Source organism: Paeniglutamicibacter sp. NPDC012692 (genome assembly GCF_042901625.1).
Taxonomy (GTDB): domain Bacteria; phylum Actinomycetota; class Actinomycetes; order Actinomycetales; family Micrococcaceae; genus Paeniglutamicibacter.
The window spans coordinates 95,993-152,277 of record NZ_JBIBDE010000004.1 but is presented as its reverse complement, the minus strand read 5'-3'; the positions used below and the strand labels follow the sequence as shown (position 1 = coordinate 152,277).

The window sequence follows — 56,285 nt, the reverse complement described above, 5'->3', positions numbered from 1 at the left end:
CGTGATTGCCAGGGTTCGCTGCAGGAATTCGGTGGTGTCCCTGAACGCCAGCAATCCGGTGGGCACCGTCCGGGGATCCGCCGGCAGGGTGGCGTCCCCCTGAAGGTATGACCAGGGTGCCTCGCTGATGGCACACAATTCCGTGAGGGTCTCGGCGGGCAGTTCGTGGACCAGGTTCCCCTGGGCCGTCTTCGTTGCCTGGAGCTGTGCGTAGTCCAGCATCTTGTGGACGTGCTCCACCGTGAAGACGAACAGCGCGGCCCGGGTGGGCGAATTGGAGGTGCGTGCGGCCAACGAAGTGCAGAGATCCCCCAGGAATTTTCCGGCGGCGATCAGCAGGCGCAGTTCATCGTCCGGTGACAACTGGTCTTCCGGATGGTCACGGGGGTCCGTGAGGGCTTCGACGAGGGTGCCGGTTTCCATGAACCAAGTCTGGGTCCCCGGGAAGCCCGCAGGGGAAAGGCCCGCGGGAATGTATAGAACCCGGCTCCGGGAAACTGTGCTGTGCGGGGAAGCTCCAAGGGATCGCATGGTTGCCGCGGCGGGTAGCGGCTGGTTCGTGGTTTTCGCCGATCCGGCGGCGGGATCTCGCGGAAGACGACGGGTATCAACCGGGCCGGGGAGACAGACGCGGAACTAAAAACGGCCGATCCCCGGCGTGCAGGCGCCAGGTGCGCGGGCACGCCGGAGGCCGGCCCTCGTTAAGGCTGTTTGCGTTGGCTACTTGGCGGCCAGGTCCGCGAGCGTCGCAATGAGCAGGCGGCGCTCGACGACCTTGATGCGTTCGTGCAGGGTTTCCTCGGTGTCGTCGTCGAGGATGGCGACGGCTTCCTGGCGCAGGATGGGGCCGGTGTCCACGCCGGCATCGGCGATGTGCACGGTGCAGCCGGTGACCTTGACCCCGTAGGCCATGGCATCGCGGACGCCGTGGGCGCCGGGGAAGGACGGCAGCAGGGCCGGGTGCGTGTTGATGTAGGTGCCGTCGAAGGCGTTGATGAACTCCTCGCCGACGATGCGCATGAAGCCCGAGGAGACGACGTAGTCGGGTGCGTAGGAGAGGCACTTTTCGGTGAGCGCGTGGTTCCATTCGGCGCGATCGTCGTAGTCCTTGAAGTTCACCACGAACGTCTCGATGCCGGCGGCGGCGGAGCGTTCCACGCCGAATGTGCCGTGCTTGTCGGCGCCGACGGCCGCGATCTCCACGTCCTTCAGCGACCCGTCGGCGACGGCGTCGATGACGGCTTGGAGGTTGGATCCGGTTCCTGAAACGAGGGCTACGATGCGCATGGGTACAAGTTTAGTGTCCGGCGGCACCGGACCATGAAACCAGGTCCGCGGAACCGGGCCGCGGGGCCCCACGCGGACCCACGCGGACCCACGCCGCCGGCGGGATCAGTTCTCCTGCCGCTTGACCAGGGAGATCACCTCGGCCCCCGGCAGCGATGCCAGGAACGCCCCGGAGGTCAGGATCTTGGAGTCGCGCACCCCGCTGCCGATGACCAGCTGCGGGGCCGCGGCGACCGCTTCGTCGATGAGCAGCGCCCACGATTCGGGCAGACCGATCGGCGTGATTCCGCCGTACTCCATGCCGGTGAGCTCGACCGCGGCGTCCATCGGCGCGAAGGACACCTTCTTGGCGCCCAGGTGCTTGCGCACCAGGGAGTTCACGTCGATGCGCTCGTGGCCCAGCACCAGGCAGGCCGCGTACCGGGACGAGTCGCCCCGCTTCGCCTCGACGATGACGCAGTTTGCGCCGTCCGCGAGCCCGATCCCGTAGTGCTCGCAGAACGCGGCGGTGTCGGCGAGCGCCGGGTCGATCGCGGCGGCGTAGACGTCCGTCGCGGCGGAGCCGTCGAGCGCGGCGCGCACCGGTTCGGCAACGAGTTCGGGGGCGTCCAGCGCCGGGGCGAAGCTGAGTGTTCCAAAGTCCAGTGTTCGAGAGTCCATGGGACCAAACCTAGGTCGCGCCAGGTGTCCCGCCCAACTTCCAGCCCGCCGTGTGACGCGGCCCGTGCCGCTTACTTGCGGGGGCCCTTGACGAGTCCGTAGATACCCGCCGCGCCAAAGAACGCTGTCCCGATGAACCCGGCGACGATGCCCAGCCCGCGCGGGTACCGCGCGGAGAAATCCGCGTCGACCGCGTTGATCGCACCCACGGCAATCAGCAGGCATGCGACGCCGGCCAGCAACGCCATCCATGCCATTGCTTTGTGGTGGGGTTTGGTTCCCCGTCGCGCCGCACGCATCTGCACTACGCCGGTGCCTGCAAGGACAGCACCGAACGTTGCACAGCCGGCCGCCAGGGGCGGGTTCGTTGCGGACGGCGTCAGGAGCATGGCAAGGCAAGCAACCAGGAGCCCCGCCCCGATGATCGTGACCCACCGCCACTTGCGCAGTTCCTTGGTCACCGGCCGGTCGCCCTGCCTCATTTCTTGGCGACCTGCTCGCGCAGGTTCAGCGAGCTGGCAATGAGTTCGCGCGTGTAAGGGTGCCGCGGGTTGTTGTAGACGTCCTCGGTCTGTCCGGCCTCCACGATCTCCCCGTCCTTCATCACGATCACCCGGTCGCACAGGTGCCGCACGACGGCCAGGTCGTGGGAGACGAAGAGCAGCGTGAGCGCGTACTCGTCCACGAGGTCCGCCAGCAGGTTCAGCACCTGCGCGCGGACCGAGACATCCAGCGCCGAGACCGGTTCATCGGCCACCAGCACGCGCGGGCGGCAGACCAATGCCCTGGCAATGGAGATGCGTTGGCGCTGCCCGCCGGAGAACTGGTGCGGGAAGCGTTCGGCCGACTCCGGGTCCAGCCCGACGGCCAGCAGCATTTCGGCGACCTTGGCGGCCCGCTGGGCGGCATTGAGCGCCTGCCCCGGAACCAGCAGGGGTTCCCCGACGATGTCCTTGACGCGCATCCGGGGGTCAAGCGACCCCATGGGGTCCTGGAAGACGATCTGCAGCTGCCGGCGCAATCCGACCAGTTGGCCTTCCCTGGCTCCGGCCACCTCGGTGCCGGCAACCACGGCCGAGCCGCTGGTCGGCTGGTCGAGGCCGGCAAGGATGCGCAGCAGCGTGGACTTGCCGGACCCCGACTCCCCCACGATGCCCAGGCGCTCCCCGGCGCCCAGGGTGAGGTCCACGTCCCGCAGGGCGCGGACCTCCGGGCGCGGGCCGCGCAGGGACGTGCGGGCCCGGTGGTAGGTGCGGTTCAGCCCGGTGACGCTGACCAGCGGGGCTGTCGCCGAAACCTGCCCCGGCGTCGGCCGGGCGCTGACGGCCAGCTGCCCCGGCGCCGCGGTCCGGCCTTGGGTCTGGTCCAGGGCCGGGGCGTGGGCACCGTCCTGGACCGGTTCCCCGCCGGGAACCGGGGGAACGTAGCTGCCAGCGGTGGCGACGGTGAAGAGGCGGCCGCGCTCGTCGGTCGCCTCCAGGTCGCTGGCCGCCAGCAGGGCACGGGTGTACGGGTGGGCCGGGGCGGAGAAGACCTGTTCCATCGGGCCCGACTCGACGATCCGTCCCCGGTTCAGGACCAGCACGCGGGTGCACATGCTCGCCACCACGGCCAGGTCGTGGGTGATGAACAGCAGCCCGGTGCCGCGCTCGCGCACCTGGGCGGAGACGAGGTCCAGCACCTGGCGCTGCACCGTCACGTCCAGCGCGGTGGTCGGCTCGTCGCAGAGCAAAAGCTGCGGGTCGTTGGCCAGCGCCATCGCCACCATCACGCGCTGGCGCTGCCCGCCGGAGAGCTGGTGCGGGTAGGCGCGCGCCGCCACCGCGGGATCGGGGATCTTCACCGAGGCCAGCAGCTCGACGGCGCGCCTGCGGGCCGCCTGGCGGTTGGGCACCGTGCGGTGCCGGGTCATCACCTCGGCCACCTGCGCGCCGACCTGCATCAACGGGTTCAGCGCGGTGAGCGGCTCCTGGAACACCATGGAGATCTCGTCCCCGCGCAGGCCGCGCATGACCCTGTCGGGCGCGCTGAGCAGGTTGGCATCGACCCCGCGCAACCGCGCCTGCCCGCCCACGTCGAGCTCGTCGGGCAGCAACCCCAGCAGGGCGGTGGCCGTCAGCGACTTGCCGGAACCGGATTCGCCGATCAGCCCGATGCGCTCGCCGGCCTGCATGGAGAATTCCAGGTCCTGCACCAGCGCCGTGGCGCCGGCGTGGATGGTGAGCCCCTTGACCTCAAGCAGCGTCTCTTTCGCCGGCAGCGTCCCGCTCAGTGTCTCGCTCATGCCTTGCCCCTGCCCAGCTTGGGATCGAACCGATCGCGCAACCCGTCGCCCAGCAGGTTGAATCCCATCACCGCCACGGCGATCGCGACGCCAGGCCAGACGGCCATGGCGGGGAAGGTGCCCCAGTACTGCTGGGACTCCTGGAGCATGCGCCCCCACGACGGGATCGGCGGCGGGGTGCCGAGGCCCAGGAAGGACAGCGCGGCCTCGGCCAACACGGCCAGCGCGAAGGTCACCGAGCACTGGATGATCAGCATGCCGGCGATGTTGGGCAGCACGTGCCTGCGGGCGATGCGCAGCGGACGCTGCGAGGCGGCGCGGGCGGCCAGCACGAATTCGGCGTTCATCACCTGCAGCGTCCCGGCGCGTGCCACGCGCGCGAAGCCCGGGACGGAGGCCAGCCCGATGGCGGCCATGGCGCTGACGGTGGAGGCCCCGTAGATCGCGGCGAACATGATGGCCAGCAGCAGTGCGGGGAACGCCAGCAGGATGTCGGCGCCGCGCATGGTGATCTCCTCCACGGCGCCTCGCTTCATGCCTGCCCAGATGCCCAGCGGCGTCCCGATCAGCACGGCGATGCCCACGGAGACCACGCCGACCAGCAGCGTGATGCGCGCCCCCACCAGGATGCGGGAGAACAGGTCGCGGCCCAGGTTGTCGGTGCCCAGCCAGTGCGCCGCGCTGGGCAGCTGCAGCTTGGCCGGCGGGTCGATCCGCACCGGGTCGTAGGGGGTCCAGAAGAAGGACAGCAGCGCGATGCACACCACCAGCCCCACCAGCAGGCCCCCGGCCAACAGGTTGAAGTTCGGCCTGCGGCCCGGGCGGCTTGCGGCCGCGGGTGCGGGTGCGGGTGCGGGTTCTGCTTGTTGCTGCACGGGGATTTCGCCCATCGTCGTCATCGTCCCCTTCTGCTAGTCGGCGGCGCGGATGCGCGGGTCAAGGACGGTGTAGAGCACGTCCACGACCAAGTTGATGATGAGGGTGATGGCCACCAGCACCATGACCACGGACTGGACGGTCAGCAGGTCGCGGTTGCCCACCGCGGTGAGCAGCATGGATCCCAGCCCGGGGATCACGAAGACGCGCTCGATCACCACGGCCCCGATGATCAGGGCGGCGAACTGCACGGACGTCACGGTCAGCACCGGGATTGCCGCGTTGCGCAGGCCGTGCTTGAGCAGCGCCCGCGCGGGTGAGAGCCCCTTGGCGCGGGCCGTGCGCAGGTAGTCCTCGTGCATGACCTCCAGGACGGCCGATCGCACGTAGCGCATCAGGATCGCGGACTGCACCCCGGCAAGGGCCGCCACCGGCAGGATGATGCGCCGGAGAAAATCGCCGAAGTCCACGCCCGGCGGCGTCCACCCGTTGGCCGGCAGCCAGCCCAGGCGCAGCGACACGACGGACACCAGCAGGATGCCCAGCAGGAAACCCGGGATCGCGATGCCCAGCTGGCTGAGTCCGGAGACCAGGGCCCCGCTGGGTTTCCCGTGGCGGACCGCCGCCACGATGCCCAGCGGAATGGCGATCGCCAGCGCCAGCAGCATCGCCAGGGTGACAAGGATCAGCGACACCTGCACCTTGTCCAGCACCAGGGGCGAGATGTCGGTTCGCGTCACGTAGGAAACGCCGAAGTCCCCGCGCAGCAGCCCGGAAAACCAGTCCCAGTACTGTTCGGGGAGCGGCCTGTCGGTGCCGAATTCCCTGGCCAGCTGCGCAATGAGCTCGGGGGTCGCGTTCTCCCCCGCCGCGATGGCCGCGGGGTCGCCCGGCAGCACGCGCATGATGCCGAACACGGCCAGGGTGGCGGCCAGGAACGTCACGACGAAGCGCGCCAGGTTCTTGGCGATGCGGATCAGCACGTGCTCGGCCTATTCGGGTTCATGGGGTGGCAGGTCCCTCAGGACCAGGCGATGGTGGACAGCGTGAGCGCCTCGGTGACCGAGTTGGCCCCGATGCCGCTCAGCCCGGACTTGGCCACGGAGATGTTGGGGAAGATGAACAGGGTGTCGGAGGCGGCGTCCTCGACGATGGTGCGGACCACGTTCTTCATGCCCGCCACGTAGTTGGCCTCGTCGGACTCGTCGGCGAGGGCGGCCTCGTCCTTGATCTTCGAGTTGTCGTAACCGATGTAGTAGTTCGGGTTGTCGAACATGGTCAGCACGTCGCGCGCCTCCACGGCCAGCACCACGGACATTTGGTAGTCGTGGCGGTTGAAGACCTTGTCCAGCCAGACCGCCGGGAATTCGGCGCTCTGGATCTTCACGTTGATGCCCACGTCCTTGAGCTGCGAGAAGACGACCTCGGCCACCGCGTTGGCGTAGGGGCGGGTCGGGACGGTGAAGGTGACGTCGAGGTTTTCCGCGCCGGCTTCCTTGAGCAGTGCCCTGGCCTTGGCCGGGTCGTGCGGGTAGAGGTCGTTGAGGTCCTCGTAGTACGGGTCGGTCGGCGGGACCGGGCCTCCCACGAGGGTCCCGAGGCCGTTCCACGCGGTGTCACGTACTTCCTGGCGGTCGATCGCGTACATGACGGCCTGGCGCACCCGCTTGTCGTCGAACGGGGCGACCTTGTTGTTCATGGAGAGCATGATCTCGCCGTTGGAAGTGCCCTCGATGACCTGGAACCCGGGCTTGGACTGGAAGCCGGCGAGCAGTTCCGGGGCCTGCATGTTGTAGACCAGGTCGACGTCCCCGCTGGTCAGTGCGTTGGTGGTGGCGATGGCGTCGGCGAAGTAGCGAAGCGTCACGTTCTTGATGCCGGGCATGATGCCCCAGTAGTCGTCGCGGCCGGCGAGCTTGATGGATTCGCCGCGCGCCCAGGATTCCAGCGCGTACGGGCCGGTGCCGACCGGCTGGTTTGCCAGGTCGTCCACTCCGGAGGGGTCGAACATGGCGCCGACCAGGGTGGTCATGGAGTACAGCCAGGCCTGGGAAGGGCGCTTGAGATTGACGGTGACGGTTTCCGGGGAAACCACCTGCACGTTGTCCACCACGTCCATCTTGGACTTGAGCCCGTTGAGCCAGGCGTCTGACTTGACGCGTTCGATGGAGAACTTCACGTCCCCGGCGTCGAAGTCGGCTCCGTTGGAGAACTTCACGCCCTTCTGGAGCGTGAAGGTGTAGGACTTGTTGTCCCCGCTGGTTTCCCAGCTCGTGGCCAGCAACGGCTTGATGGCGCCGGTCTGGTCGACCGTCACCAGGCCCTCGTAGACGTTTGACATCATGGCCTGCGGGATTGCGGCGCCGGCGGTGGTGGTGAAGTCGAGGTTCACGGGTTCCCCGGTGAGTGCCACGGTGAGCTTGGTCTTGTCCGTGGTGGAGCCCGGTGTCCCGGTGGATCCCGCCGTGCAACCGGTCAGGGCCAGTATCGCGCTCACCAGGAGTGCACCAAGCACCCCGGCGCGACGGCTTGTGGTCGAACGTTGCATGGAAGAGTTTCCTTCACTTGTATTTCTTTGTCCCGCACGGGGCTGCTTCCCCCGGCGGAATCGGGAAACCAGGGTGCGTCTCCGCGGCCCCGACTGGCGTATCGATCCAACACCACAACAGACCATTATCGTATGGCCGGGAGGCAAGTGCTGCCACATCCATCGAAGGAGTCCGGATTCGGGGCTAGTCTGGATCCATGGCCGTCAGACCGCTTTCACCGGGTGCAGATCCCGCACGCCCCTTGTTCGCTTGGGTGCGGGCGACGATCCTGGTCATGGCCGTCGCCTACGCCGCTTCCTTCGTGCCCCTGCCGTGGCGGCTCATCGGCCTGCCCTTCGCCGTCGCAGGGCTTGTCGTCGGCTTCATCACCTGCCTCAAGGCCTTCGGGAACCCCGGCGCCGGTTTCCTCCGGCTGGCGGCCCCGATCGCGACCCTGGCCTGCGGCCTGGTGGCCGCGACACTGGGCGCCCAGGCCCTGTTCTACCAGCAGAGCCTCGAGTACCAGCAGTGCATGGAGAATGCGCTGACCCTGGGCTCGCAGCAGCAATGCCTCACCAACCTGCAGAACGAACTGCTACCTGTTCCCCCAAGGAAGGCGCCATGAGCGATCAGCCAACCCCCGATTCCAAGGACTGGACCTGGGTCCTGGATTCCGTGTGCGACGAATGCGGGCAGGACGTGCGCGGCCTGGAGCCGCACCTGATTGCCGGGCTGGTGCGCGATTCCGTTCCGCGCTTCGCCGCCGCCCTGCGCAGGCCCGGTGCCGGCACCCGGCCGTCCCCGCAGGCGTGGAGCCCTCTGGAATACTGCGCCCACGTCGGCGACATGTACGAGGTGATGGACCGGCGCCTGGAACTCATCCTCGGGCAGGACGAACCGACGTTCGCCAACTGGGACCAGGACGAGGCAGCGGTCCGCCACGACTACGCGGCGCAGTCCCCGAGACTCGTTGTCGAACGTCTGCGGGCCACGGCGGAGTCGTTCGCCGTCACGTTGGACACGATGCGCGGTGCGCAGCATGAACGCAAGGGGTTCCGCTCCAACGGGTCGGTTTTCACCGCAGCCACGCTGGCCCGGTATGCCTGGCACGACGCGGCGCACCACCTGCACGACATCGGGGCGTAGCGGCCGGTCGCATCGGCTGGTCCCGGAGGCTTCCCCGGACGGGGGCGCTAGACGCCGAGGACCGGATCATGCTCCAGCAATGGCGAGACCAGGTATCCGATGGCCGTGCCGATCGCCACCTCGGCCGCCAGGAACAATGCCGTCAGCAGGATGTTCGGTCCGATCTCAGTGAACCGGCCGATGCCCACCGACCCGCTGGCCAGCCAGCTTCCGGCCAGCGACAGGATCCCGGCGGTGGCCCCGACGACGATGCCCAGGACAACCGTGGACAGCCCCAGGGACACCCACCGCGAGCGGACCTTGAGCGAAATCCAGTCGTCGAAGTGGTTCTCCCCCACGCGCAGGAAGTACCATCCGGCCATGAACCCGGCGAACACCGGGAGCAGCATGAAGGCCCAGGCGTAGGTCAGGTCCCCGGAGGGAAGTGCCGCCAGGAGCGGGACCGCGGGCAGCGGTCCCACGGTGGTTTCCAGCGGTGAAATCGTGCTGCCGACGCCGAAGGTGAACCCGCCGCCGGTGATCCAGGCCAGGGTCCACAGCACCAGGTTGGGCATGACCCCGAGCTGGCCCAGCGTCAGCACCGCGGAGCCGATGGGACCGGGCCGCAGCTGCTGGTAGACGTTCGAGATGTCGACCCAGTGCATGCCGATGTTGATGGTCAGCAGCAGCGCGGCCAGCCCGAAGGTCATCATGTAGGCGAGGGTTCCGCCGCACACGACGGCCCACAGGTAGGAGCCGGCCCAGCGCGAGTGTTGGGAGGTCTTGGAGATCCACGCCGCGGCGTCGAAGCCGATGAGACGGCCCCAGGAACCGGCCTCGCGGCGGGCGCCGATGATGACGCCTGCGCCCGCGGAAATCAACGGGATGGTGGAGGCCATCAACAGCGTGGTCTGTGCCTCGTCGTTGTTGACCAGGAAGCCGGTGAAGAGCCCGCAGAGCAGGTAGACGCCCAGTGCGCCGAGGATGCCCTGCCACAGCTGGTCGGTGTAGGAGGCCCGGGCGATGCGCCGTCCCGCGCGCCAGCACAGGAAGAACGGGATCAGCGTGAGCCCCAGCGGGACGGCATTGAGCACCCCGGAGAGGTTGGAGGGGTCCGCGCCCGTTCCCACCTGCAGCAAATGCAGGGGGACGCCGTGGATGAGCAGCCACATCTGTCCGCTCATCTTCAGCACCGATTCGATGCTGCGGTCGGCGAAACCGCCACTGAACCAGACGGCCATCCACGGGATGACCACCAAGAACGCGGAGAAGAGGGCCGCCTGCAGGAGCTCGAAGGCACCCTGGAGGAACAACGGCATGGGCCAACCGGTATTCAGCCGCTCGCGCGCCGCGTTCAACGCCGCTGCGGCCGGCGGCTTTTTCTTCTTCTCACTCATTGATTCAATCGTGCCACCGATGCTCCCGTGCACGGTTCACCGACGCGCACCAAGCCCGGCACGTTGCCGGTCCCCGCGCCCGGATCAGAGCGCACGCAGCCCGCTCACCAGGGCGGTCACCGCTCCGACGAAGGCGCAGCACAGGACGAAGAACCGGGCGTGCTTGTCGCTGACCACCCGTTGGACCCGTTCCCCAATGAGCACCCCGCCCCAGATGAAGACCGCGACGCCGATCCAGGCCCAGGCCGGAAGCAGGGGCAGCTGGTCCGGCACGGTCAGGAACTTCATGCCGATGGTTGCCAGGCCCGTCACCACGAAGAAGGGTTGCAGGGTTGCCGCGAAGGGACGCTGCGGCCACCGGGCCAGCACCGCATAGGCGCTGACGGCGGGCCCGCCGACTCCGGCCAGCGAGTTGGTCAGTCCCGAAAGGAATCCGGCACCGCCCTTGGGGATCTGGCCCGACACCGTGACATCCGCGCGGACCAGGATCAGCGAAAGCAGCAGCGCCAGGAGCACCGTGGCGCCGACAATGATCGACAACGGCGCCTGCGGCAGCGTACCGCCGAGCATGGCCCCGGCCACCGAGCCGAACACGCTGAAGCCGGTGAGCCAGCGGAACATCGACCAGTCGATGTCTTTCCAGACGCGCGGGACGATGATGGCCGAGGACACCACGCCGCAAATGTTGACGAGGAAGACGCCCTGGTGGGCACCGAGCGTCAGCACCAGGAACGGCGAGACCAGCATCGCGAATCCCAGTCCCGCAACGCGCTGGGCAATGGCGCCGATGACAACCATGCCAAGCACCAGAAAAATAACGGAGAGTTCCATTCAAGCGAGCCTAATCTGTTTTGTCCGGCCCCCGCGGGTCCGGTGAGGCACAACACACCATGCGGTCCCCGGATTTGAACCGCGGACCCGGCCGGTCCTGCGAAGCGGTCCCCCACAGCGAACGGGAACAAAAAGAAGGCCGGTGGGCCATCGGGAATTCGATGGCCCACCGGCCCCGGCTCCGGCTCCGGGTCCTAGTAGCTGGCCGGGGTTCCGGCCTTGGCGGCTTCCGCGGAGACGAACTTCGCGGCAAGCGCCTCGGAGCCGCGGGCCAGCAGTGCCACGTCGGCGCCGACCCCCACGAAGTCAGCACCGAGTTCGATGTAGCGCTTGGCCGTGCCCTCGGCAAAGGCGTTGACGCCCACGAACTTTCCGGCGGCCTTGCCCGCGGCAATCGACTTTTCCACGGCGGCAACAACCTCGGGGTGGTCCTGCTGCCCGATGACCCCCATGGAGGCGGCCAGGTCCGAGGGGCCGATGAAGATGCCGTCGACACCCTGCGTGCCCACGATCTCCTCCACGTTGGCCACGGCCTGCGCGGATTCGATCTGCACGATCAGCGTCAGGGATTCGGAGGCGCGGTTCAGGTAGTCCGGGATGCGGTTCCAGCGTGCCGAGCGGGCCAGCGCCGAGCCGACACCGCGCACGCCCATCGGCGGGTAGTGGCAGGCCTGGACGGCGGCGAGCGCTTCCGCGGCGGTGTTCACCATGGGCACGATCAGCGACTGGACACCCAGGTCGAGGTACTGCTTGATGACGACGGTGTCGTTCACCGGAGGCCGGACCACCGGCACCACCGGGTAGCCGCGCACCGCCTGCAGCTGCGCCAGGATGGACTCGAGCCCGTTGGGCGAGTGCTCGGCGTCGATGAAGATCCAGTCGAAGCCTGCCCCGGCGCAGATTTCCGCGACCAGCGGGGAACCGGAGCACACCCAGATTCCGGCCAGCGAACGGTCGGCTGCGGCAAGGGCGTCCTTGAAGGACGGGTCGGGATCTATGCGAAATGACATGTCACGGTTCCCATGCGTCCGTAGTCGGCGAAGACGGTGTCGCCCTTGTCGACCCACATGGGGCGGGTGAAGGAGCCTGCCAGGATGAGCTCCCCGGCGTTGAGCTTGTCGCCGTGGGCGGCGATCTTGTTGGCCAGCCAGTAGACGCCGGCGGCCGGGTGGTTCAGGACGCCGGCGGCGACGCCGGTTTCCTCGACGACCTGGTTCTTGAAGAGGATGCCGGAGACCCAGCGCAGGTCGATGTCCGACGGCTTCATCGGGTTGCCGCCGATGACCATTGCGCCCATGGCCGCGTTGTCGGAGATGGTGTCGACGATGGTGCGGCCCTCCATCTCGATGCGGGAGTCGAGGATTTCCAGGGCCGGGATGACGTACTCGGTGGCGTTGAGCACGTCGAAGATGTTGGCGTTGGGACCTTCGATGTCCTTGTTGAGCTTGAAGGCCAGTTCCATCTCCACGCGCGGGTGGGTGTACTTGTCCCATTCGAAGGTGCAGCCCGAGTCCAGGACCATGTCATCGAAGATGATGCCGTAGTCGGGTTCGGTGATGCCCGTGGCCATCTGCATGGCGCGGGAGGTCAGCCCGATCTTGCGTCCCGCAAGCTTGCGGCCGTTGGCCTCGGAGCGCAGGCGCCACAGGTTCTGGACCTTGTAGGAGTCCTCCACGGTCATTTCGGGGAATCGCGCGGTCAGGCGTTTGACCGGAACGCGGTCTTGACCCGCTTGTACGAGTTCATCGGCAATCTGGGTGATGGTCTCATCATTGAGCATGCTGGTCTGGGCCCTTCCGGAGATGGAGATTTGTTGCTGGGCCCTCATCGGTAATCCGGGCCACACTTGAACATGGTAGCCAATGGGTAGCGCAACTCACATTCCGCACAGCTACATGTCAATGAACGGTTCACACCCGGTTCATCTTCAGCTTCTAGCGTGGATCCCATGATCTGGAAACGACACAGCACGCCCGGCACACAACACATGAGACCATTTCACGTTCCGGACACCACCGCGCAGGACCTGGCCGCCGCGCAGGAACTGTACGGGTTGCTGACCGGCTATCGCATCGAGGCCGCCGCGGATCTTTTCATTGCGGCGTTTTCCACCGGGGGCCCGGAACAGGTCCGCATCGAGGAACTTGCCATGCTGCTGCTGCGACAGGTCGGCGCCGAACCGAAGGCTGCGCACCGAACGTTCTCGCTGTGCCTGGAACCCAACGGAACCGCGGCCCGCGTGGCTCTGGAAATCCTGTGGCTCTGGGAACGGGCTGGCATCGCCAAGGTGTACCCCACCGAGGCAAACCTCATCTTCCCGCTGTTGCGGGGCAACCGGGCCCTTTCCAGTCCCTATCCCCTCACCGCGCTCTGCGAAGCCCTCGCGGCCCACGACCTGCCGGTGCCGGATGTCCTGACCAGCCACTGACGCCGCTCCGAAACACCGCATGACGGCCGCGGGTACAGACGGCACTGCGGGCGCCCCCACATGCTGGGAACGCCCGCAGGTGAAACGGATCGGTGCTACCTGGCCTGGGCCAGCGCGCTTGCCGCGGCCGCAACAAGCTCCGGGCTTGTTACGTCGAATGCCGATTCCCCGCCGCCGGGGCCGGAGGCCCCCCACACGGCTTGGGTGCGTGCCGAAAGGTGGACTCCGTCCAAACCGGCCAGGGCCGGGATGTCATCGATCTTCACGCCGCCGCCGGCCTGGATCTGCGGGTTTCCCTGAGCCACGGCGCGCAGCTGGTGCAGCACCTCGGCACCCGCGCCCGACGCCGGGGCGCCGCCCGAGGTCAGGATCCGGTGTGCGCCCAGGGTCCGAAGCTGGCCGATGAGGTCGGCGACCGGCAACCCGTTTTCCAGCAGCACGTCCACGCAGCGGTGGACGGTGACCTCGATGTCCGGGTTGACCACGTGCGCCGCGTCGATCAGCGCGGAGAGCACCGGCAGGTCCAGTGCGGCATCGCCCTCGGCCAGGGCGCCGATCACGATCCCTGCGACGCCAGCGCGCGCGGCGTGGGCGATGTCGGCAACCATCAGTTCGACCTCGGCCGGTGTGTAGGTGTACCCGCCGCCTCGCGGGCGGATCAGCACGTGGACGCCGATTCCCACGGCGACCGCCTGTTCGATGGTTGCCAGGGATGGGGTCAGGCCGCCGGTGACCAGGGCGGCGCACAACTCGATGCGGTCCGCCCCGTTCTCCAGGGCGATCCGTGCGCCGGCCGCGTCCTGGACGGCAATCTCAAGTTTTGCCATGGTTCAGGCTCCCGCGGGAACTGCCGGGAACAGGGTCGCAGTGAGGTCCGGCGCGTCCATGTCGGTGTCGAACGGGAACATCGGGCGTTCGATGTTCTGGTGCCCCAGGCGGATCAGGTCCTGGTCCACGCCGCCGGGGGTGAGCATCAGCATCCAGTCCTCGGCCAGCTCGAAGAGCTCGGGTTCCAGGTAGCCGATCTTCACCACGACGATGTCCGCGTCGGTGACCGTGAGGCCGGCCGCGGCAAAGTCGGAGATCTGGTGGTACGGCTTGCGGCGTTCGGTGATGATGGCCTCGATCGAGCCGACCTTGACCACCGCGACGCGGCCGGAGGTCACGTCCCCCTCGGTCAGCTGCAGCACGGTGCCGTTGAGCACGGCCGGGCCCGAATGCACGTGGTCGACCAGTGCGCCGGCGGAAACCTCGATCTCCGAGCCCAGTCCCGCGGCGAAGCAGGCCGCGACGGCGTCCTTGTCGAAGACCGAGGCGACCACGGTGCGCGGGCCGCCCTCGGCGAAGCGCGGGTCGTTGATGAGCTGGGTCAGCGTCCAGGTGACATCTCCCGAGCCGCCGGCGGTCGGGTTGTCGCCCGAGTCGGAGAGCACGTAGGGGCGCTTGGCCTCCGGCGCCAGGGCCGCGGCCAGACAGGTGTCCAGGTCGGCGGCCGGTGCGACGAACTCGAAGTCCGCGCGGGCGTCCCAGTAGCTGGTGGCCAGCTCGGTGGCCTTGGCGGAGGCGAGCTCGGCGTCGTCGCCCGTGACGACTACGGTGGCGTAGCAGCGCGGCTCGTCTGCCCAGGCGTAGCCGACCCAGATGGAGGCGTCGACGATGCCCTCCGAGGCCTCGATCGGCAGGATCGCCTCGTAGATGCCCTTGGCAGGCTCCAGACGGGTGGAGGTCTTTTCGCCCGGCAGCAGCACCGGGATGCGCACGAACGCCTTCGCCGGGGCGCCGGTTCCGTCGACCAGCCGGGTGATCAGGTTGGCCATGGCGCGGGTCTTGGTTTCCTGCTCGTCCTCGTGCGGGGCCATGCGGTAGCAGGTGATCAGGTCGCAGTTTTCGACCAGGTCGGCGGAGACGTTGCCGTGCAGGTCCATGGTGGCGGAGATCAGCGTGCGCGGGGCACCTGCCTTGGCGCTCACCTCGTCCAGGGCCGCGCGCACCGCGCGGGCCAGATCCGCCTCGGCGTCCTGGCGTCCCACCACGGTCATGGCGCCGTGGATGTCCAGGAAGAAGCCGTCGAACGGCCCCTGCGCGTGGATCATCTCGATCAGCTCGATCTTCAGGGTCTCGTAGACCACCGGCTCGACCATGCCGCCGGGCAGCGAGCGGGCGTGCACCAGCGGCACCCAGGTCGCGCCATCGGCGACGGACGCGTCGTGGTTCTCGTGTTCCGGGTCCAGCACCGTGTAGCGCGAGAGCAGCACGTCGTCCTTGGTGAAGTTGAAGGCCTCGAAGCCCGAGCGGTGCGGGGAGAAGTTGGACGCTTCGATGGACATGCCGCCGGTGCCGATGCGGGGACGGGTTGCTGCTGCGCTCATGAAATTGGGGCTCCTTGTGCAAACGAGGTGTACATATTTCGGGGTGTTGAAACCAAGGGGTGGGCGGAGGCCCACCGGCGCCGGGGTCGTTCAGGCGCCGGCTGACTCGGAGAACCTGGCCGGAAGTGTCGGCTGGTTCAACAGGTGGATGATGGCAAGTTCCGCGGCGCCGACGAGTCCGGCCTCGCTTCCCGCGTGCGCCGCCTCGACGCGCAATCCGGAGGTGGCCAGCGGAAGGCAGCGTTCGTAGAGCTGGGAACGGACGGCCGCCACGTAGACGCTGGCGCCCGACAGCGCGCCGGCGAGGTAGACGTCGCCCGGGTTGAAGAAGTTCACCACGGTGCTAAGCGCCAGGCCGAGCTGGCGGCCGGCCTCGCGCACCACGCCGTTGGCGGTCGGGTCGCCGTCGCGGACCATGTCCAGGACCTCGAAGATGTCGCTGGTTTCGATGCCGGCCTTGGCCAGGTCGCGCACGATGGCTGCACCGGAGGCGATGGTTTCCAGGCATCCGCGGTTTCCGCAGGAACACATGCGGTCGGCAGCGGCCTCCACCTTGGTGTGGGTGATGTCGCCGGAGGCGTAGGTGGAGCCCCGGTACAGCTGGCCGCCGACCATGATGCCGGTGCCCACGCCGGTGCCGGCCAGCACCGTGATGGAGTTTGCGGCCGCGTCCGGACGCGAGAGGTACTCCCCCAGCGCCGCGAGGTTTGCGTCGTTGTCGGTGATCGCCGGGACTCCGAGCGCGGCTTCGAGCAGCGCGCCGACGTCCTGGTTGTGCCAGCCCGGCATGCGCGAGGGTGCCACCACGACGCGGCGCACGGCATCCACGGGGCCGGGCAGGCAGATGCCGACCGACAGCAGGTCGCCGCCGTCGGCCTCCAGCATGGAGCGAATTCCTGCGGCCAGCAGCTCAACCGTCGCTTCGGGGCCCTGAGCCACGTCGATGGATATCGACCGGGTAGACAGGATGGCGCGGGAAAGATCGGAGAGCCCCAGGTGGGCGTGCTTGGCGCCCATGGAGATCACGGCCACGCGGCCGGTTTGGTAGGAAATCGAGAGCAGTTTCCCGGGCCGCCCGCCGCGGGAGGGCGCGGAGCCGCCCTCCTGGACGAGGCCGGCCTCCATCAGGTCGTTGATCTTGGCCGAGATGGTGGAGGGGGCCAGGCCCATTTCCTTGGCCAGAGACGAGCGGGTGACCGGTTCGACGGCAATTCTGCGCAGTACGTCGACTGCAAGGTCTCCGGTGCTCATGGGCAACTTCTTTCGATTCGCATAACTTCTGACTTTGGCGTCTCAGCAGGAGTTTTTCGCCTATTCGGTTCGAATCGTTATCTTTCCGAGATGCGCACAGCCCTACTTGTGCTCTATATTACACATAGTTCATCCATTTATGATCATACTTTGTTCGATGACGAACTAACTTTTATATGGCTCCACCCCACTTCTAGATCAGGAGAGATCGATCAATGTCTAACGATCGCAAACGCTTGAAGGTTGGTCTTGCCGCAGGCATCACCGCTTTCGCATTGCTGCTCACCGGCTGCGCCGGTGGCGGTGCTGGTGACAAGCCCGGCGCTTCCGGAAGCGCCGCCACGGTGGCGGCGGGCGTGGACACCACCACGGTCAACTACGCTCTGCCCCCGAATTCAACTCCCAACTGGATTCTTCCCATCGGCGTGGCCGGCAAGATGGCGACCCACAACTCCTCCATCGCCCAGGCACTCTGGTCCCCCATGATGACCTTCGACGGTTCCAAGGGCGAGATGAAGCTGGATCTGGAAACCGGCATTGCCGACAAGATGGACTACGCCGCGGACGGCAAGTCGGTCACCTTCCATATGCGCGACATGCACTGGTCCGACGGCACAGCCATCACCACCCGCGACGTCGAGTTCTGGTTCAACCTCATCAAGGCGAACAAGGAAGCATGGGGTGGCTACAAGGAAGGCCGTCTTCCGGACAACATCACCGACATCGACTACACCGATGACAAGTCCTTCACCCTGACCTTCGACAAGGTCTACAACCAGGACTGGATGTCCTCCACGCAGCTGACCTCGATCCGGCCGCTGCCGCACCACGCCTGGGCAAAGACCAGCGACGAGGGCAAGATCGGCGACGAGGACCGCACCGCCGAGGGCGCCAAGGAAATCTTCGCCTACCTGAACAAGTCCTCCGAGGACATGGCGTCCTACGCCACCAACCCGCTGTGGAAGACCGTCTCCGGTCCGTTCACCCTCGGCGCCTTCGACAACGCCGGCAAGACCACGCTGACCAAGAACGAGAAGTACGACGGCCAGGACGCCGCCCAGGTCACCACCGTGAACCTGCTTCCGTTCACCTCGGCCGACGCCGAGGTCAACCTGCTGCGCTCCAAGGGCATCGACTACGGCTACATCCCGACCTCGCTGATGGACCAGAAGAACCAGTTCGAGTCCAACGGCTACCAGGTCGATCCGTGGGAGGGCTGGGCCGTCACCTACATGCCCTACAACTTCAACAACCCGAAGCTGGGCAACACCTTCAAGCAGCTCTACGTCCGCCAGGCGCTGCAGTCCGCGATCGACCAGCCCACCATCTCCAAGGTGATCTGGAAGGGCGGGGCAAACCCGGTCTTCGGCCCGGTCCCGCAGGACATCCCGTCCCCGTACCTCTCCGAGGCACAGAAGAACAACCCGTACCCGTTCGACATCGAGAAGGCCAAGAAGCTCTTCGCCGACCACGGATGGAAGCCGGGAGCCGATGGCGTCCTGGTGTGCGAGGAAGCCGGCACCGCCGACAACCAGTGTGGCGAAGGCGTCGACAAGGGCACCAAGATGGACCTGACCATGATGGTCCAGTCCGGCTCGGACGAGGCCGACAAGCAGTTCGCCGCCATGCAGTCCTCCTTCCGCGACATCGGCGTGGCCGTCGCGTTCGACCGCGCCCCGCTGAACACCGTGCTGAACAACACCGCCCCGTGCAAGGCCGACTCGGCCGACTGCAAGTGGGAGTTCTCCTACTTCGGCGCCGCGGGCTCCTGGTACTTCCCGGCCTACCCGACCGGCGAACGCATCTTCGGCACCGACGCCTCGGTGAACTTCGGCAACTACTCGAACGCCGATGCCGACAAGCTCATGAACGATGCGTTGACCAGCAACGACCCGGCCACCATGCAGAAGTACTCGGCGCTGCTCGCCGAGCAGCTGCCGGTGATGTGGCTGCCGAACCCGGTCTACCAGGTCTCGGTCATCCGCGACGGCATGACCGGCACCACGCAGGACCCGACCGCCAACTTCTTCCCGCAGCGTTGGGGTTGGAACAAGTAATTCGGGCTTCCTAGTCCAACAACCGGGCTTCGGCCCACCAAGAAGGGAGAATCGTCGATGTCGACCACCACCACCGCCATTCGCGATAGCTCAGGGATTCGGCTGTTCAGTTGGTTTTTAGCCAAAAGACTTGTGCAGGCGGCGGTCGTCATCGCGATCGTCTCGGTTATTGTGTTCCTGCTGCTCCAGGCCCTGCCCGGCGGTCCCGCCCGCGGCATCCTGGGCCAGCAGGCCACCGAAGCCCAGATTGCGGCTTTCAACCACGAGCAGGGTTTCGACCTGCCGCTCATCCAGCAGTACTTCAACTACGTGGGCCAGTGGCTGCAGGGTGACCTGGGCCGTTCGTTCGTCATGAACACCGACGTCTCCGCGCTCATCGCCCAGCGCCTGCCCAAGACCATGATCCTGGCCGTCGCCGCGATCATCGGCGCCCTGCTGGTCGCCATCCCGCTGGGCATGACCCAGGCGCTGCGCCGCAACAAGGCCTTCGACTACGTGATGACCGGCCTGAACTTCGTGGTGTACTCCACCCCGAGCTTCTTCCTGGGCCTGCTGCTGATCATGTTCTTCTCGCAGCTGCTGGGCTGGCTTCCGGCCAGCGCGCCCCAGGGCGACACCGTGGGGCAGATCCTGTCCCAGCCGCGCGAGATGATCCTTCCGATCCTCACCAGCGGCCTGGCCGGCGTGGCGACGTTCTCGCGCTACATGCGATCGGCCACGATCGACAACCTGCACGAGGACTACGTCCGCACCGCCCGCGCCAAGGGCACCCCGATGAAAAAGGTCATCTCCCGCCACGTGCTGCGCAACTCGCTGACCCCGGTGGTCACCATGCTCGGCTACTACCTGCCGGTCATGTTCGGCGGCGCACTGGTCGTCGAACAGCTCTTCAACTACCCGGGCATGGGCCTGCTCTTCTGGAACGCCGCGCAGACCACCGACTTCCCGGTCCTGCTGGGTTGCGTGCTGGTCATCTCCGTGGCCACCGTCGTCGGCTCGCTGCTGGCGGACATCACCCAGTTCATTCTCGATCCCCGCGCCCGTGGAGGTGTCAAGTGAGTACAGCAACCCTGAGCCGTACAGCTCCCCCGAAGTCCCCGACCGCCCGCGCGGTGCGCCAGTTCTTCTCCAACAAGCTCGCGGTCATCGGCGTCGTCATCGTCGTCGCCCTGATGATCTTCAGCTTCATCGGCCCGCTGGTCTACCAGACGGAGCAGATCTCGACCAACCTCATGCAGGCAGACCTCAAGCCGGGCGAAAACGGCCACCCGCTGGGTACCGACGGCCTGGGCTACGACGTGCTGGGCCGCTTGATGATCGCCGGCCGCACCTCCATCCTGGTCGGCCTGGCCGCGGGCGTGCTCGCGACCATCCTGGGAACCCTGTGGGGTTCGGTCGCCGGCTACATGGGCGGCTGGGTCGATGCCACCATGATGCGCATCGTCGACGCCGGCATCGCCATCCCGGGCATCTTCCTGCTGCTGGTCATCTCCGCGATCGTCCGCCCGAGCGAATGGATGATGGTGCTGATCATCGGCGCCGTGTCCTGGCTGGTCCCGGCCCGGCTGACCCGCGCCGAGGCGCTGTCGCTGAAAAGCCGCGACTACGTGCTGGCCATCAAGGCCACCGGCGGTTCCAACGCCCGCGCGATCCTGCGCCACATCATCCCCAACACCATCGGCACCGTGGTGGTCAACGCGACCTTCCAGGTGGCCGACGCGATCCTGCTGATCGCCTACGTGAGCTTCCTGGGCATGGGCCTGCAGCCGCCGGCCACCGACTGGGGAGCCATGCTCACCGACGGCATCTCCTCGGTGTACTCCGGCGCCTGGTGGCTGATCTTCCCCGCAGGTATTGCCATTGTTTTGATCGTCAGCGCCTTCAACTTCATTGGTGACGGCCTGCGCGACATGTTTGATGTACGAGGCCAGTCATGAGCACCACTTTCACAGAATCCACCGGCGTCCCGGCCCTGAAGGTCCAGGACCTGGTCGTCGACTTCAAGACCAAGAACGGCACCGTCAACGCGGTGCGCGGGGTTTCCTTCTCCGTGGACCGCGGCGAGGTGCTGGCGGTCGTCGGCGAATCCGGCAGCGGCAAGACCATCACGTCGCTGACCGCCATGGGCCTGCTGCCCTCCACCGCCCGCACCGCGGGTCTGGTCGAGGTCGACGGCCACGACGTGCTGAACGCCTCCGAGGCGGACATGGACTCCAAGCGCGGCAACGTGGTGTCCATGGTCTTCCAGGAACCGATGACCGCGCTGAACCCCTCCATGAAGGTCGGCAAGCAGGTCGCCGAGGCCATCCTGAACCACCGCGGCGTCTCCAAGGCCGAGGCCATGGCCCGCGCCGTGGAGCTGCTGGACCAGGTGGGCATCCCGGATCCTGCCGTCAAGGCCAGGAACTTCCCGCACCAGCTCTCCGGCGGCCAGCGCCAGCGCGTGGTCATCGCCATCGCACTGGCCTGCGACCCCACGCTGATCATCGCCGACGAGCCGACCACCGCGCTCGACGTGACGGTCCAGGCCGAGATCCTGGAGCTGCTGCGCAACCTGGTGAAGGAAACCAACACCGCGCTGCTGCTGATCACCCACAACATGGGCGTGGTCGCGGATTTGTCCGATCGCGTGGTCGTCATGAACGCGGGCAAGGTCATCGAAACCGGCACCACCGTCCAGGTGCTCACCGAACCGGCCGAGCCCTACACCCAGGCCCTGCTGGCCGCGGTCCCGACGCTTCCCGAGGCGCAGTGGGATGCCATCATCGCCGAGGAACGCGCCACGGACAACACCGAGGAGCCGCAGCACGCGGACTCCCCGGCAAACGCCCCGCTGGTCGACCCGGTGCTGGACATGCGCGAGGTCTGCGTCGACTACACCAGCGGCGGGCGCAAGCTGCGCGCCGTCAACCGGGCCAGCCTGGTCATCAACCGCGGCGAGATCGTCGGCCTGGTGGGCGAGTCGGGCTCCGGCAAGTCGACCCTCGGCCGCGCCCCGCTGGGCCTGGTCCCGGTGACCGGCGGTGCGATCACGCTCTTCGGCGGCGACGTCTTGAAGGCGTCGACCCGCGAGATCCGCAAGCTGCGCTCGCGCATCGGCATCATCTTCCAGGATCCGGGCGGATCCCTCGACCCGCGCATGACCGTGGGCGACTCGATCGCCGAGCCGCTGGTCATGCACGGGGTCGACGGCAAGCGCCCGGGCCGCGCCCAGCGCGACGCCCGCGTGCGCGAGCTGCTGGAGGCCGTCCGCCTCCCGGGAGCCAACGCCAACCGCTACCCGCACGAGCTTTCCGGCGGACAGCGCCAGCGCATCGGCTTGGCCCGCGCCCTGGCCCTGGCACCGGAACTGCTGATCGCCGACGAGCCGACCAGCGCCCTGGACGTGTCGGTGCAGGACGAGGTGCTGACCCTGCTGCTGGACCTGCAGAGGGAGCACGGCTTCGGCTGCCTGTTCATCAGCCACGACCTCGCGGTGGTGCACTCGGTCTCGCAGCGTGTCACCGTCATGCAGCACGGCAACGTGATCGAGTCCGGCCCGTCCTCCAAGGTGCTCCAGCACCCGGAGGCGTCCTACACCCGCCACCTGCTGGCCTCGGTTCCATCGCCCAACCCCATCGTGCAAAGGCAGCGCCGCGAGGCGCGCACCGCATTGTTGTTGTCCTCCGCCACCCAGGGTTCCTAGCGGTGTATCCACGACTGGGAATTGATATCGGCGGCACTGGCATTTCCGCCGTCGTGATGGATGTCGATGGAAGCGTCAGGGGCCGCGCCAGCACCGGCACCCCCGCCGAACACGGCGGGGATGCCATGGTGGCGGCCTGCCGCGAGGTGGCCGCCCTGGCCACGGAACGTTCCGGCCTGGTCCCGCGCGTTGCCGGTGTCGGGGCCGCGGGCGTCATCGACGCCGACGGGGTGGTCCTGGCAGCCAGTGATTCGTTCACCGGCTGGGAGGGCTACCCGCTGGGCGAGCGGCTCAACGCGAGCCTGTCCATGCCGGTCAGCGTCGGCAACGACGTTGCAGCCTTCGTGCTCGGCGAGCAGCGCTTCGGCGCCGGCCGGGGGCTGGAGAACTTCTTCGGCATCGCGCTGGGAACGGGCGTGGGTGGCGGGCTTGTCCTGAACTCCGGCCTGCACACCGGCGAGCACGGGGCCGCGGCGGAGATCGGCCACATCCCCGGCTTCGGCGACCGTTTGTGCACCTGCGGACGCAAGGGCCATCTGGAGACGATTGCCGCGGGCCGTTCGATCTCCTCGCTCTATGCCCAGGCAACGGGCAACTCCTTCAGCACCAAGGACGTGGCACGGCTGGCCCGCGAGGGCGATGACACCGCCGCCGGGCTCTTTGCCGACGCCGGCGCCGGGTTGGCCAAGGCCGCGCTGATGATCTCGGGCATCCTGGATGTCTCTGCGCTCATCATCGGCGGCGGCGTGGCCCTCGCCTGGGATCTTCTGCACCCCGCCATGGCTGAATCCCTGCGCCGGACCCCTCCCATTTCCGGGAACCCGGTCCAGGTTCTCCGGAGCGAACTGGGAACCGACGCGGTGGCCATCGGCGCCTCGCAGTTCGCCGACTCGCTGCTCTAGGACGCAGTCGGTCCAAGCACGCCCCGCGGGCGGCGCGATCCCCCGGAAACGGGCGATCGCGCCGCCCGCGGGTGTTTAACCGGCTCGATCAATCGGCGCCCGGTTCGCCGGCGGGCTGCTCCTCCACCGAACGCCGGGGCTTGATGATGCGCGGCAGCGCGAACAAGAGGATGAAGACCGCCAGCATGATGGAACCGCCGACGAACACTCCGATGAGCCACCCGTCAAGCACCTGCACCACGAACCAGACGCAGCCGGCAACCAGCATGCCGACCCCCGGAATGACGATCTTGAGAATGGCATGGCCCATGCGCACGGTGGTGATCTTGACCCGGTGGCCGAACAGGTGCCGGTGCACCGCCACCGGGGTGACGATCAGGACGATCAGCAGGGCCGAGAAGACCAGCAGGACCATGTAAAAGGCCCGGTCGGCGGCATTGAGAATCGTGAATCTTGACTGGAAGGGCAGCACCACCAGGAAAGCCGCCAGGATCTGGACTCCGGTCTGCATGACCCGGAGTTCCTGCAGCAGTTCGTTCCAATTTCGGTCCAGACGCTCTTCGACGGTCTCATGGCGGCCTTGCGTCATAGGATCTTCCTCCCGCCGTCCGCGTGTTGCCCGGTCAAAAATTTCCCCCAATTGGGTGATGAGTATCAACCTATCGAAAGCGGCGGACTTATGGGGTTAGAAAAGGGGAAGGATTTGTACCGCTGGGGGTCGATGGAGTCTAAGCTGGCTAAATGACCGCCCACCCATTTGACCTCCTCACCGTTGATCAGCTGCGCCACAACGGGTCATTGAAGTGGACCGAATACCCCGGGAGTTTGGGGGCCTGGGTAGCGGAAATGGATTTCGGAACGGCCCCTGGCGTCATCGAGGCAGCGCAGCAAACACTGGCGATGGGGCTGACCGGATACGCTCCCAGTTCCCTGGTCCGCGACATGCAGCAGGCCACCTCGCAATGGCTCGACGCCCGCTTCGGTTGGAGGGTTGAAAGCGAACAGATTCGACCCATCAACAGCGTTGCGGCCGCCCTTGACGCTGCCATCATGCATTTTTCACCGAAGCACCGTCAGGACGCCCCGCTGGTCCTGCTCACCCCTACCTATATGCCCTTCATTTCGGCGGCCTCGCGTTTCGGCAGAAGTTCCAAGCAGGTGGCCATGCTCCAAACCGAAACCGGGTGGGAGCTGGATTGGGCGGAGCTTGAACAGGCACTGAGCGGCGGGGCGTTGCTTGTCCTGGTGAATCCCCACAATCCCATTGGGAAGGTCTACTCCCGGGAAGAACTGCAACAAATCTCGTTGCTGGTTGAGGCGACCGGGTCGCGGGTTCTCTCCGATGAGATCCATGCACCCCTCGTCTATTCGGGATCCACGCACATCCCTTATGCATCCATAAGCGCGATCGCCGCCGGCCATTCGATCACCGCCGTCGCTGCGACAAAGGCGTTCAACCTGCCCGGACTCAAATGTGCGCAACTGGTTTTGACCAACGACGTCGACAGGACGGTCTGGTCCCGCGTAGGCCATGTCCCCGAGCATGCGGCGGCCAACGTAGGGCTTGCTGCCACGACCGCGGCCTATCGAACGGGGTCCGGGTGGCTTGATGGCGTCGTCGATTACCTCGATGCATCGCGCATCCTGCTCGGTAGGCTGATCGCCGAACACCTGCCCCAGGTCAGGTACCAGGCACCGCAAGGAACCTACCTTGCCTGGCTGGATTTTTCGCGCCTTGCACTTGAACCCAATCCAGCGCAATTTTTCCTCACCGAAGCGCAGGTCGCCCTGACCAGCGGAAACGCTTGCGGAAAAGGCGGCAGCGGGTTTGTCAGGCTCAATTTCGCCACGCCAGGTCCCGTATTGGGCGGCATGATCCACCGGATGGGTGCCGCCGTGGATGGGTGCGACAAGTTTGATGCCACCGACCCGGAATTCGCCAGTTGAGGTGAAGCCGGTGGATAGGCCGCCGCTGGTGGGGCCCGGTGCGTTGTTGCCGCGTCCGGACGACCGCCAGCGTTGGCGGAGGTTTGACGCCGATGTGGAAAGCTAGAGCCATGATGCCGCGGACGCCGGACGGTGCCCGACGACGGTTTGCCACGGCCGCCATGGCCGGTGTCGCCATCTACGTCCTCGTCGACGTCGTACTCCAGTTCCTGCCGCCGTACTACAGCGTGATCAGCGACGCTGAAAGCAACCTGGCGGTCGGCCCATTCGGGTGGATCATGAACCTGAATTTTCTCGGCCGGGCACTCACCACCCTGTGTGCGATCGCCGCCATCAACAGGGTCGGACCGGACACCGGACCCCGGCGGACCGGAGCGGTTCTTATGGCCGCCGGCGGCCTGTGTTCTGCGATCCTGGCCTTTTTCCCCACCGATGTTGCCGACGCCGGCATACTGGCTGCCACCACGGTGGGCATCGTGCATCTCTACGTGGCCGGGTTGGGGTTCATGGCCGCGCTGACCGGCATGCTCGTGCTGACCCGCTGGACACGCTCCAGCCCGGAACTGGCAAAGGCACACCCGGCGGCATTCACTCTCGCGGCCATTGCTGCCGCCGGGCTCGCTTCGCTGGGTCTGGCCGCCGCGATTGGGCCGGATCTGTTGGGGCTCGCCGAGCGAGTCTGCCTCGCCGGGGTGCTCGGTTGGGTTCTGGTGGTGTGCGCGGCCATCAGGCGGCTGCCCCGACGTCCGTGGCCGGACCCGCTGTTGCCACGGCATTCCCGGGAGAGAATCCTCTGACGCATGGGGCGGCCGGCGGCGGCGCATGGCGAACTTGACCACCTCGGCTTGGGGCTCGTGGCCGAGGCCTCGATCCCGCCGTGGTCCGGTCACCGGGCTTCCCGGCCAACGTCAACGGGCGATGGTCCTCCTCAGATGCGACGTGGCGATCGGCTAGACGGCTCGGATGTTTGCCAATAGCTGTTCAAACGGCAACGAGCTCATGGTGTCTCGGGGGTTCGCCGTGTCACTGACGTTGGGGGCAATCGACCGGGTGTCGCCTAAGTCTTGAATCACGGGCGCACTTCCACCGCCGCGGGCCATCATTGCCAACGCGAGTTCGCGCCCGGCAAGCCGTTCACGATCGGCCAGGGCACCATGTCCCTGGTCCGCGCCCCAGTCTTCCGGCGAGGCAAAAACGCTGGTGGGCATGATCGAAGCGCGCAGGTAGCTGAAGATCGGCCGCATCGCGTAGTCGATGACCAGGTTGTGGCGCGGGCTTCCGCCTGTGGCAGCCAGGAGGACCGGCTTTTCCTCCAGCGATTTCGGATCGAGCACGTCGATGAAGGACTTGAACAGTCCCGAGACCGAGGCCGTGAAAACGGGCGAAACCATGACAAGCGCACCGGCAGCAGTGACAGTATCAATCGCTTCCTGGAGCCTCGGCGGGGCGTATCCGGTAAGCAGGTTGTTGGTGATGTCGGTGGCGTAGTCGCGGAGCTCGAGGACTGTGACATCGGTCTGGAAACCCCTGGCTGCCAGCTCGTTGGCAGCCGCTTCAGCGAGTTGGCGACCGAGCAAGCCCGAGGTCGATGGGGTGCCGAGACCGCCTGAAACTACAACGATTGACTGGTTCATGATCTGGGAATTTCCTCTCGAGGATTGAATGCGTTTGCATATAAAACACGAGTGGTTGCGATTTCATTCCCGGGAACGCCCGAAGGACCTACCCCTGATTCTCCGGGGTATCGCCATTGCCCCTTCGGGATGGCAACGGCATGGCACAAATGGCCCCGAGGCACCGTCCGCGCACCGCCGCGATTGCGGCGTAGAGGGCCACGGCCCCCGCGCCCAGTGCCGCAACGACGGCCTGCTGGCCCCACAATGAAGCCGCCATCGATGCCAACACCAGTGAAACAGCCACCCATATCAATCGGTCACGAAGCAAAGCGTGTCCACAGCCTTTCCCGGGATCTCGATCTCCTATACCCCTAAGGGTATCCCACGGAGTCGACGCTCCGCCTTAGGATCGACGCCCGGCCCGGCTTAGGCGCAGGACGCCGGCCCCGACCACACCGATCAGCACGCCGATCAGGACGATGTAGAACGCAACCGAAAAATACCCGTTGGCACTCGTATGCGGGTTCAGGAAGGGGTAGGGGAACCACGGATCCCCGGTCCTGGGATCCAGCACCAACGCCCCTCGGACCAAGGTGTAGCCAGCCCAGAGAATCGGAAAGGCAACAATCGCCCAGAGCGCCTTCGCATTCAAGGGGCGGCGCCCGGGGGCAATGAGCCAATCAAGCACCATGACAACCGGCCCGATGACGTGCAGGATCTCATTCGACCAGCCCACGGTTGCCCCTTGCGGCAGTTCGATGCCCCGCAGCAGCAAGTTGTACACAACACCGGTCGTGGCCATGTACGTTGTCGCCCCGGCCCGAAAAATCGTCCAGCCTTGGGAATCGCTCTTACGTGATGAAAGCGTGAAGATGCCCACGAACAGCGCCAGAGCGGCAATGACATTGGCTTCCACGGTGAAGAACGAGAAGAAGTTCTGGACCACGAATCCTACTTCGCCCTTGCCCGCGCTTTCGTTCTGGATCGTCCGCTGAATCTGGGCGACCAATGCAGCCACAATGGCAATGGAACCGCCAATGCGAAGCAAGTAGGCCAAAGTCCGTCTCATAAGGGGAATTACCTTTCTGGATACTCCCCACAGCCTAATCTGCGCACCCAACGCACCATCGGCATGACACCTCGACACGCTCTGACTTTTACATGCGAAGGCCCGGGCGGGAGCGAGAAGCTATCACCCAGGCCTTCGCCATCCGCCATTAGTCGGAGTGCTTGTGCTCAGTGTCCCCCAGCCCGAAGGCCATGGGCCCCTTGATGAGACGGAACAGGCCGAGTCCTGCAATCAGGACACCGATTGCGAAGCCGATCCACAGGGGGCTGATAACACCGCCGAGCGTGTAGCCGCCGCTGACGAGGAAGATCAAGAAGAGCACGGCAATGCTGCCTCCGCCGATGAGCAATCCATTGGCGTGGTGCTTCACTTGAACATGTTTGGGTACTTGCGGGCCACTGCCCGTGTCCGGAATTTTCGATTCGTTGCCCATGTCAGATCATTCCTTTCTATCGACAAGGCCCGACTCCCCCGCATGCCGTGCACAGGATGCACAGCAGTATTGGCCCGTCTTCGATTGAAGCCCGTGGCCAATGATGGCGCATCCGCAATGCGCACACCGTGGCGCCATCAGGTGAATGGCGCATTCGAATGAATCAAATACGTGCTGCTGCGTTCCGCGCGTGATGATGAACGTCTTGTCGTAATCGTTGCCGCAAACGTCGCATACTCCCATGCGTTGCCTCCGATAACCACAACAATCCCCGCGCCATGACGATAGGTCGGAGCCGATTCCGGTTCCCTGACGTCTAGTCGACTTATCACGAGTGTTCGTGGATTCGATCAACCATTGATACGTGGAACCGTCGCTCGGTTGCTTCCGGCCCGGTGCTTGCGCGGATGTTGTTCGTTAACACCAGATTTCCTATTTGAGGTCCGTTGACCCAGCAACTTCGCTGGTGAACCACCTTTGACGCTACGCCTATCGCCCGGGGCTTGCTAGTGGTTTTTTCTGACAACGACTAACGCTGCGGACTGGCCAGGTTTCGCAAGGCGGCAAGCTGGCGAAGTCCATGCGGTTGGCACATGACGCGCTGGCAGAAATACGGATCCGCGGTTCGCACCGCTTCAAGCCCAGTGTTGCGTGACAGGCCTCATGTCACCCGGCATCGTACCGGTCCTCGTCGGAGTCCCCGTGGCGGTGTTTGGTTGAATCGTTGCCCGATCCATCCGGCAATTCATCCACGCTGCGCACGGAGGACTTGGGTTTCCCTGCCGATGCACTTGCGACGTCCTCTGCGGCTTCGTTGGACCGCGGGCTCTTGGTCTCGTTCATGGTGTGCTCCTTGCGTTCACTAGTTGGCACAACAGTTGCCCCGAAAGTTTTGGCTCAAAAATAATAGAGAAGCGATGTCGTGCCCCGTACCTTCCGGCAGGAAAATACCTGGGGTCGATTTCGTCGGAGTTGCCCTGCCGAATCCGAGGTTGGGGCTTGTGGGATCAGGCGAAAACAACAAAGACAGTGGGCTCCAGTCCAGTGTTCGTGCGGAGTGGGAGCCTACTCGAGATGCTGTCACTTCAAGATGAAGAACGAGAAAATTCGCTGCCGTTTCGTGCCATGCAGACTTCGATTTCTTGGGTACCTTCCGGATTCCCGGAGGCGTATTTTAAGCTTAGACCTGATGCACCCAAAGCAGCTATGAACGATTCGGATGTCGAAACAGCAGCCGTTGGTTCGCCACACCTGCCACCTACATCTTGGCGAATCCAAGGTCGACGCAGACAACAGGCCCTACGGATCCGGCAACTTATTTCCAACGCCCGATCAGAGACGGCACGCAGCCAGGTTCGAGCCTCCAACCCATGGTTGTTCGACTTCTGCTGTATGGCTTTAACCACAAAGGAGATGCGTTGCCTGTAATCATGGCGTGCGACGCGCTGGGACCACTTCAGGTCCTGCAGGGAGCCCGGCTGCACCCATACTTCTATTGAATCCGCGTCCGGCAGGGTTCGTGGCACGACGCCGAAACCTCCCGTTCGCGAAGAATTGTTGCCCATTTTGGACGCATGGGCCCTATCCGGGTTTAGCCTTTGGAGATGGAAAAAATCTTTGAGTACTACATCAAGACCACGCCAGAGAAGCTCTGGGCGGCGTTGACCGACCCGGAGCAAACGGCCATCTACTACTTCGGCAATTCCTACATCACCGATTGGGTTCCGGGTTCCGCTTTCACCACGACGAATCCCAATGCCGACGGCCCGTTGGGCGAGGGAACCATTGTTGAATCCGAGCCGAACCGCAAGCTGGTCGTGACGATGACGGCGCTGTGGAGCGAAGCCGTCCAAGCCGAGGGGGAAAGCCGCATCACCTACGAGATCACCCAGATCGAGGACACCTGCCTGCTGACGGTGACCCACGATCGGATGAACGCAGGTGCACATGGCGAGCTATACGGCGGCTGGCCGATGATCCTCTCCGGCATGAAAACCTGGCTGGAAACGGGTGAACGGCTGACCACGCCCGGCTCGTTGATGTACACCTGAGCGGCCCCGCCCTGGGCTGGTTACTAGTGCACGGAGAATTGGATCCGTTGCCAGCCGCTGGCGCCGTTGGGCGCCGGGTTCGCCTTCTCGCTGCTTTGAACCACGCCCTGTCCATCGATCGCCCGGACGCTGACGGTGTGGTTTCCCGACGTCCCGCCGTCCCAGACGTAGCGCCACTGCCGCCAGGTGTCGAGGGATGCCTCGGCACCCAGCTCGGCGTCCACCCACGCGCCGTCGTCGATCTGGACCTGCACCCCGGAGATCCCGCGGGTCTGTGCCCAGGCGGTTCCGCCCATGACCACCTTGCCCGCAGGGACCTTTGCAAAGGAACGCGGTACGTCCACCCGTGAAGACATCTTGATGGGGCCGTGATCCGACCATCCGCGGGTGGTCCAATACGCGACCTTGTCCGCGAACCGGGTCACTTCCAGATCCACCACCCACTTGGTGGCGGAGACGTATCCGTACAGCCCGGGAACCACCATGCGCACCGGGAACCCGTGTTCCAGCGGCAGCGGCTCGCCGTTCATGCCGATCGCCAGCAGGGCCATGCGCTCGTCCGTCAAGACTTCCAGGGGCGTGGAGGCGCTGAATCCGTCGATGGACGTTGACAGCACCATGTCCGCGCCTGCCTTCGGAACCGCTCGTTCCAGGAGAAGCCGCAGCGGGTATCCCAGCCACTTGGCGTTGCCGATCAGCGGCCCGCCCACCGGGTTCGATACGCAGGTCAGTGTCAGGTAGCTTTCGACCAGGTCTTCCTTGAGCAGTTCCGCAAAGTTGATCGTGAATTCCTTCTCGACCATCCCGTGCACGCGCAAGGACCAGTCGGCCGGGTTGATGCGGGGCACCGACAGTGCCGTATCGATGCGGTAGAAATCCTTGTTCGGTGTCACGAATTGCGGCATGCCGGCCAGGTCGATCTGCACGGCCTCCGGCAGGGGTTTCGCCGGCACCTTGGCCGGGGGCAGGCCCAGCGCCGCGCGCGCGGCGTCGGCCACGTTTCTGGCCGTGGCCAGGGACTTTCCGACCCCCGTGGCAATCGCCGAACCGACCAAGGCAAGGCCTGTTCCTAACAGGAAGTTCCTGCGCGAGGCACCGGGCACGGCTCCGGAGTCGTCGCCGGGGCCTGGGGCCCGGGAAGCGACTGCCAACCTCGTCAACTTGCGCAGCACGATCAGCGAAGCCACGGTTCCGAGGATGACCGGAGTCAGATCGGCCAGACCGGTGGCCGGGCGGGAAATCACTGCGCCGCCGATGGCGATCGCCAGGACCACGATGCAGCCCGACGCAATGGCGATACTACGCTTGGCAATCAACCCGACGATCACGGACGCGACCGCGGCGACCACGCCCATCGAAACAAAGAGCGCCAATTTGTCGTTGGTGCCAAAGGTGGCGATAGCGAGGTCCTTGAGCCACGGCGGAGTCAGATCGATAAAGACCGCCCCCATGGCCACCAGCGGTGCCGAAGAGGTGGCGAAGAAGGCCGAAACCAACTGAGCCACCGAAAAAAGCACCGCCGCCGACGCGAAACCCGCGAGCCCGAAGGCTCCCAGATCACGCAGCCTGGTTGCTGTTCTCTCGTTCATGAGTGCACCTGCCCCGTACGTTGTGTTTTGTCTCCACCGGCATACCCGGGAAGCGCTAATCACTTCGTATTCGGAACGGTACCACCGACGGATTGGTTGGCGGGAGCAATTTCCGTGTGGGAAATCAGAGAGCTTGGACCATGATCGGATCAGTCGTCGGGGCCGGGGAGCCGGAAGCCGGTTCCACGGTGATGCCGAAGTGCGTGACACCCTCCATCGAGCCGGAAACCATGACCATTCCGTCGGTTTTCGTTCCAGTAACCATGCCCGCCGATACCGCACCGGTATCCGAGATCAGCCACAGTTCGTATCCCTTGTCGCTGGGCAAGGTTGGCAGGCCCTCCGTGGTCACGGCCATCATTCCTTCGGCGGCCGAGTACGCCAGGGTAACCCGGGCACCGTCGTCCATCCGCTGGGTCTTGGACTTCACGTCACTGGCCGTCAGGATCTTGGTCAATTCGGCCCGTTGGTCGTTCAAGGCGGACAGTTGCTGCTCGAGCAGTTCCTGCTGCGCGTGTTGGTTCACCACCACCCCGGTCAGGACGCCCGAGGCGATCAGCAGGACACCCGCCGCCAACGCAAACATTCGCTGGTTCATTTTGCCCGCTGCCGGCGCCTTCGCCGTTGGCTCGTGGATTGGGGATGCGGATTCCGGCTGTGTGTTTTCGGCAGTCGATTCCGCTGGCGGAGTTTCCGCAACAGGCGCGGCCGGCTCTTCGGCTTCCGTTTGAACGGGCGGAAGCTGAGGGGTGTTGCGGATGGCGGCCATGATGTTTGCCTTTACCCTGGCAGGAGGTTGCACGGGTTCGGCAGAGAGCCCAAGGAGCGCAGCAGTTTCCTGCAGGGCATCGATTTCGTCACGAACAGCCTCGGAAGCCTCTGCATGCTGAAGTACTTCGTCGCGCTCCGAGTCGTCAAGCGCATTCAGGGCAAAGCTGCCGGTCAGCTCGTTCTTGTGCTTTTCCATCACGCCACCCCCATTAGGTCTCGAAGTCTGTTCATACCATCGCGTATCCGCGTTTTTGCGGTCCCCACCGGGATCTTGAGTAACTCGGCCACTTCCAGATGTGTGTAGCCGCCGAAGTAGGCCAGCTGGATGGCGTCACGCTGTGTTTCGCTCAGTCGTTCCATGGCTTGCAGAACGCGACGGCTTTCGTCGTGTTGGATGGCCGTTTCTTCAACGTCATCATAGCTTTCCTGAAATTCCTTCATGCCTTCGCGCAGGTCGCGGTCATTGCTCGCCTGGCTTGCCCGAACCCTGTCGACGGCCCGGCGGTGAGCCAAGGTCAACAGCCACGTGATCGCCTTGCCCCTGGCCGCGTCAAACCGCGTCGCCTGCTGCCAGGCCTCCACGAACACCTCTTGGGTCACTTCTTCACTTTGCGCCTCGTCCTTCAGGACGCGTCGAATCAGGCCAAAAACCTGGGAAGACAAGCGATCGTAGAGTTGTTCAAAAGCGTTCTCGTTGCCCTCGGCAATCTGGAGCATCAGGTCTTCAGGGGTGGGAACGGAAACGTGTTCCGTGTCACCAAGTCGATGTGAGCTCATGCGTTCAAGGGTCTCATGCATTTCAAACCTCACCCACCATCTTTACTGGCGCGGCTACTAGAAAAGTCGTATCTTCCGATCCCCCCAAGAGATCGTCATAGATCCCAATCAGGGGGCTGGTGCTTGACGAATCTTTATCTCGTCGAGCACCAACCCCCTGGATGGCAAATGCGTTGTGATGGTGGTTGCGGCAGTTACTTCTTTGCCGGCGGCATCAGCACCGAGTCGATGAGGTAGACGGTTGCGTTTGCGGTCTGAACGCCACCGCAAATCACCTTGGCGCCGTTGACCTTGATGTCGTCTCCGCTGCCGGTGACCTTGAGGTCCTGGCCTTCGACGGTCTTGTGGGTTCCGTCGATGTCGCTCGGGGCGATCTGGCCGGCGACCACGTGGTAGGTCAGGATGCTGCTGAGGGTATCGGCATCGGCAACCACTGCCTTGAGGTCCTTTTCCGGGATGGCGGCAAAGGCTTCATCGACCGGGGCAAAAACGGTGAATTCTCCACCGTTGAGCGTGTCGACAAGGTCAACCTTGGGGTTCAGCTTGCCCGAAACCGCAGCCGTCAGGGTCTTGAGCAGTGGGTTGTTGGAGGCTGCCACTGCCACCGGATCCTTGGCCATGCCGGCCACCGATCCATCGCCGCTCGGGACTGCCTTGGCGTATGCTGCGCAGCCCGAACCAACGAGGTTGGCGGCGGGATCCATTGCCGATTCGCTGGCCATCGCGGAGCCACTGGACGATGCCGGTGCGCTGGAGGTGGCCATCGGTGCGGACGGAGCCATGGACTCGGTGGCACTGCCTCCGGTGCCCGACGAGCAAGCGGTCAGCCCAACCATGGCAACTGCGATCAATCCGAGTCCTGCAGCAAACTTGCTGTTCATGCGCTTCATGTCATTCTCCTTGCCATGCGGCGGTTCTAGGCCGCCGCGCCTTCCCGACCATGCGGTGCGGGCTGTCATGAAGCATTCGGTGCGGTGCGCACGACGGATTGGAAGAATTCAAAAAGTTTTTTCGTGGCGCACGATTTTGCCGAAAACACGCGACGACATCGGGGTCGGACTGCCTGTACACACAGAAAAGTGGAGAAGAGTCATCTCTTCTCCACTTCGTTTACCCGGGTTTCCTTCACCCGGCTCAATGCTTCTTGGTGATGTGGGTTACCTGTTCGGTGTCGGCCTCCGGGGCGTTCTTCGAGCGCTTTTCGGCCCGCCGCTCCTTGATGGTTTTGCCGTGTGGTTTCTTGTGTTCGTGTCTATGTGGTGACTTGTCCGGCATGACATGCCTGCTCTCCATTGTGCTGGGATAGCCGTTGACCGCTGATGGTCTCCCAAAACGAACGATACGCTTGCGCCTTTGCCGGCGCTAGGTCTTTTTTTGGCAGCAAACATGTCAAGCGAGTTCTTAACCCTGCATCCAGGAACGGCTCTTTACGTCCGACCTGTGCAGACATAGGCTCTGGGTCATGTCGGTGATGATGAGAACCATCCAAACAGCTGTACCGCCCACGATCCTCTACCAGGACAAGGCACGGGATGTCTTTGCCGCCCAACCCGGCTTGACCCGGCTGGGACAGCGGCTGATCGCCACGTCCTTCGATTCGGCACAGATTTCCACGAGGCACACGGCCGTCAACGAATTCACCACCGAATCCGTGGCCAAGAATCCGGACTTCTTCGACGCCGATTCGGGGCTGCTGCTCAGTCCCAGCACCAAGGTTCGCAACGAGCTTTTTGCCTCGATCGCGCCCGGGCTCTACATCGAAGCTGCACAGAAGGCGCTTGACGCCTGTCCGGATCTCACTCCCGCCGACGTATCCCATGTCATTACCGTCTCTTGCACCGGCTTCTACAATCCGGGCCCCGACTACCAACTGGTCAGGGCCCTGGGCCTTAGCCCCTCCACCCAGCGCTACCACCTTGGTTTCATGGGCTGTTATGCGGCGTTCCCCGCCCTGCGCGCTGCCAAGAGTTTTTGCGACGCCGACCCGAACGCGGTCGTGCTGGTGGTGTGCGCCGAACTCTGTTCGCTGCATGTGCGCAGTTCGAATGATCCGGACACCATCATGGGGTCTGCGCTCTTTGCCGATGGGGCGGCGGCCGCCATCGTCACGGCGCGGAACCACCACGGGCCGGGGCTGCAACTGGACCACTTTGAAACGGTTCTCACCCCGGTCGGCGAAGAAGCAATGGCCTGGAACATCGGGGACGAGGGATTCGAAATGGTCCTGGGCACCTACGTTCCCCACATCATTGACGACCACATTGTTGGGGCGCTGGCCCCCTTGCTTGTCCGCGACGACTCCCTGGACACGACCTACGCCAACATTCCGCACTGGGGAATCCATCCCGGCGGCCGGGCGATCCTGGATCGGGTGCAAAAACGCCTGGAGCTCAGCGAGGAGCAGCTGATGCCGGCGCGCAGGGTGCTCAACGACTACGGCAACATGTCCAGTTCCACCGTGATGTTCGTGCTCAAGGACATCATGGAGGAGCACCTGCCGAGCGTTGCCCAGGCCGGCGAGCGCGTGTGTTCCATGGCTTTCGGGCCGGGGCTGACGGTCGAAACTTCGTTGATGACCCTGCTGCCGGAAAGAACGGGCTGATCCGCTGCCGTGCAACGAGCCATCAACGCGGTTGAGGAGATGGACCGGCCGGATTGCGACCCGGCGTTGCTGGAACGCACCTATGCCCAGTTCCCCCTGGTAAACAGGTTCGTCTCCGGCTGGCGTCAGGTGTACGTGGCGCTGATCCGGCCGGCGCTTCCGCGCCACCGCACCGGCACCATCCTGGACATCGGTTGCGGCGGCGGCGACATCACCCGGAACTTGTTTCGCTGGGCCAGGGCCGACGGGTTCGAGGTGCGGGTCGTGGGCATCGACCCGGATCCACGCGCCCACGACTTTGCAGTTCGCGCCGCAGCCAAGGCGGGGACCGACCCGACTCTCCTGGAATTCCGCAGGGCCTCCAGCTCCGACCTGGTGGCCCTGGGGCAACGCTTCGACGTGGTCATCTCCAACCACGTGTTGCATCACCTGGGCCCGGTGGAGTTGGCCGGGGTGTTCGCCGATTCCGAACGACTCGCGCGCACCGTGGCCATACACAGCGATATCCGTCGCAGGCGCTCCGCCCTGCTTTTCTTCGGGCTGGCCACCCTGCCGCTGGGCGGGTCCTCGTACGTTCGCCGCGACGGCCTCACCTCGATCCGCCGCAGCTTCACCACCGACGAGCTTTCCCGGGTGGTGCGCCCGGGCTGGCATGTGCATGCACCTGGCTTGTACCGGAACCTGGCGGTCTGGCATGCGCAGGAGGCGACGTCGTGATCGATGTGCTCATTGTCGGGGGCGGGCCGAGCGGGCTCGCACTTGCGTTGATGCTGCTGAAGGCGGGCGTCGGCGTCCGGGTGCTCGAGGCCCGCAGTCAGGTCGGCGGGCATTCGCGCGCCATCGGCATCCATCCGCCGGGCCTCGGGGTGCTTGACCGGCTCGGCGTGGGCCAGGACCTGGTCGGTGAGGGCGTCCGGATATCCCACGGCGTGGGGATGTCCCGGCGGAGGGTGATCGCGGAACTGGATTTTTCGTTTCTTCCGGCGCTCCATCCGTTTGTGCTCTCCCTGCCCCAGGACCGGACGGTTCAAAGTCTGAGGGACCGGTTGGCCCAGGTTGATGGTGATGCCCTCATGCGCGGCGTGGAATTTCGGCGTTTCACTTCCCGTCCCGATCATCATGAGGTTCGGGCTTCCGGCGAGGACGGAAGGTCCCTGGAACTTGAATGCCGCTTTCTCATCGGCGCGGACGGTAGCCACTCATCGCTCAGGGAGGCCGCGTCGATCCGGCGCACCGGGCAGGCCCACCCCGACCGATACGTGATGGGCGACTACGGCGATTCCACGGGATTCGGCCCGATCGCCGCGCTTTTCCTGCACCCCGAGGGAATCGTTGAGTCGTTTCCGCTGCCCGGGGGTGTACGCAGGTGGGTGGCCCGGATCGGGACAGACGATCGCGGAGACCTCGCAGGCCTCGTGGCGCGGCGCACCGGCCACCGGCTGGATCCGGCGAGCAACAGCATGCATAGCCGCTTCCGCACGGCCAGCTACCTGGTGGATCGGATGAACCACGGCCGGGTGGTGCTCATCGGCGATGCCGCCCATGAGATCAGCCCCATTGGCGGCCAGGGCATGACGCTTGGGCTGCTTGATGCCGAAGAACTGGCGCCCTTGCTTTCATTGGCCGTCAACGGCCGGCTGCCAGGCGAACAGGTCAACGGGCTTCTTGACCGGTTCTCGTCGCGCCGCTTGGCCGCCGCGCGCACGGCTGCCCGGCAGGCCCGGGTCAACATGGCGCTGGGACGGCCGCTCAGCCCCTCACTCGTTCCCTTGCGGGATGCACTGGCCTCCCGGGCATTGGCCTCCGAGCGGTTCTCCGCATCCGTTGCCCGGACCTTCACCATGGTCAACCACTGATGGTGTGCCCCCTATCCTCGGGACACACCATCGACGGTTCACTGTTGGAGGCCGGCCGACCCCGCGGCGCTACGCTCCGAAGGCAACCCGTGCCACCGCGACCGGCTGGCCCTGCAACGACCCAGGAATGGCCACCGAACCCGAGTCGCCGGCGGGGCCCTCGATCTCCGTGCCGTCGGCACCGATCCAGTGCGCAACAGCGGTGTCGGAGACCTCCGCCGGCAACGTGATGCTGCCGGCCGACGGGTCGTTGGCCAGGATGAAGAGGTCATCTCCCTTGCGGGTGTAGGAAACCGGCGAACCACCAAGGTTGTCCCCGGCCCGGATCCACGGACGGGTGCCGTAGATGGCATCGCCGTTGGCCCTGAGCCATTCGCCCATGAGGTTCATGGCTTTTTCCTGCAGTTCGGGGATGGAACCGTCGGCGCGGGGGCCCACGTTGATCAGCAGGTTCCCGTTCTTGGACACCACGTCCACCAGCAACCGGACCAGCTCTTCGCCGGAGAGCGAGTGCTCTTCGCTCTCGGCCTGGTTGTAGCCAAAGGAGTAGCCCAATCCGCGGGTGGATTCCCACGGCTCGTCGATGATGTCCTCGATGTGGCGGTACTCGCGGGTCAGGAACCCGTGGTACGGAACGCCCCACCGGTCGTTGACCACCCCGTCGGGAATCGCCTCGAAGTATCGGCGCAGCAGTGCCGCAACGGCGTGGTCTTCATGGCCTTTGCCGCCGTCGGGCCACTCGATGTCGTTCCACAACACGTCGGGGGCGAAGCGCTCGATCAGTTCCTCCAGCTGCGCCGCCGAGTACTTGGCGAAGTGCTCGTCGTTGCGGCGGAAGCGGAACAGATCGGTATCGGACTCGATCGGTGGGAAATCGCTCACGTGCCAATCCAGCGCTCCGGAGAAGTAGACGCCGAACCTGGCTCCCTGCGCGCGGACGGCCGTCCCGATCTCGCTGACCAGGTCGCGTTTGGGTCCGCGTTCCACGGAATTGAAATCGGTGGTTTCCGTATCCCAGAGGCAGAACCCCTCGTGGTGCTTGGTGGTGGGAATGACATAGCGCGCGCCGGCTCCGATGAGCTTGGCAACAAAGTCATCGGCGTCGAATGCCTTGGCATCCCACAGGTCGGCGAGGTCCTCGTAACTGGTGCCCGTGCCGTAGATTTCCTGGTGGCGTTCCCAGCTGGGGCTGCCCGCGATGCGGACCGTGTTGCCGTACCACTCGGCGTACTGGTGGTGCGCGTAGGCGTCCTCCGTGGGCACTCCGCCCTCGCCGTGGGCGGTGGCCCAGGCCGGGACCGAGTACAGGCCCCAGTGGATGAAGAAGCCGAGCTTGGCATCCCGGTACCATTCGGGAACGTCCTGCACGGGGTAGCTCGGCGGGTTGTCCCCGAAGTCCGGGCCTACGCGGGTTTCAAAGTTCAGCAAGGGATTTCCTCAACAATCTGTGCATCCTGCACTCGGGTCGCTGCCGCCGCAAGCCGGGGCTCGACGGCTTCTTCTTGAAACGGGAAGACGGCTGGTTCGGCCTCGTTCCCTGTTGCGCGTTCGTCCACCAGGTGCCAGGCAGCGGCCGCGGCGCCCAGGACGGCCGAACGTCCGGCCAGCGCACCCGGCTGGACCACCAGCGAGTACCCGGAGACCGGCATGTGCCCCGCCAGGGTGTCCGTGATGGCGGGTTCAAGCAGGTCCCAGGCACCGCGCACTCCCCCGCCGACCACCACGTCCCTGACGTCCAGGATGTTGACGGTGGTGGCAATCGCCAGGGCAACGGCCCGGCCCGCACGCGCAAAGGTTTCCTGCGCGTGCGTATCGCCCGAGCGCGCCCGAGCGGCGACCACGTCCGCACCGACGCGTTCATCCCCGCCGCGCATCTCCGCATAGCGTTCGGATATCGACCTGCCGGAGGCCAGCGTTTCCAGGTGCCCGACCTGCCCGCAGGTGCACCTGATGTCGCCGTACCCGGGAGTGTGCCCGATTTCGCCGGCGGCACCGCGCGAGCCGGGGAAGATTTGCCCGTCCACCGCGATGGCGCCGCCCACTCCGGTGCCGAGCATCAGCCCGACCGCGTCTTTCACGCCGGCAAGGGCCCCGTAGCTCATCTCGCCGCGCAGGAAGGAATTCACGTCGTTGTCGATGACCGCCCCGACCCCCAGGCGGGATCGCAGGTCGGCGGCAAGCTCGAACCCCGCCCATCCCGTGAAGGAGGCCGACGCGGCGGTCACCACGCCGTTCTTCTGGTCGATGACCCCTGCTGCCCCCACGCCCACTGCCTTCGCCCGCAGTCCGCAGGCGGATTCCAGCCGCTGCACCAACCCGGCGGCCGCGGCGCTCATGGCCGTCCCGCCGAGTGCTGCCGGCGTGGGCACCGTGCCGGAGGCGATGACGTCCCCGGCACGGTTGCACAGGATCGCGGAGGTCTTGGTTCCGCCGATGTCGATTCCCGCAACAACCGACCGGGCGCTGTTGTTTTCAGGCACCTTAGCGACCGCCCAGACCCGCCATGGAGATGCCCTTGACCAGGTGCTTCTGCAGGGCGATCACCAGGATGGTGGTCGGGACCATGGAGATGATCGCCGCCGCCATCTGCAGGTCCCACCGGGTGCCGGTCAGTCCGGAGAACGACGCCAGGCCGACGGGCAGGGTGCCCATGGAGGCGTAGTCGACCGTCACGATCAGCGGCCAGAGGTAGCTGTTCCAGAAGGAGAGGAAGGTGAAGACCGCCAGGACGGCGACCGCCGACTTCGAAAGCGGAAGGACGATCTGCAGGAAGCAGCGGATCGGCCCCGCGCCGTCGACGCGGGCGGCCTCCTCGAGCTCGTACGGGATGCCGCGGAAGAATTGGCGCATCAGGAAGGTGCCGAAGGCGGTGAACGCGAAGGGCAGGATCAGCGCCTGGTAGGTGTCCACCCAGCCGAACCACTGCATCACGATGAACATGGGGATCACAGTGACTTCCTGCGGCACCATCAAGGTGGCCAGGAAGACCACGAAGACCGCGTCGCGGCCCCGCCAGCGCAGGCGCCCGAACGCGTACCCGGCCATGGTGGAGACCGTCAGCACCACCAGGGTGCCGGCGATGGCGACGAAGAACGAGTTGCCGATGTAGGTCCAGAACGGGCCGAAGGAGAAGACGTCGGCGAAGTTGCTCCAGCGGATCTCGCTGCCGACGAGTTTCGGCGGCATGGAGAACATCTCGGAGTTGGGCTTCAGGGCCGAGAAGAACGCGTAGATCAGCGGCGCCATGAAGATCAGCGCGGCAAGGTAGATGAACACGTGGGCGATGAAGAGCCTGACCCGGGAACCCGTGCTGCTCTCGGGGCCCTTGATTCCGTCGTTCCGGGACGACACCCGTACCTTGCGCGTCGCGGGCGCTTCCTCCCGGACGGACGATTCGATGAGATCAGTGCTCATAGTGCACCCACTTCTTCTGTGCGCCGAATTGCAGGGCTGTCAGCACGATGATGATGGCGAACAGGATCCATGCGGCGGCCGCCGCCAGACCCAGTTCCTGGAACTTGAAGCCCTGGTTGTAGATGAACTGCACCAGCGGCTGCGTCGAATTGCCCGGACCGCCTCCGGTGAGAAGCTGCGGCTGGGCGAAGACCTGCAGGGCGCCGATCATGGTCATGATGGAGGCGAAGAACACCGAGGGGGAAACCAGCGGGATCGTGATCGACCAGATCATCCGCAGGCCCTTGGCGCCGTCGATGCGCGCGGCTTCGATGACCGAATCCGGGAGCTGTTCGAGCGCCGCGGAGAAGATCAGCATGTTGTAGCCCAGTCCCTGCCAGACCGACATGGTGACGACCATGATCATGGCCCACTGCGGGTCCGCCAGGAAGTTTGGAAGCTCGACGCCGAACCACGACTGGGAGGCGCTGTTGAACAGGCCCTGCGGCTGCAGGAGCATTTTCCATACCAACACGTTTGCGACCATCGGGGTGACCACCGGCAGGAAGAAGAGGATGCGCAGCGCCGCCCGACCGCGGATGCGCGAGTGCAGGCTCAAGGCAAGAACCAAGGCGAGGACCACGTTCAACGGAACGTAGAGCAGGGTGAACACGGCGGTGTTGCGCAATGCCGGCCAGAAGTCCGGGCTGCTGGAGAAGAGCTTGATGTAGTTGTCGAATCCGACGAACGTCTTCTCGCCGTAGGTAGGCCAGTTGAAGAACGCCATCACGATCGACAATACGACGGGAACGATGGTGAACAGGGCGAGTCCCGCCAGCGCCGGGCTTACAAAGCCCAGCGCCTGGCGAGATTCGGCCCGAGCCATCGCTCCACGACTACGGTCGCGAACGGTGGTGGTGGACATGAGGTCAAACGCTCCTAAGTTGGTTACTTGCCGAACTGCTGCTGGGCAGTTTCAAGCACCTTGGCCATGGATTCCTGGCCGTTGTAGACGCTCACCAGCTGCGGCTGTACGTAAACGCCGACCTTGGACCAGTTGTCGGAAACCTGCTGGCCCTCGACGTTCTGGAAGGCTGCCTCGAAGGCGGTCTTGACCTGGTCGCGGTACTTGGCGTCAATCGACTCGAAGTACAGCGGCTGGGATTCGGCGCGCGCCGGGTAGCTGCGGCCGGAGGAGGCAATGTGGTCCTGCGACTTCTTGCCCAGGAGCGAACCCAGGACCTTAAGGGCGGCATCCTTGTTCTTGCAGTCCTTGGAGATGCCGTAGCCGGAGCCGAGGATCAGGGACTTGTTGCCGTTGGGGCCGGTCGGCAACGGGGCCATGCCGGCGGTGAAGTTGCTGTCGTTCTCCAGGTAGCCCACGGCGTTCCAGGTGCCGTCCACCGCCATGGCGGCGTTTCCACCCGAGTACTGGGTTTCGCCCCAGCCGGTGTCGGAGGCGCTGGCCACGGGGGCTGCGACCTTCTGCTCGGTGACCAGCGACGAGTACCAGGTGGAGGCCTCGACGAAGGCCGGGTTGGTCAGGTCCAAGGTGCCGTCGGCGGTGGCCGGCTGCACTCCGGACTTGGCGATCGGCAGCGCCTGCCACTGGAAGTCGCCCATGCCCACCGCAAATCCGTACTTCTTGTCGTGGGTCGCGGCCTTGGCGGTGGCCTCGAAATCGTCGAAGGTCCAACCGACCTTCGGCTCCGGTGCGTTGGAGGCCTTGAGCAGGTCGGCGTTGTAGTAGACCAGCATCGTGGAGATGTCGAACGGGATGCCGTAGGTCTTGCCCTTGTTCTTCAGGATATCGAGCGATCCGGGGGCGAAGTCGGCTTCCTTGAGCCCGGCCTTGGTGAGGTCCTCCGGGGTCAGTTCGGCGAAGCCTGCGGTGTAGCTGGAGAGCATGCCGCTGTTCATGCCCGTCACGCAGGCCATGTTGCCCGATGCCATGTTGGTGGTCATCTTTGTAAAGAAGTCGCCCCACGGTGCCGTGCGCAGCGTGATGTTAAGGTCGGGGTTGTCTGCCTTGGCGATCTCCAGCTGCGCGTTCAACGCCGCGGTGTCGTCTTCGCTGCCTGCCCACATGTCGATGACGACGGAATTGTCCCCTGCGGCTCCCGCCGCCTCCTTTGCGCCGCCGCCACAGCCGGTGAGCACGAGTGCCGCAGTTGCAACAGCTGCCACGGCACCAACCTTGAACTTCTTCATCGAATATTCTCCTCAGTTTCTAGGGCGAAGACCGCCCTAGGTGAATGATCGGTTGCCGATCCCAAGCATTGGATCAGCAAGGAAAGACAGGGGCTTCATTCGACTGTCGAACAAAGTTCGCTTACTTTCGCTTCAAGTAAGCATTGCAGATCGTGACCCCCGACACCATCCTTTGGTCGGATGTTTCGCAATAAATTCTTGCCTCCGACCACATTCAAGACGCTGCCAAAATTGCCAAACCCGCCTCCACCCCGGAGTTTTCACGTCCCGGACGTCGCCAACCCATGCGACCAGACATCGGATTTCCATCATGAATATTGCAGTTTGATTGCGCGTCACCGGCTGCAGAAATCACCAGATCGCACGTCGGGACAGCACTTTGTTGCATGAAAAAGCCCCGGGCACATCAACGACCAGTGGCCGTCGTTGCGCCCGGGGCACGGATCACTTGCGAGCTATCGACGCAACATGAGCTCCAGGACGGGCACCGCAACATCGGGACGACGGACGGGAAGGGTCAGTGTGAGGGTGCCGGCAGGCTGACCCGCTGGACGCATGACGTTCGCCTCTTGGTTCGGATCAATCTCATTCATCGCCACCCATGAACCGTCATGCAACAGCCGCGCGTATTCGACCTTGCCCGCAAGGCCTGGAAGGTGAAGGTGCCCCATGGGCCAAGAGAAGACGTGGACATAGAGGCGATCCCCCTTGCGCGTGTAGGTGGCCATGCGCGGCACTTCAAAGGGCGCCCATCCGGCACCCTTGATCGACCTGCCGTGCAGCCGCATCCATGCTCCGATCTCGGCCAGAAGCGCCTGGTCCCTGGGGTCAATTTCGCCCCGGCCGTTGGGTCCGACATTGAGCAGGAAGTTCCCGTCCATCGCGGTCGACTCGATCAGCATCCTCAACAAAAGGTCAGCAGACTTATGGTCATGGTTGTCGCGGTGATAACCCCACGAACCATTGGTCGTCTGGCACGCCTCCCAGCGTTGCGGCACGCCATTGACCTCCAACGGCGCGCTTGGCTGATACTGCTCGGGAGTGACGAAGTCACCCGGAATTCCCAGCCGATCGTTGACCAAAATACCCGGAGAGAGCTCGCGGCAAAGCGCCAACAACCCCTCAGCATCCCAGTCCTCGGACGATTTCCCCTTCCATCCCTGCTTGGTTTCCGGGTAGGTGAAATCAAAGAACAGGTAATCCACCTGGCCATAGTTGGTTAGCAGCTCCCGGACCTGGCCATGTAGGAATTCACGATATCGCCCCATGTCCCGCCCGGCATTCAACGACGAGGCATTTTCATCATCCCTACGGGGATGATTCCAATCCACGGTGAAGTCCGCATGATGCCAGTCAATCAGCGAGTAGTAGATTCCAACCTTTAGCCCCTCCGCCCGCAGCGCGTCAACATATTCCCGCACCAAGTCACGCCCGCAGGCGGCCTGCGACGAATAGTCGGTCAATGCGGAATTCCAGAGGCAGAAACCATCGTGGTGCTTGGCCGTGAGAACCACATAACTGGCGCCGACAGCCTTGGCCTGCCTGGCGATGGATCTGGCGTCGAATAGGTCCGGATCGAAATGATCGAAGTACGGCCGATACTCTTCGGCACTCAGGCGCTCATAGGTTTGCACCCACTCGTGGCGCGCGGCACCGCTGTAGAGCCCGAAATGAACAAACATTCCGAACCGTCCGTCGTCAAACCAATCTTTAGTTTCCACACCAGCCCTAACTTCGAGGTCAACCATCAAATGAGTCACAGGCAGTCTAATGCCAAACATCCGATGTTTGCGGGTTTGGTGGAAGAAATTCTTCTGGGAGCCGAACCGGAAAAACGCGCGCATGGCATGTGGGCGGTTCGATATTCGCGCCCGCCCACATACCGCGCGCCACATGGCTCCTCCGCGGCCGCAACAACCGGGTTCGAGCCAGTGGGCCAGTGGGCCAGCGAAATTTCCTCGATCCCACGGAAATTCAACGTGGCCCCGACTGCGATTTAGCCATTCGACAGCGCTCCCACCGCACCGAATCCAATCTATATGCAGTGAAATTTGCGGTCGCAATTCCTATTGCATGTTCGTTGGTTCGTCTGGAAGGCTGGGGCCATCAATGGAACGCACGACAAGGAGACACGATGGAAATCCAGCAAGGACAAGAAATCATCCTCGGAGACTTGCCCAAGGGGATCACGCTGGCCAGCGAATCCATGGGAAACAAGACGTGGAACGTACTCGGGCACACCTATCTCTCGAAGGTGGAAAGCTCTTCGAGCTTTGCGTGGCTTTCCATGGATCCCTCAGGCACAGGCGTTCCCCCGCACGTGCACCCCACGCAGGACGAGCACATCTACATCATGGAAGGCGTCTACACCCTCTACCTCGATGGAGAATGGACAACCGCGGGTCCCGGCGACACCGTCCGCATGCCCATGGGACTCCCCCACGCCTACTACAACAAGCACGAATCACCGGCAAAGTCGCTCTTCTGGGTCAGCCCAGCCGGACAGCTCTCCGCCCTCTTTGACGAGCTGCACAACCTAACCGATCCGGATGAAGTAGTTCGCCTCTCAGCACTCAGGGACGTCAATTTCCTGCCACCGGGTTCCGTCCCCGGGGCCTGATCGCATCCGAGCCCGGTGTGGAGTTCAGGCCACAGGTGCGGTTGGAACTCCACACCAAACGTTGCAGCAAAGGAGTCTAATTTGAAAGGCCGTACCCTGAAATCGGAGTCCCGGTTCTACGGAACCGACGAAGCGCAGCACCTGACGCTGTCATGGCCAGAAAATGCCGCGTCTCCGCGGGGAATCGTGGCACTGATCCATGGTGGCTACTGGCGTTCGAACCTGTACGCGTCACTCATGGATCCGTTGGCGTCCTCGCTGCTTGAAAACGGATGGGCAGTTGCCAATATCGAGTATCGCCGCGGCGCCTCCGGCCCATGGCCCGCACCTCTGGAGGACTGCCGCCAGGCGCTGAGCGTGGTTCAGGCCGTTGGACGGGAACGCCGAATCCAGGGTCCCGTCATCACCGTCGGCCATTCGGTCGGCGGCCAGTTGGCCATTCTCGCCGCAGATCTGGCAGATGCCGTGGTGGCGCTTGCCCCTGTTACAGATGTAGTGCGGACCTACCATGAGGCCTTGGGCGAGAACGCCGCCCAGGAATACTTCGGAACCTCCCCCGCAGAAACACCCGGAATCTACCAGCAGGCTTCAGCCCTGAGGCAACTGCCGATCCATACCCCAACGCTTCTCATACATGGGGACAACGACTCACGGGTTCCCGTCCAGCAGTCACTGGACTATCTGAGTGCGGCACAGGCGGCAGGCTCGCCGGTCTTTTTACGCGAGTACAACGAACTCAGCCACCTGGAAGACATCGACCCGTCGGCCGCGCACTGGCCCGACGTGCTCTCCTGGATCGCGGGGGTTTCCGCGTCCGCATCAGGTGGGGCCAAGATCGGCCACGCATAGGACTAACGCCAGCGCAGTCGCGCGTCCGTGCTGCTGGTCTTGCACGTGTAGGTCTTACCGTTCGTCTTGCCAACGCCCTTCAGGCCCGCATCCGCCTTGGCACAGTATGCACCGGGTGATACTTGCTTGGCCTTGGCCGTGTTCGTCGATGGAGCCTTGGCCGGAGCAGCCTTGCTTGTCGACGGCGCCACGGACGGGTTCTTGCCGGACAGCTTGATCGGTGTGACCGCTGCGGTTTTTTGAGTTGGGCAGGCCTGCAGAACGCGCTTCATGGCGTCCTTTTCCGCCGCGGTGACGGACAACGCGTACTTCTTCTTGACACCGATCTGCGTGGCTACGTACTGGCAGCGGAAAGCTTTGTTGGTGGGCAGCCATTCGGCGGCGTTGTCGTCACCCTTGGAGCGGTTTGCCGATGCCTGCGAAGCCATGAGGTTCAAGGGATCGTTCGCCACGGCGACACGCTGCTCCTGAGACAGCTTTTGCCCGCCGGAGATCCACACGTTCTTCAGGGCAACCACATGGTCGATATCGACGGAGCCGCTGTTGACCTTCCAGTTGATGGTGGTGCCGGTGTAGGCATCCTTCAGCGTGCCCGAAGCAAGCTGGCAATTCCTGCTGTCCTTGTACTTCACCTTGAACATGTCGCGCTTGAGCGTATCTTGGCGTTCGTCGCACTTGTTGCCGTCGGAGTCTTTCCAGCCGTTGCCGAATTTTGCGTTTCGGTCATATCCGGTGGCGGCCGCCTTGCCCTTGACGGGAAGCGAGTCCAGGGTGGACATCGCGCTCGGCCCCGCGAGCTTCGCACCCGGCACGACCGCCTTGCCTGCGGCCGAAGCCACGGACCCGGAAACCGCCGGCGTATTTATGGTGTTTACGGTGGCGGGATCCGCAACCAGCGAACCTGTCGCAATGAGAACGGACAACATGAGGTAAGTCAGGAATTTCAAAATGCTCTTTCAGGATGAATCAACAAGGCGCAGTGCCGAAGAACCATCAAAGCATGAATGTCCCACCCCTTGGTCACGGAACGCCCCAATCCCGGCTTCAGAGCGCGGCTACTCCGCCTGGGTTCGAGGCCGGACACTGGCCTCGGTTCCGGACACATGGCGCACCGAGGACAGACTGTCGGGGCATTCGATCGCGGGACCCGCCATCACTCCGAGTGCCATCGGTTTCCCCGTTACGGGGGGCGCGTTGGCTGGATTAGCGACAGGCCGACGCAGGGATCGACCCGATCCACTTCACCGAAATCACCTGACACATGAACGTCACACTCGCTGCGTTGTGTATTTTTCGCAGTCTCCACACACCCGGCCAAGATCAAAGCACGACTCGGAGCGGGCAAACCCTCCAACCGCGACGAGCGACGCTATGAGCTCCAACAGCACGAACGCGGTTTCTACGCCGCAGATCGGATGGAGGTAACTTCCGAGCTGGCCTTCTGCCTGGCCCAGCCCCACATTGCGGTCAAGTACGCCCGCCCGGCCGGGCAGGCTGCCGGTTCGCCGCTGCCCAGAAAACCGTGGAACCGCCGATACGGTTCCGAAGCATTCCCCCGTGGAGCCCGTTGCCGCAATTGATGATTGAAAAAGTCCAAATTCTGTCGCCGACCCCCGGATCCATAAGGGATTATCGGAAACTTTCGGTTTGGCAGAACGACAACCACGGGGGCACCTGCATGAAAATCGGGGCGTTGCCACCCCTGCCCCGGAACCGTAACGAGACTTATTGTTTCTCCACGTGTCTGGTTCCCCGTCCAGCAAGACATGGACAATGGCTACATCACCCATGCGCAAACGGAGCCTTATTGATGAAAGAACCAAAAGATCCACGGCAAAGACCGCCTGTCGGCTGCGCCGCCGCGGACTTCAGCGATTCAGGGACAAGGACCTGACTTTCACCGTGAGCGCCGGGGATCGGAAGGCACTTTCCAACCCGTCGAGTGCCCACCCGACGGGCCCAACGCCAGCGCCCAGAGAGAGGCGGGAAAGCGGTCCAATTGTCCATTCGATTTCACCGATCAGCCCGATAGCCGGTTGGCCGTTGATCGGGAAAAGGACCCCGGGTCTACTTGTAGGGAGGAAAAATGATGTGCCGCAAGTCACACCACCCTCTTGTTCATCCGATCCCAACTGCGAGGAGACCGTCGTGGCAGCTACCACGGCCATCGGCTACAGCGTCACCAAGTCCAGCACGCCCAGTAGCCGACGCAACTGGGGCATTGTTGTCATGCTCCTGATTTTCGCGATGCTCAATTTTGCCGACAAGGCAGCGATCGGGCTGGCAAGCAAGCCGATTCGCGAAAGCATGGACCTGAGCGCAAGCCAGTACGGCCTGCTTTCCAGCGCATTCTTCTGGTTCTTCGCCATCGGAGCCGTGGTGTTGACCGCGGTTTTCCGGAAGATCTCCTACAACTGGGCCGTTGGCATCCTCATGATCACCTGGATCCTGACGATGCTGCCGCTGACCACGCAAACAACGTTTGGCGTCCTGCTGGCCAGCCGAATCGCCCTCGGATTCTTCGAGGGTCCCGCACACGCCTTGTGCCAATCAATCGTTCACGGGCTATTCCCGGCAGAGAAGCGGGCCGCCGCCGGCGCCGTGGTCACCGCCGGGACATCACTCGGACCGCTAGTCGCGGCGCCGGTACTGACCTGGATCATCCTGACCTGGGACTGGCACGCTTCGTTCATCTTCTTGGTGGGCGTCAGCCTCGTCTGGACCCTTGTGTGGTTCCTCTTCTCCGACCGCCTTCCATTCAGGAAGCGCATTGAAACCGCCGAAGAGAAGCAAGCCACGGTCGACCCCAACGGCGACATCGTTGTCCCGTTCTACCGACTTCTGATGCTTCCCAGCTTCTGGGGACTGGCACTGCTTTCCTTTGCAGGCTTCCTGATCACGTCGCTGAAGGTCACATGGTTGCCCACGTTCATGAACGAAGGCCTAGGCTACTCGATGGAAACCGTCGGCATGCTGGTCGCCGTTCCCTACGTTTCCGCCATGGTGATTTTGCTTGGCGCGGGCGCGCTCTCCGGCTGGCTGCTCAAGCGAGGTTTCTCCTCCCGCGTGGCCCGGTCGTTCCTCACCGCCGCCCTGCTGCTGTTCGCCGGCGTCTGCATGATCGCCTTCACCCAGGTCCCGGCGGGGCCGCTGCAATTGGTACTGGTGGTCGGAGCCTTCTCCATCAACTCGATCGCTTTCGCAATCGGCTTCGCCGGAGCTTCGGACTTCCTACCCGCCCACCAGCGCACGGCGTTCTTCGGGTGCATCATCGCAGCCTACTCTGTGGCGGGAATGGTCGCACCGTATGCACTGGGACTCATTGTTGAAAGGGCTCCGACCCCTGCCCAGGGATACGCCAACGGGTTCTTCATCGTCGGCATTGTCATTTGCGTCTTCGGCGTTATCGGCGGCCTCATGCTGAACCCGGCCCGCGCCCGGGCACGTCTTCTGGAGCTCACCGCGATCCACGCTGTGCGCAAGCAGACAGCCGAGGACGCCGGCAAGGCACACTGATCCGTTCCGAGCCCATGAGGCCAAACTCAATACATTGATGGCCGCCTGCCCCAGCTCCTTCCGGAACTGGGCAGGCGGCCTTCAACCTCGCGAACGTCCGAGGAGCCCCGCATGAGCCTCCAGCAGGAACAAGCAAACCTGTTGTCGGACCTGATCCAGGACCCGACGCTGGGCCCGGATCCAGGCTCCCGCCATGCGACTTTCAATGTCCCAGCCGCAACCTTTCCGGCCGGCTAAATCGTGGCCACACCCTGCGGGTGCACCTCAGCCAGAGCGATTCCACGTCGAGACTTCGGCCGGATGCCCGGGACACCCCCGATTGCGCTGCCGTCACCTTCTTGGCCTTGCACTTCGCCTCCCAAAAGTAGGGAATTTCATTCTCTTGACGCCAGTCGAGATAGTGATACGCTTTTTGCATGGCTTGCCCTCACGCACAGACGCCCGAAGGCGCCCGCGAAATCGAAGACTCCGTCCGCACCGACTTCCGCAACACCATGTCGTATGGAAGATACCTGGACCTGGAGCGAATCCTTTCGGCGCAGCATCCGGTCAGCGTCCCGGAGCACCACGATGAAATGCTCTTCATCATCCAGCACCAAACCAGCGAACTGTGGCTCAAGTTGGTGCTGCACGAGCTCGTGGAGTCCCGCCGACTGATGGACAACGACGAAATGGGCAAGGCGCTGAAGTGCTTGGCACGCGTCAAACACATCCAAAAGACACTCACCGAGCAGTGGTCGGTCCTGGCGACGTTGACACCTCGTGAGTACGCGCAGTTCCGCGATTCCCTCGGCGCTTCCTCCGGCTTCCAGTCCTTCCAGTACCGCGCCGTTGAATTCATCCTGGGCAACAAGCACGAGGGCATGCTCAAGGTCTTCGAATCGGACCCCGCAGCCCACGAGCTACTGTCCAAGTTGCTGCACGAACCCACCGTCTACGACGCCTTCCTTCACGCGCTTTCCCGCGCCGGCTATGCCATTCCCGAAGACATCCTCACCCGCGACGTCACCAAGCCCTGGGTGTTCCACGAGGCGCTGGTTCCCGTCTTCAAGGAAATCTACGAATCCGACGACACCACATGGAGCCTCTATCAGGCATGCGAAGATCTGGTGGACCTCGAGGACAATTTCCAGGCCTGGCGCTTCCGCCACATGCGAGTGGTGCAGCGGACCATCGGCTTCAAGAAGGGCACCGGAGGATCCTCGGGAGTCGACTTCCTCAAGCGCGCATTGGATCTCACGTTCTTCCCGGAACTCTTTGCGGTCCGCACGGAAATCGGAAAGTAGTTCCGCCCCGCATGAACCCGGCACTCGATGACCTGGACGCCCGCCCCGGCAGCACCACCTCGCTGGTACGCACCATCGTGGGCTTGTACATCCGTGAGCTTGGTGGCTGGATTTCTTCCATGCACCTCATCGCGCTCATGGATGCGCTGGGCACCAGCGCTCAGGTTACCCGGACGGCCATCACGCGCCTCAAGAAGAAGGGAATCCTTGAGCCGCGCACCGTGGACGGTGCGAGCGGGTTCGCGCTAACCGACCCCGGCGAACGCATCCTTGCCCGAGGTGACCGGCGAATCTTCGAGCCGCGCTCCATGTCCCCCAATGACCCGTGGTGTCTCCTTTCCTATTCGATCCCCGAGACCGAACGCGAAAGACGCCACCAACTCCGCCGACACCTTCATGGAATCGGCGGAGGACTGGTCACTCCCGGATTGTGGATCTTTCCCGAATACTTGCGGACAGAACTCTGGGCGATCCTGCAAGCGCTGGAATTGCAGGATCATGCAACGGTTTTCGTTTCACAAAACCCTGAGATGACCGGAAACCTCCGTGATGCAGCCTCGATCTGGTGGGATCTCGAGTCACTGGCGACCTTGCACCACACGTTTATTGCGCTGAACCATGCCGTGCCCGAAGCCGGGGACTCCGAGGCAGCAGAAAGTTTCGCAACATACGTGCGCGCCATCGATTCCTGGCGGACCATCCCCTACCTCGATCCAGGATTGCCCCCTCATTGCCTACCTGAGAATTGGCCAGGCCGTGACAGTGCCGGACTTTTCCTGCGAATTCAGGCAAGCCACGCGGATCCGGCCAGGGGCTTCGTTCAAGCCCTTCGATAAGCGCTGGAAGCCCGCGGAAAATTTCCCCGCACCCCTTGACTGCGGCACACCGCCGGCGCATTCTTCAATCAACCGAGAGGTTGATAAAGAAAGAAGTTGAATACGTGTCGTTCGATGAGCACGCTCTTGACAGGGCCTTCATGGCCCTCGCCGATCCAACCAGACGGCAAATCATAGCCAGGCTTTCCCGTGGCCCGGCCACTCTCAACGAGCTCGCCGAACCGTTCGAAATGACCAAACAGGCGATTTCGAAGCACATTCAGGTGTTGGAGCGGGCGCAACTGGTCACCCGCACCCGCGAGGCACAACGCCGTCCGGTCCACCTGAATCCGGCCCTTCTGGCCGAGCTAACCGGATGGATAGACCAGTATCGACTGGTTACGGAACGCAAGTTCAGCCGTCTCGACGCCATTCTAAAGAATCAATCCGAATCCAACGGATAACCCAACGAAAGTCTCATCATGAGCAATGCATTGAAACTCAGCATCCCCGAAGGAAAACCTTTCATCGACTTCACCCGTGAATTCGATTTTCCCGTTGCCGCAGTGTTCGAAGCACACCGCGACCCCGCGTTGGTCGCCCAGTGGCTGGGGCCGGACGGCATGAAAATGGAAATCGACCACTACGACTTCCGCACCGGGGGCTCCTACAAGTACTCGCATTCAGACGATTCGGGAACGTACGGGTTCACCGGAGTGTTCCACACCGTGCGGGAGAATGAATTTGCCCTGCAGACCTTCGAGTTCGACGGCTACCCGGATGTTGTCGCGATGGACTACATGCGTTTCGAGCCCCTCGATGGCAACCGCTGCAGGCTCGTTGGCCACTCCGTGTATCCCACCCAGGAGGCACGCGACGGCATGGCGGCTTCGGGCATGGAACGGGGAATGTCGGAGGGTTATGTCCGCCTGGAAACCCTCCTCGGCGACCGCTAGGAACCCAAACAGTCGGGGCGCAATCCATTGATTGCACCCCGACTTTCCATGTCTCAGCGCGGACCGAAGACCGTGGAGTCCGCTTGGATCTCATTTGATGCTTCCCCGGCGGGACCACCGGCTTCGGGCCCCTGTTCCTTCCACGTAGCAACCCGGAAAACAAAACGAAATCCCCTGATAAACCTTCGAGTATCAGCAAATTTACCCAAGTCAATTTTCAAGTCGCGATCCCCAGCTGACTGCGCATCCATTTACTGCTCTCAGGGAACATTCAACCGCAGAATGTCGCCATATTTAGGTGAAATATAACAATTTGATTCGCGCAAATTTACATCGGTCACACGCGCTGAATTTAGCCCACCAGTTTGACTTGTCCCTTCGATCCTGTTGCCATGGAAGGGAGCCAGCTGCCACCGTCGAACCGAAGCCTGGCTCATTCGGAACCGCACAGACCGCTAAATTTCGGTCATTTCTATCATTGCGGCGCCTCTCCCTTGCCGGGATTGAGGCCATGGAGCAAATTGCCATGCGGCGCCAAGTACGCCGCACCCGATGCAGGGGAACCCGGAAAGGGTTCCTCCGCGAGGTCGCACCTCCAACCGCGCTTTCCTCATGGAGCGGTTCCGAAATGCCTGAATCCACGGGCAAACAATCGGTTCGAGAAATGAGGAGAAAGCATGGACATGCGAGTCGGAATCATTGGTGCTGGACCAAGCGGAATGGCGCAACTGCGGGCATTCGAGGCAGCGCGAAAGCAAGGCGCCGCCATGCCTAAAATCGCTTGCTTCGAAAAGCAGTCGGACTGGGGCGGACAGTGGAACTACTCATGGCACACAGGCATCGACGGGGCCGGCGAATCGGCGCATTCCTCGATGTACCGCCACCTCTGGTCGAACGGCCCCAAGGAGTGCCTCGAGTTTGCCGACTACACCTTTGACGAACACTTCGGCCGCCCCATCTCCTCGTTCCCTCCACGCTCCGTCCTTTTCGACTACATCAGTGGTCGACTCGAAAAATCCGACGTACGCAAGTACATCCGTTTCAACACCGCTGTGCGCTGGGTCGACTACGACGAGACTACCGAGCTGTTCACGGTCCAAAGCCAGAATGTAAGGACAGGAGAAAGCGAAACCCATGTCTTTGACAAGCTCGTGGTGTCCACCGGACACTTCGCCGTACCCAACATCCCCGAGTTCGAGGGGATCAACACCTTTCCAGGCGAAATCATGCACGCGCATGACTTCCGTGGCGCCGAGCGGTTCGCTGGCAAGCACCTGTTGATGATTGGTTCGTCGTATTCGGCGGAAGACATTGGCATGCAGGCACACAAAATGGGTGCAGCCTCGGTGACCCTGAGCTACAGGTCCGCGCCGATGGGCTACGACTGGCCTTCCACCACCGTCGAACGCCCATTGGTGACCCGCTTCGAGGGGCGTATCGCCCACTTCGCCGACGGCACCAGCGGCGAATTCGATGCGGTGATCTTGTGCACCGGATACCTCCACAAGTACCCGTTCCTGCCGTCCACCATGGCAATAAGCTCTTCAAACGTGTTGTACCCCGGCAACCTGTACAAGGGTGTTGTGTGGCAGCAAAACACCAACCTGTTCTACCTGGGAGCCCAGGACCAGTACTACACCTTCAACATGTTTGATGCGCAGGCTTGGTATGCAAGGGATGTCATGGTCGGCAAGATCGAGCTTCCACCCGCCGAGGATCGGTCTTCCGACATCAGTCACTGGCTCGAACGCCAAAGCGCCCTCGAAGGCCACGACGCCGAGGCCGATTACCAGACCGACTACGTGCGGGAGCTCATCCACACCACCGACTACCCGGAATTCGATCTCGACTCTGTCAATGCGCTGTTCAAGGACTGGATGCGCCACAAGAGCGAAGACATCTTGGGGTACCGCGACCAGACCCACCGCTCGGCGATTACCGGAACGATGGCGGAACCGCACCACACGCGTTGGATCAACGCCATGGACGATTCCTTCGAACGTTATCTCAACGGCCCTTCGGAGAACGTGAACACATTTGCCATGGCAACCCTCGACCTAGAGGGACGTCTCGCCGGGCACAAGTAGCAGCGACCTAGCGCCAGGAACCCGCGTCGGGGGCGCCCCCCCCCCCCCCGGGGGGGGCCCCCCCCCCCCCCCCCCCCCAAAAAACAAACAGCGAGACAAACAACCCCCACACAAAGAAGGCGAACAAGGGCTACCCCAACAAAAACAAAAACACCCCGGGG

Annotated in this window: 55 protein-coding genes (1 of these 55 cut by a window edge); 23 read left to right on the top strand and 32 right to left on the bottom strand. The window is 64.1% G+C overall.

All coding sequences use genetic code 11. From position 1 onward, the window contains the following. From ACFY5D_RS15110 to ACFY5D_RS15075, 8 genes are all read right to left on the bottom strand, one after another. On the bottom strand, positions 1-423 hold the beginning of the coding sequence (locus tag ACFY5D_RS15110) for an HNH endonuclease signature motif containing protein (protein ID WP_387531446.1). Its footprint begins 1,272 nt before the window's first position; the window shows 423 of its 1,695 coding nt (coding positions 1-423); its start codon is at positions 421-423; its stop codon lies off the left edge, out of view. Between the two features lie 297 nt (positions 424-720). After that, entirely contained in the window at positions 721-1,287 is a 567-nt protein-coding gene (gene purN, locus ACFY5D_RS15105; RefSeq protein ID WP_387531443.1) for a phosphoribosylglycinamide formyltransferase, read from the bottom strand. Positions 1,288-1,392: 105 nt separating this feature from the next. Next, a complete protein-coding gene (locus ACFY5D_RS15100; protein ID WP_387531440.1) occupies positions 1,393-1,947 on the bottom strand; it encodes a YbaK/EbsC family protein in 555 nt (184 codons plus the stop codon). A gap of 71 nt (positions 1,948-2,018) precedes the next feature. After that, complete coding sequence (locus ACFY5D_RS15095; protein WP_387531437.1) at positions 2,019-2,429, bottom strand: hypothetical protein; 411 nt, start codon at positions 2,427-2,429, stop codon at positions 2,019-2,021. Next, positions 2,426-4,231: a dipeptide ABC transporter ATP-binding protein gene (locus tag ACFY5D_RS15090; RefSeq protein ID WP_387531435.1), complete on the bottom strand. Its 1,806-nt coding sequence runs from the start codon at positions 4,229-4,231 to the stop codon at positions 2,426-2,428. Before ACFY5D_RS15090 ends, ACFY5D_RS15095 begins: the two co-directional genes overlap by 4 nt. Beyond that, positions 4,228-5,121, bottom strand: coding sequence for an ABC transporter permease (locus ACFY5D_RS15085; protein WP_387531432.1), 894 nt, complete (start codon positions 5,119-5,121; stop codon positions 4,228-4,230). Before ACFY5D_RS15085 ends, ACFY5D_RS15090 begins: the two co-directional genes overlap by 4 nt. 21 nt (positions 5,122-5,142) lie before the next feature. Next, positions 5,143-6,090, bottom strand: coding sequence for an ABC transporter permease (locus tag ACFY5D_RS15080; RefSeq protein WP_387531429.1), 948 nt, complete (start codon positions 6,088-6,090; stop codon positions 5,143-5,145). Between the two features lie 38 nt (positions 6,091-6,128). Continuing rightward, positions 6,129-7,655, bottom strand: coding sequence for an ABC transporter substrate-binding protein (locus ACFY5D_RS15075; RefSeq protein WP_387531426.1), 1,527 nt, complete (start codon positions 7,653-7,655; stop codon positions 6,129-6,131). 197 nt (positions 7,656-7,852) lie between these two features. Between ACFY5D_RS15075 and ACFY5D_RS15070 the strand changes: the two genes are divergently transcribed. Together ACFY5D_RS15070 and ACFY5D_RS15065 are read left to right on the top strand one after the other, a co-directional pair. Further along, positions 7,853-8,260 (top strand): hypothetical protein, encoded by a 408-nt coding sequence (locus ACFY5D_RS15070; RefSeq protein WP_387531423.1) that lies wholly within the window; start codon positions 7,853-7,855, stop codon positions 8,258-8,260. Next, positions 8,257-8,781 carry a DinB family protein gene (locus tag ACFY5D_RS15065; RefSeq protein ID WP_387531420.1) on the top strand — a complete coding sequence of 175 codons (525 nt, stop codon included), beginning with the start codon at positions 8,257-8,259 and terminating at the stop codon, positions 8,779-8,781. Before ACFY5D_RS15070 ends, ACFY5D_RS15065 begins: the two co-directional genes overlap by 4 nt. A gap of 47 nt (positions 8,782-8,828) precedes the next feature. Here the strand turns inward: ACFY5D_RS15065 and ACFY5D_RS15060 are convergent, their stop codons facing one another. The 4 genes from ACFY5D_RS15060 to hpaH all read right to left on the bottom strand — a co-directional run bounded on the left by ACFY5D_RS15060 (position 8,829) and on the right by hpaH (position 12,768). Next, positions 8,829-10,157 carry a DUF6350 family protein gene (locus tag ACFY5D_RS15060; protein WP_387531417.1) on the bottom strand — a complete coding sequence of 443 codons (1,329 nt, stop codon included), beginning with the start codon at positions 10,155-10,157 and terminating at the stop codon, positions 8,829-8,831. Positions 10,158-10,241: 84 nt separating this feature from the next. After that, positions 10,242-10,988, bottom strand: a complete 747-nt coding sequence (locus ACFY5D_RS15055; protein WP_387531414.1) for a TSUP family transporter — start codon at positions 10,986-10,988, stop codon at positions 10,242-10,244. Between the two features lie 194 nt (positions 10,989-11,182). Then, on the bottom strand, positions 11,183-11,998 hold the full coding sequence (locus ACFY5D_RS15050) for an aldolase/citrate lyase family protein (RefSeq protein WP_387531411.1): 816 nt from the start codon (positions 11,996-11,998) through the stop codon (positions 11,183-11,185). After that, a complete protein-coding gene (gene hpaH / locus ACFY5D_RS15045; protein ID WP_387531409.1) occupies positions 11,983-12,768 on the bottom strand; it encodes a 2-oxo-hept-4-ene-1,7-dioate hydratase in 786 nt (261 codons plus the stop codon). Before hpaH ends, ACFY5D_RS15050 begins: the two co-directional genes overlap by 16 nt. Before the next feature lie 207 nt (positions 12,769-12,975). Between hpaH and ACFY5D_RS15040 the strand changes: the two genes are divergently transcribed. Further along, positions 12,976-13,416: a hypothetical protein gene (locus tag ACFY5D_RS15040; RefSeq protein ID WP_387531406.1), complete on the top strand. Its 441-nt coding sequence runs from the start codon at positions 12,976-12,978 to the stop codon at positions 13,414-13,416. A gap of 95 nt (positions 13,417-13,511) precedes the next feature. On the opposite strand, the gene ACFY5D_RS15035 is transcribed toward ACFY5D_RS15040, so the two are convergent. From ACFY5D_RS15035 to ACFY5D_RS15025, 3 genes are all read right to left on the bottom strand, one after another. Next, positions 13,512-14,243 carry a copper homeostasis protein CutC gene (locus ACFY5D_RS15035; protein ID WP_387531404.1) on the bottom strand — a complete coding sequence of 244 codons (732 nt, stop codon included), beginning with the start codon at positions 14,241-14,243 and terminating at the stop codon, positions 13,512-13,514. A gap of 3 nt (positions 14,244-14,246) precedes the next feature. Beyond that, positions 14,247-15,785 carry a M81 family metallopeptidase gene (locus ACFY5D_RS15030; RefSeq protein ID WP_387531401.1) on the bottom strand — a complete coding sequence of 513 codons (1,539 nt, stop codon included), beginning with the start codon at positions 15,783-15,785 and terminating at the stop codon, positions 14,247-14,249. A gap of 90 nt (positions 15,786-15,875) precedes the next feature. Continuing rightward, the gene (locus ACFY5D_RS15025) at positions 15,876-17,036 is read right to left on the bottom strand and encodes an ROK family protein (RefSeq protein WP_387531399.1); all 1,161 of its coding nucleotides are present in this window, start codon (positions 17,034-17,036) and stop codon (positions 15,876-15,878) included. A 215-nt stretch (positions 17,037-17,251) separates the two neighbouring features. On the opposite strand from ACFY5D_RS15025, the gene ACFY5D_RS15020 reads away from it, so the two are divergent. The 5 genes from ACFY5D_RS15020 to ACFY5D_RS15000 are packed head-to-tail and all read left to right on the top strand — an operon-like array spanning position 17,252 to position 23,680. Continuing rightward, the gene (locus ACFY5D_RS15020) at positions 17,252-19,093 is read left to right on the top strand and encodes a peptide ABC transporter substrate-binding protein (protein WP_387531396.1); all 1,842 of its coding nucleotides are present in this window, start codon (positions 17,252-17,254) and stop codon (positions 19,091-19,093) included. 57 nt (positions 19,094-19,150) lie between these two features. Next, positions 19,151-20,152, top strand: coding sequence for an ABC transporter permease (locus ACFY5D_RS15015; RefSeq protein WP_387531393.1), 1,002 nt, complete (start codon positions 19,151-19,153; stop codon positions 20,150-20,152). Beyond that, the gene (locus ACFY5D_RS15010; RefSeq protein WP_387531390.1) at positions 20,149-21,030 is read left to right on the top strand and encodes an ABC transporter permease; all 882 of its coding nucleotides are present in this window, start codon (positions 20,149-20,151) and stop codon (positions 21,028-21,030) included. The genes ACFY5D_RS15015 and ACFY5D_RS15010 overlap by 4 nt, the downstream gene beginning before the upstream one ends. Further along, positions 21,027-22,778 (top strand): ABC transporter ATP-binding protein, encoded by a 1,752-nt coding sequence (locus ACFY5D_RS15005; RefSeq protein WP_387531387.1) that lies wholly within the window; start codon positions 21,027-21,029, stop codon positions 22,776-22,778. Before ACFY5D_RS15010 ends, ACFY5D_RS15005 begins: the two co-directional genes overlap by 4 nt. 2 nt (positions 22,779-22,780) lie before the next feature. Continuing rightward, the gene (locus tag ACFY5D_RS15000) at positions 22,781-23,680 is read left to right on the top strand and encodes an ROK family protein (protein WP_387531385.1); all 900 of its coding nucleotides are present in this window, start codon (positions 22,781-22,783) and stop codon (positions 23,678-23,680) included. Positions 23,681-23,768: 88 nt separating this feature from the next. On the opposite strand, the gene ACFY5D_RS14995 is transcribed toward ACFY5D_RS15000, so the two are convergent. Next, positions 23,769-24,269 (bottom strand): DUF6328 family protein, encoded by a 501-nt coding sequence (locus ACFY5D_RS14995; RefSeq protein ID WP_387531382.1) that lies wholly within the window; start codon positions 24,267-24,269, stop codon positions 23,769-23,771. Between the two features lie 152 nt (positions 24,270-24,421). Here ACFY5D_RS14995 and ACFY5D_RS14990 point away from each other — a divergent pair, with 152 nt between their 5' ends. Beyond that, positions 24,422-25,627 carry a MalY/PatB family protein gene (locus tag ACFY5D_RS14990; protein WP_387531379.1) on the top strand — a complete coding sequence of 402 codons (1,206 nt, stop codon included), beginning with the start codon at positions 24,422-24,424 and terminating at the stop codon, positions 25,625-25,627. A gap of 110 nt (positions 25,628-25,737) precedes the next feature. After that, positions 25,738-26,424 carry a DUF998 domain-containing protein gene (locus tag ACFY5D_RS14985; protein ID WP_387531376.1) on the top strand — a complete coding sequence of 229 codons (687 nt, stop codon included), beginning with the start codon at positions 25,738-25,740 and terminating at the stop codon, positions 26,422-26,424. Between the two features lie 153 nt (positions 26,425-26,577). Here ACFY5D_RS14985 and ACFY5D_RS14980 read toward each other — a convergent pair whose 3' ends face one another. The 4 genes from ACFY5D_RS14980 to ACFY5D_RS14965 all read right to left on the bottom strand — a co-directional run bounded on the left by ACFY5D_RS14980 (position 26,578) and on the right by ACFY5D_RS14965 (position 29,588). Further along, complete coding sequence (locus tag ACFY5D_RS14980; protein WP_387531373.1) at positions 26,578-27,261, bottom strand: CE1759 family FMN reductase; 684 nt, start codon at positions 27,259-27,261, stop codon at positions 26,578-26,580. Between the two features lie 385 nt (positions 27,262-27,646). Next, a complete protein-coding gene (locus ACFY5D_RS14975) occupies positions 27,647-28,312 on the bottom strand; it encodes a Pr6Pr family membrane protein (protein ID WP_387531371.1) in 666 nt (221 codons plus the stop codon). A 148-nt stretch (positions 28,313-28,460) separates the two neighbouring features. After that, the gene (locus tag ACFY5D_RS14970; protein ID WP_387531368.1) at positions 28,461-28,745 is read right to left on the bottom strand and encodes a hypothetical protein; all 285 of its coding nucleotides are present in this window, start codon (positions 28,743-28,745) and stop codon (positions 28,461-28,463) included. A 666-nt stretch (positions 28,746-29,411) separates the two neighbouring features. Further along, positions 29,412-29,588, bottom strand: coding sequence for a hypothetical protein (locus ACFY5D_RS14965; protein ID WP_387531365.1), 177 nt, complete (start codon positions 29,586-29,588; stop codon positions 29,412-29,414). A 761-nt stretch (positions 29,589-30,349) separates the two neighbouring features. Here ACFY5D_RS14965 and ACFY5D_RS14960 point away from each other — a divergent pair. After that, the gene (locus tag ACFY5D_RS14960) at positions 30,350-30,796 is read left to right on the top strand and encodes an SRPBCC family protein (protein WP_387531363.1); all 447 of its coding nucleotides are present in this window, start codon (positions 30,350-30,352) and stop codon (positions 30,794-30,796) included. A 23-nt stretch (positions 30,797-30,819) separates the two neighbouring features. On the opposite strand, the gene ACFY5D_RS14955 is transcribed toward ACFY5D_RS14960, so the two are convergent. From ACFY5D_RS14955 to ACFY5D_RS14935, 5 genes are all read right to left on the bottom strand, one after another. After that, positions 30,820-32,385, bottom strand: a complete 1,566-nt coding sequence (locus ACFY5D_RS14955) for a molybdopterin-dependent oxidoreductase (RefSeq protein WP_387531360.1) — start codon at positions 32,383-32,385, stop codon at positions 30,820-30,822. A gap of 124 nt (positions 32,386-32,509) precedes the next feature. After that, positions 32,510-33,352 carry an anti-sigma factor domain-containing protein gene (locus ACFY5D_RS14950; protein ID WP_387531358.1) on the bottom strand — a complete coding sequence of 281 codons (843 nt, stop codon included), beginning with the start codon at positions 33,350-33,352 and terminating at the stop codon, positions 32,510-32,512. After that, positions 33,352-33,933: an ECF RNA polymerase sigma factor SigK gene (gene sigK / locus ACFY5D_RS14945; protein ID WP_387531356.1), complete on the bottom strand. Its 582-nt coding sequence runs from the start codon at positions 33,931-33,933 to the stop codon at positions 33,352-33,354. Before sigK ends, ACFY5D_RS14950 begins: the two co-directional genes overlap by 1 nt. Positions 33,934-34,127: 194 nt before the next feature. Then, entirely contained in the window at positions 34,128-34,823 is a 696-nt protein-coding gene (locus ACFY5D_RS14940; protein WP_387531353.1) for a fasciclin domain-containing protein, read from the bottom strand. A gap of 244 nt (positions 34,824-35,067) precedes the next feature. Then, the gene (locus tag ACFY5D_RS14935) at positions 35,068-35,226 is read right to left on the bottom strand and encodes a hypothetical protein (protein WP_387531351.1); all 159 of its coding nucleotides are present in this window, start codon (positions 35,224-35,226) and stop codon (positions 35,068-35,070) included. A 169-nt stretch (positions 35,227-35,395) separates the two neighbouring features. Here ACFY5D_RS14935 and ACFY5D_RS14930 point away from each other — a divergent pair, with 169 nt between their 5' ends. From ACFY5D_RS14930 to ACFY5D_RS14920, 3 genes are read left to right on the top strand one after another with little or no spacing between them, the layout of a single operon-like run. Continuing rightward, entirely contained in the window at positions 35,396-36,535 is a 1,140-nt protein-coding gene (locus tag ACFY5D_RS14930; protein ID WP_387531349.1) for a type III polyketide synthase, read from the top strand. A 9-nt stretch (positions 36,536-36,544) separates the two neighbouring features. Next, complete coding sequence (locus tag ACFY5D_RS14925; RefSeq protein ID WP_387531347.1) at positions 36,545-37,252, top strand: methyltransferase domain-containing protein; 708 nt, start codon at positions 36,545-36,547, stop codon at positions 37,250-37,252. After that, positions 37,249-38,391 carry an FAD-dependent oxidoreductase gene (locus ACFY5D_RS14920; protein WP_387531344.1) on the top strand — a complete coding sequence of 381 codons (1,143 nt, stop codon included), beginning with the start codon at positions 37,249-37,251 and terminating at the stop codon, positions 38,389-38,391. The genes ACFY5D_RS14925 and ACFY5D_RS14920 overlap by 4 nt, the downstream gene beginning before the upstream one ends. Before the next feature lie 69 nt (positions 38,392-38,460). On the opposite strand, the gene ACFY5D_RS14915 is transcribed toward ACFY5D_RS14920, so the two are convergent. From ACFY5D_RS14915 to ACFY5D_RS14890, 6 genes are all read right to left on the bottom strand, one after another. Beyond that, on the bottom strand, positions 38,461-39,819 hold the full coding sequence (locus tag ACFY5D_RS14915; protein ID WP_387531342.1) for an alpha-L-fucosidase: 1,359 nt from the start codon (positions 39,817-39,819) through the stop codon (positions 38,461-38,463). After that, complete coding sequence (locus ACFY5D_RS14910) at positions 39,813-40,871, bottom strand: ROK family protein (RefSeq protein ID WP_387531339.1); 1,059 nt, start codon at positions 40,869-40,871, stop codon at positions 39,813-39,815. The genes ACFY5D_RS14915 and ACFY5D_RS14910 overlap by 7 nt, the downstream gene beginning before the upstream one ends. Before the next feature lies 1 nt (position 40,872). Further along, the gene (locus ACFY5D_RS14905) at positions 40,873-41,805 is read right to left on the bottom strand and encodes a carbohydrate ABC transporter permease (protein ID WP_387531336.1); all 933 of its coding nucleotides are present in this window, start codon (positions 41,803-41,805) and stop codon (positions 40,873-40,875) included. Further along, on the bottom strand, positions 41,795-42,709 hold the full coding sequence (locus ACFY5D_RS14900; RefSeq protein WP_387531333.1) for a carbohydrate ABC transporter permease: 915 nt from the start codon (positions 42,707-42,709) through the stop codon (positions 41,795-41,797). Before ACFY5D_RS14900 ends, ACFY5D_RS14905 begins: the two co-directional genes overlap by 11 nt. A 23-nt stretch (positions 42,710-42,732) precedes the next feature. Continuing rightward, complete coding sequence (locus ACFY5D_RS14895; RefSeq protein ID WP_387531330.1) at positions 42,733-43,995, bottom strand: ABC transporter substrate-binding protein; 1,263 nt, start codon at positions 43,993-43,995, stop codon at positions 42,733-42,735. A gap of 455 nt (positions 43,996-44,450) precedes the next feature. Next, positions 44,451-45,743, bottom strand: coding sequence for an alpha-L-fucosidase (locus tag ACFY5D_RS14890; RefSeq protein WP_387531327.1), 1,293 nt, complete (start codon positions 45,741-45,743; stop codon positions 44,451-44,453). Between the two features lie 386 nt (positions 45,744-46,129). Here ACFY5D_RS14890 and ACFY5D_RS14885 point away from each other — a divergent pair, with 386 nt between their 5' ends. Beyond that, positions 46,130-46,615 (top strand): cupin domain-containing protein, encoded by a 486-nt coding sequence (locus ACFY5D_RS14885; RefSeq protein ID WP_387531325.1) that lies wholly within the window; start codon positions 46,130-46,132, stop codon positions 46,613-46,615. An 81-nt stretch (positions 46,616-46,696) separates the two neighbouring features. Continuing rightward, the gene (locus ACFY5D_RS14880) at positions 46,697-47,464 is read left to right on the top strand and encodes an alpha/beta fold hydrolase (protein ID WP_387531322.1); all 768 of its coding nucleotides are present in this window, start codon (positions 46,697-46,699) and stop codon (positions 47,462-47,464) included. 2 nt (positions 47,465-47,466) lie between these two features. Here ACFY5D_RS14880 and ACFY5D_RS14875 read toward each other — a convergent pair whose 3' ends face one another. Beyond that, complete coding sequence (locus ACFY5D_RS14875; protein ID WP_387531321.1) at positions 47,467-48,390, bottom strand: HNH endonuclease family protein; 924 nt, start codon at positions 48,388-48,390, stop codon at positions 47,467-47,469. 1,222 nt (positions 48,391-49,612) lie between these two features. On the opposite strand from ACFY5D_RS14875, the gene ACFY5D_RS14870 reads away from it, so the two are divergent. The 7 genes from ACFY5D_RS14870 (at position 49,613) to ACFY5D_RS14840 (ending at position 56,124) form a co-directional block, all read left to right on the top strand. Continuing rightward, on the top strand, positions 49,613-50,980 hold the full coding sequence (locus ACFY5D_RS14870) for an MFS transporter (protein WP_387531318.1): 1,368 nt from the start codon (positions 49,613-49,615) through the stop codon (positions 50,978-50,980). A gap of 111 nt (positions 50,981-51,091) precedes the next feature. Continuing rightward, positions 51,092-51,217 carry a hypothetical protein gene (locus ACFY5D_RS14865; RefSeq protein ID WP_387531315.1) on the top strand — a complete coding sequence of 42 codons (126 nt, stop codon included), beginning with the start codon at positions 51,092-51,094 and terminating at the stop codon, positions 51,215-51,217. A 179-nt stretch (positions 51,218-51,396) separates the two neighbouring features. Further along, positions 51,397-52,266: a tryptophan 2,3-dioxygenase gene (gene kynA / locus ACFY5D_RS14860; protein WP_387531312.1), complete on the top strand. Its 870-nt coding sequence runs from the start codon at positions 51,397-51,399 to the stop codon at positions 52,264-52,266. A gap of 11 nt (positions 52,267-52,277) precedes the next feature. Continuing rightward, positions 52,278-53,102, top strand: coding sequence for a PaaX family transcriptional regulator C-terminal domain-containing protein (locus ACFY5D_RS14855; protein WP_387531310.1), 825 nt, complete (start codon positions 52,278-52,280; stop codon positions 53,100-53,102). A 140-nt stretch (positions 53,103-53,242) separates the two neighbouring features. Beyond that, the gene (locus ACFY5D_RS14850) at positions 53,243-53,545 is read left to right on the top strand and encodes an ArsR/SmtB family transcription factor (RefSeq protein WP_387532067.1); all 303 of its coding nucleotides are present in this window, start codon (positions 53,243-53,245) and stop codon (positions 53,543-53,545) included. Between the two features lie 18 nt (positions 53,546-53,563). Then, on the top strand, positions 53,564-54,037 hold the full coding sequence (locus tag ACFY5D_RS14845) for an SRPBCC family protein (protein WP_387531307.1): 474 nt from the start codon (positions 53,564-53,566) through the stop codon (positions 54,035-54,037). Positions 54,038-54,714: 677 nt separating this feature from the next. Further along, on the top strand, positions 54,715-56,124 hold the full coding sequence (locus ACFY5D_RS14840; RefSeq protein WP_387531304.1) for an NAD(P)-binding domain-containing protein: 1,410 nt from the start codon (positions 54,715-54,717) through the stop codon (positions 56,122-56,124). The last annotated feature ends 161 nt before the right edge of the window (positions 56,125-56,285 follow it).

Coding starts and splice junctions, on each gene's coding strand:
- purN (WP_387531443.1), bottom strand. CDS start 1,287: ATGCGCATCGTAGCCCTCGTTTCAGGAACCGGATCCAACCTCCAAGCC.
- ACFY5D_RS15100 (WP_387531440.1), bottom strand. CDS start 1,947: ATGGACTCTCGAACACTGGACTTTGGAACACTCAGCTTCGCCCCGGCG.
- ACFY5D_RS15095 (WP_387531437.1), bottom strand. CDS start 2,429: ATGAGGCAGGGCGACCGGCCGGTGACCAAGGAACTGCGCAAGTGGCGG.
- ACFY5D_RS15090 (WP_387531435.1), bottom strand. CDS start 4,231: ATGAGCGAGACACTGAGCGGGACGCTGCCGGCGAAAGAGACGCTGCTT.
- ACFY5D_RS15085 (WP_387531432.1), bottom strand. CDS start 5,121: ATGGGCGAAATCCCCGTGCAGCAACAAGCAGAACCCGCACCCGCACCC.
- ACFY5D_RS15075 (WP_387531426.1), bottom strand. CDS start 7,655: ATGCAACGTTCGACCACAAGCCGTCGCGCCGGGGTGCTTGGTGCACTC.
- ACFY5D_RS15070 (WP_387531423.1), top strand. CDS start 7,853: ATGGCCGTCAGACCGCTTTCACCGGGTGCAGATCCCGCACGCCCCTTG.
- ACFY5D_RS15065 (WP_387531420.1), top strand. CDS start 8,257: ATGAGCGATCAGCCAACCCCCGATTCCAAGGACTGGACCTGGGTCCTG.
- ACFY5D_RS15060 (WP_387531417.1), bottom strand. CDS start 10,157: ATGAGTGAGAAGAAGAAAAAGCCGCCGGCCGCAGCGGCGTTGAACGCG.
- ACFY5D_RS15055 (WP_387531414.1), bottom strand. CDS start 10,988: ATGGAACTCTCCGTTATTTTTCTGGTGCTTGGCATGGTTGTCATCGGC.
- ACFY5D_RS15050 (WP_387531411.1), bottom strand. CDS start 11,998: ATGTCATTTCGCATAGATCCCGACCCGTCCTTCAAGGACGCCCTTGCC.
- hpaH (WP_387531409.1), bottom strand. CDS start 12,768: ATGCTCAATGATGAGACCATCACCCAGATTGCCGATGAACTCGTACAA.
- ACFY5D_RS15040 (WP_387531406.1), top strand. CDS start 12,976: ATGAGACCATTTCACGTTCCGGACACCACCGCGCAGGACCTGGCCGCC.
- ACFY5D_RS15035 (WP_387531404.1), bottom strand. CDS start 14,243: ATGGCAAAACTTGAGATTGCCGTCCAGGACGCGGCCGGCGCACGGATC.
- ACFY5D_RS15030 (WP_387531401.1), bottom strand. CDS start 15,785: ATGAGCGCAGCAGCAACCCGTCCCCGCATCGGCACCGGCGGCATGTCC.
- ACFY5D_RS15025 (WP_387531399.1), bottom strand. CDS start 17,036: ATGAGCACCGGAGACCTTGCAGTCGACGTACTGCGCAGAATTGCCGTC.
- ACFY5D_RS15020 (WP_387531396.1), top strand. CDS start 17,252: ATGTCTAACGATCGCAAACGCTTGAAGGTTGGTCTTGCCGCAGGCATC.
- ACFY5D_RS15015 (WP_387531393.1), top strand. CDS start 19,151: ATGTCGACCACCACCACCGCCATTCGCGATAGCTCAGGGATTCGGCTG.
- ACFY5D_RS15005 (WP_387531387.1), top strand. CDS start 21,027: ATGAGCACCACTTTCACAGAATCCACCGGCGTCCCGGCCCTGAAGGTC.
- ACFY5D_RS14995 (WP_387531382.1), bottom strand. CDS start 24,269: ATGACGCAAGGCCGCCATGAGACCGTCGAAGAGCGTCTGGACCGAAAT.
- ACFY5D_RS14990 (WP_387531379.1), top strand. CDS start 24,422: ATGACCGCCCACCCATTTGACCTCCTCACCGTTGATCAGCTGCGCCAC.
- ACFY5D_RS14985 (WP_387531376.1), top strand. CDS start 25,738: ATGATGCCGCGGACGCCGGACGGTGCCCGACGACGGTTTGCCACGGCC.
- ACFY5D_RS14980 (WP_387531373.1), bottom strand. CDS start 27,261: ATGAACCAGTCAATCGTTGTAGTTTCAGGCGGTCTCGGCACCCCATCG.
- ACFY5D_RS14975 (WP_387531371.1), bottom strand. CDS start 28,312: ATGAGACGGACTTTGGCCTACTTGCTTCGCATTGGCGGTTCCATTGCC.
- ACFY5D_RS14970 (WP_387531368.1), bottom strand. CDS start 28,745: ATGGGCAACGAATCGAAAATTCCGGACACGGGCAGTGGCCCGCAAGTA.
- ACFY5D_RS14965 (WP_387531365.1), bottom strand. CDS start 29,588: ATGAACGAGACCAAGAGCCCGCGGTCCAACGAAGCCGCAGAGGACGTC.
- ACFY5D_RS14960 (WP_387531363.1), top strand. CDS start 30,350: ATGGAAAAAATCTTTGAGTACTACATCAAGACCACGCCAGAGAAGCTC.
- ACFY5D_RS14955 (WP_387531360.1), bottom strand. CDS start 32,385: ATGAACGAGAGAACAGCAACCAGGCTGCGTGATCTGGGAGCCTTCGGG.
- ACFY5D_RS14950 (WP_387531358.1), bottom strand. CDS start 33,352: ATGGAAAAGCACAAGAACGAGCTGACCGGCAGCTTTGCCCTGAATGCG.
- sigK (WP_387531356.1), bottom strand. CDS start 33,933: ATGAGCTCACATCGACTTGGTGACACGGAACACGTTTCCGTTCCCACC.
- ACFY5D_RS14940 (WP_387531353.1), bottom strand. CDS start 34,823: ATGAAGCGCATGAACAGCAAGTTTGCTGCAGGACTCGGATTGATCGCA.
- ACFY5D_RS14935 (WP_387531351.1), bottom strand. CDS start 35,226: ATGGAGAGCAGGCATGTCATGCCGGACAAGTCACCACATAGACACGAA.
- ACFY5D_RS14930 (WP_387531349.1), top strand. CDS start 35,396: ATGTCGGTGATGATGAGAACCATCCAAACAGCTGTACCGCCCACGATC.
- ACFY5D_RS14905 (WP_387531336.1), bottom strand. CDS start 41,805: ATGAGCACTGATCTCATCGAATCGTCCGTCCGGGAGGAAGCGCCCGCG.
- ACFY5D_RS14900 (WP_387531333.1), bottom strand. CDS start 42,709: ATGTCCACCACCACCGTTCGCGACCGTAGTCGTGGAGCGATGGCTCGG.
- ACFY5D_RS14895 (WP_387531330.1), bottom strand. CDS start 43,995: ATGAAGAAGTTCAAGGTTGGTGCCGTGGCAGCTGTTGCAACTGCGGCA.
- ACFY5D_RS14890 (WP_387531327.1), bottom strand. CDS start 45,743: ATGGTTGACCTCGAAGTTAGGGCTGGTGTGGAAACTAAAGATTGGTTT.
- ACFY5D_RS14885 (WP_387531325.1), top strand. CDS start 46,130: ATGGAAATCCAGCAAGGACAAGAAATCATCCTCGGAGACTTGCCCAAG.
- ACFY5D_RS14875 (WP_387531321.1), bottom strand. CDS start 48,390: ATGTTGTCCGTTCTCATTGCGACAGGTTCGCTGGTTGCGGATCCCGCC.
- ACFY5D_RS14865 (WP_387531315.1), top strand. CDS start 51,092: ATGAGCCTCCAGCAGGAACAAGCAAACCTGTTGTCGGACCTGATCCAG.
- kynA (WP_387531312.1), top strand. CDS start 51,397: ATGGCTTGCCCTCACGCACAGACGCCCGAAGGCGCCCGCGAAATCGAA.
- ACFY5D_RS14855 (WP_387531310.1), top strand. CDS start 52,278: ATGAACCCGGCACTCGATGACCTGGACGCCCGCCCCGGCAGCACCACC.
- ACFY5D_RS14850 (WP_387532067.1), top strand. CDS start 53,243: ATGGCCCTCGCCGATCCAACCAGACGGCAAATCATAGCCAGGCTTTCC.
- ACFY5D_RS14845 (WP_387531307.1), top strand. CDS start 53,564: ATGAGCAATGCATTGAAACTCAGCATCCCCGAAGGAAAACCTTTCATC.
- ACFY5D_RS14840 (WP_387531304.1), top strand. CDS start 54,715: ATGGACATGCGAGTCGGAATCATTGGTGCTGGACCAAGCGGAATGGCG.